51 protein-coding genes and 2 tRNA genes (2 of these 53 running past the window's edge) are annotated in these 57,671 nt (G+C 52.1%); 18 read left to right on the top strand and 35 right to left on the bottom strand.

The features are described 5' to 3' along the window. The 5 genes from EI42_RS12945 to EI42_RS12925 all read left to right on the top strand — a co-directional run. Positions 1 to 1,158 carry the 3' portion of a pentapeptide repeat-containing protein gene (locus tag EI42_RS12945; protein WP_174843919.1) on the top strand. 207 nt of this gene lie to the left of the window's left edge, so 1,158 of the gene's 1,365 nt are visible here — the last part of the coding sequence; its start codon lies off the left edge, out of view; the stop codon is at positions 1,156 to 1,158. A gap of 197 nt (positions 1,159 to 1,355) precedes the next feature. Beyond that, positions 1,356 to 2,123 (top strand): 3-oxoacyl-[acyl-carrier-protein] reductase, encoded by a 768-nt coding sequence (gene fabG / locus EI42_RS12940; RefSeq protein ID WP_111322530.1) that lies wholly within the window; start codon positions 1,356 to 1,358, stop codon positions 2,121 to 2,123. 214 nt (positions 2,124 to 2,337) lie between these two features. Then, positions 2,338 to 3,210, top strand: a complete 873-nt coding sequence (locus EI42_RS12935) for a class I SAM-dependent methyltransferase (protein ID WP_111322528.1) — start codon at positions 2,338 to 2,340, stop codon at positions 3,208 to 3,210. Between the two features lie 174 nt (positions 3,211 to 3,384). Continuing rightward, a complete protein-coding gene (locus EI42_RS12930) occupies positions 3,385 to 4,371 on the top strand; it encodes a GAF domain-containing protein (RefSeq protein ID WP_111322526.1) in 987 nt (328 codons plus the stop codon). Positions 4,372 to 4,442: 71 nt separating this feature from the next. Next, positions 4,443 to 5,252, top strand: a complete 810-nt coding sequence (locus EI42_RS12925) for a hypothetical protein (RefSeq protein WP_111322524.1) — start codon at positions 4,443 to 4,445, stop codon at positions 5,250 to 5,252. Between the two features lie 50 nt (positions 5,253 to 5,302). Here the strand turns inward: EI42_RS12925 and EI42_RS12920 are convergent, their stop codons facing one another. Genes EI42_RS12920 through EI42_RS12910 form a run of 3 tightly spaced genes read right to left on the bottom strand, consistent with a single transcriptional unit; the run spans position 5,303 to position 6,955 of the window. Next, complete coding sequence (locus EI42_RS12920; RefSeq protein WP_111322522.1) at positions 5,303 to 5,920, bottom strand: ATP-dependent Clp protease proteolytic subunit; 618 nt, start codon at positions 5,918 to 5,920, stop codon at positions 5,303 to 5,305. 18 nt (positions 5,921 to 5,938) lie between these two features. After that, on the bottom strand, positions 5,939 to 6,679 hold the full coding sequence (locus EI42_RS12915) for a metallophosphoesterase family protein (protein WP_111322520.1): 741 nt from the start codon (positions 6,677 to 6,679) through the stop codon (positions 5,939 to 5,941). 3 nt (positions 6,680 to 6,682) lie between these two features. Continuing rightward, the gene (locus EI42_RS12910; protein ID WP_111322518.1) at positions 6,683 to 6,955 is read right to left on the bottom strand and encodes a hypothetical protein; all 273 of its coding nucleotides are present in this window, start codon (positions 6,953 to 6,955) and stop codon (positions 6,683 to 6,685) included. Positions 6,956 to 7,115: 160 nt separating this feature from the next. Between EI42_RS12910 and EI42_RS12905 the strand changes: the two genes are divergently transcribed. Further along, positions 7,116 to 7,511, top strand: coding sequence for a helix-turn-helix domain-containing protein (locus EI42_RS12905; RefSeq protein ID WP_111322516.1), 396 nt, complete (start codon positions 7,116 to 7,118; stop codon positions 7,509 to 7,511). Positions 7,512 to 7,580: 69 nt separating this feature from the next. Here the strand turns inward: EI42_RS12905 and EI42_RS12900 are convergent, their stop codons facing one another. Both EI42_RS12900 and EI42_RS12895 read right to left on the bottom strand, forming a co-directional pair. Then, on the bottom strand, positions 7,581 to 8,606 hold the full coding sequence (locus tag EI42_RS12900; RefSeq protein ID WP_111322514.1) for a zinc-dependent dehydrogenase: 1,026 nt from the start codon (positions 8,604 to 8,606) through the stop codon (positions 7,581 to 7,583). A gap of 24 nt (positions 8,607 to 8,630) precedes the next feature. Further along, entirely contained in the window at positions 8,631 to 9,011 is a 381-nt protein-coding gene (locus EI42_RS12895; RefSeq protein ID WP_170142584.1) for a cupin domain-containing protein, read from the bottom strand. 403 nt (positions 9,012 to 9,414) lie between these two features. Between EI42_RS12895 and EI42_RS12890 the strand changes: the two genes are divergently transcribed. Continuing rightward, complete coding sequence (locus tag EI42_RS12890) at positions 9,415 to 9,966, top strand: LysE family translocator (RefSeq protein ID WP_211326150.1); 552 nt, start codon at positions 9,415 to 9,417, stop codon at positions 9,964 to 9,966. 67 nt (positions 9,967 to 10,033) lie between these two features. On the opposite strand, the gene EI42_RS12885 is transcribed toward EI42_RS12890, so the two are convergent. Then, positions 10,034 to 11,782 (bottom strand): peptide ABC transporter substrate-binding protein, encoded by a 1,749-nt coding sequence (locus EI42_RS12885; RefSeq protein ID WP_111322510.1) that lies wholly within the window; start codon positions 11,780 to 11,782, stop codon positions 10,034 to 10,036. A 267-nt stretch (positions 11,783 to 12,049) separates the two neighbouring features. On the opposite strand from EI42_RS12885, the gene EI42_RS33230 reads away from it, so the two are divergent. Continuing rightward, a complete protein-coding gene (locus EI42_RS33230; protein ID WP_211326149.1) occupies positions 12,050 to 12,337 on the top strand; it encodes a hypothetical protein in 288 nt (95 codons plus the stop codon). A gap of 84 nt (positions 12,338 to 12,421) precedes the next feature. On the opposite strand, the gene ptsP is transcribed toward EI42_RS33230, so the two are convergent. From ptsP to EI42_RS12850, 5 genes are all read right to left on the bottom strand, one after another. Continuing rightward, the gene (gene ptsP / locus EI42_RS12875) at positions 12,422 to 14,206 is read right to left on the bottom strand and encodes a phosphoenolpyruvate--protein phosphotransferase (RefSeq protein WP_111322506.1); all 1,785 of its coding nucleotides are present in this window, start codon (positions 14,204 to 14,206) and stop codon (positions 12,422 to 12,424) included. 138 nt (positions 14,207 to 14,344) lie between these two features. Then, the gene (gene dhaM, locus EI42_RS12870; protein WP_111322504.1) at positions 14,345 to 14,746 is read right to left on the bottom strand and encodes a dihydroxyacetone kinase phosphoryl donor subunit DhaM; all 402 of its coding nucleotides are present in this window, start codon (positions 14,744 to 14,746) and stop codon (positions 14,345 to 14,347) included. Between the two features lie 26 nt (positions 14,747 to 14,772). Continuing rightward, positions 14,773 to 15,405, bottom strand: coding sequence for a dihydroxyacetone kinase subunit DhaL (dhaL, locus tag EI42_RS12865; protein ID WP_111322502.1), 633 nt, complete (start codon positions 15,403 to 15,405; stop codon positions 14,773 to 14,775). A 202-nt stretch (positions 15,406 to 15,607) separates the two neighbouring features. After that, a complete protein-coding gene (gene dhaK / locus EI42_RS12860) occupies positions 15,608 to 16,609 on the bottom strand; it encodes a dihydroxyacetone kinase subunit DhaK (RefSeq protein ID WP_111322500.1) in 1,002 nt (333 codons plus the stop codon). A 475-nt stretch (positions 16,610 to 17,084) separates the two neighbouring features. Then, a complete protein-coding gene (locus tag EI42_RS12850; protein ID WP_111322496.1) occupies positions 17,085 to 19,172 on the bottom strand; it encodes a sigma-54-dependent Fis family transcriptional regulator in 2,088 nt (695 codons plus the stop codon). Positions 19,173 to 19,710: 538 nt separating this feature from the next. On the opposite strand from EI42_RS12850, the gene EI42_RS12845 reads away from it, so the two are divergent. The 3 genes from EI42_RS12845 to EI42_RS12835 all read left to right on the top strand — a co-directional run bounded on the left by EI42_RS12845 (position 19,711) and on the right by EI42_RS12835 (position 25,260). Next, positions 19,711 to 21,885 carry a WD40 repeat domain-containing serine/threonine protein kinase gene (locus EI42_RS12845; protein WP_111322494.1) on the top strand — a complete coding sequence of 725 codons (2,175 nt, stop codon included), beginning with the start codon at positions 19,711 to 19,713 and terminating at the stop codon, positions 21,883 to 21,885. 3 nt (positions 21,886 to 21,888) lie between these two features. Next, positions 21,889 to 24,240: a serine/threonine-protein kinase gene (locus tag EI42_RS12840; RefSeq protein ID WP_111322492.1), complete on the top strand. Its 2,352-nt coding sequence runs from the start codon at positions 21,889 to 21,891 to the stop codon at positions 24,238 to 24,240. Positions 24,241 to 24,321: 81 nt separating this feature from the next. After that, positions 24,322 to 25,260 (top strand): cobalamin-binding protein, encoded by a 939-nt coding sequence (locus EI42_RS12835; RefSeq protein WP_111322490.1) that lies wholly within the window; start codon positions 24,322 to 24,324, stop codon positions 25,258 to 25,260. Positions 25,261 to 25,327: 67 nt separating this feature from the next. Here EI42_RS12835 and EI42_RS12830 read toward each other — a convergent pair whose 3' ends face one another. The 5 genes from EI42_RS12830 to rpsP form a co-directional block, all read right to left on the bottom strand. Further along, the gene (locus EI42_RS12830; RefSeq protein WP_111322488.1) at positions 25,328 to 25,573 is read right to left on the bottom strand and encodes a hypothetical protein; all 246 of its coding nucleotides are present in this window, start codon (positions 25,571 to 25,573) and stop codon (positions 25,328 to 25,330) included. Between the two features lie 203 nt (positions 25,574 to 25,776). Beyond that, a complete protein-coding gene (locus EI42_RS31905) occupies positions 25,777 to 25,992 on the bottom strand; it encodes a hypothetical protein (RefSeq protein ID WP_137686236.1) in 216 nt (71 codons plus the stop codon). 140 nt (positions 25,993 to 26,132) lie between these two features. Then, positions 26,133 to 26,696 carry a ribosome maturation factor RimM gene (gene rimM / locus EI42_RS12825; RefSeq protein WP_170142583.1) on the bottom strand — a complete coding sequence of 188 codons (564 nt, stop codon included), beginning with the start codon at positions 26,694 to 26,696 and terminating at the stop codon, positions 26,133 to 26,135. Positions 26,697 to 26,822: 126 nt separating this feature from the next. Continuing rightward, positions 26,823 to 27,053 (bottom strand): KH domain-containing protein, encoded by a 231-nt coding sequence (locus EI42_RS12820; protein ID WP_111322484.1) that lies wholly within the window; start codon positions 27,051 to 27,053, stop codon positions 26,823 to 26,825. Between the two features lie 22 nt (positions 27,054 to 27,075). Beyond that, a complete protein-coding gene (gene rpsP / locus EI42_RS12815; protein WP_111322482.1) occupies positions 27,076 to 27,366 on the bottom strand; it encodes a 30S ribosomal protein S16 in 291 nt (96 codons plus the stop codon). Positions 27,367 to 27,782: 416 nt separating this feature from the next. Between rpsP and pyk the strand changes: the two genes are divergently transcribed. Further along, positions 27,783 to 29,228 carry a pyruvate kinase gene (pyk, locus tag EI42_RS12810; RefSeq protein WP_111322480.1) on the top strand — a complete coding sequence of 482 codons (1,446 nt, stop codon included), beginning with the start codon at positions 27,783 to 27,785 and terminating at the stop codon, positions 29,226 to 29,228. Between the two features lie 61 nt (positions 29,229 to 29,289). Here the strand turns inward: pyk and EI42_RS12805 are convergent, their stop codons facing one another. From EI42_RS12805 to EI42_RS12795, 3 genes are all read right to left on the bottom strand, one after another. Further along, entirely contained in the window at positions 29,290 to 30,069 is a 780-nt protein-coding gene (locus EI42_RS12805) for an amino acid ABC transporter ATP-binding protein (protein ID WP_307722240.1), read from the bottom strand. Positions 30,070 to 30,084: 15 nt separating this feature from the next. Next, positions 30,085 to 30,813 (bottom strand): amino acid ABC transporter permease, encoded by a 729-nt coding sequence (locus EI42_RS12800; protein ID WP_170142582.1) that lies wholly within the window; start codon positions 30,811 to 30,813, stop codon positions 30,085 to 30,087. Positions 30,814 to 30,876: 63 nt separating this feature from the next. Then, positions 30,877 to 31,779, bottom strand: a complete 903-nt coding sequence (locus tag EI42_RS12795) for an ABC transporter substrate-binding protein (protein WP_111322476.1) — start codon at positions 31,777 to 31,779, stop codon at positions 30,877 to 30,879. Between the two features lie 502 nt (positions 31,780 to 32,281). Here EI42_RS12795 and EI42_RS12790 point away from each other — a divergent pair. Together EI42_RS12790 and serA are read left to right on the top strand one after the other, a co-directional pair. Then, complete coding sequence (locus tag EI42_RS12790) at positions 32,282 to 33,442, top strand: pyridoxal-phosphate-dependent aminotransferase family protein (RefSeq protein WP_111322474.1); 1,161 nt, start codon at positions 32,282 to 32,284, stop codon at positions 33,440 to 33,442. Between the two features lie 11 nt (positions 33,443 to 33,453). Continuing rightward, positions 33,454 to 35,142, top strand: a complete 1,689-nt coding sequence (serA, locus tag EI42_RS12785) for a phosphoglycerate dehydrogenase (protein ID WP_111322472.1) — start codon at positions 33,454 to 33,456, stop codon at positions 35,140 to 35,142. A gap of 36 nt (positions 35,143 to 35,178) precedes the next feature. Here serA and EI42_RS12780 read toward each other — a convergent pair whose 3' ends face one another. Then, positions 35,179 to 35,805 carry a DedA family protein gene (locus tag EI42_RS12780; RefSeq protein ID WP_146505363.1) on the bottom strand — a complete coding sequence of 209 codons (627 nt, stop codon included), beginning with the start codon at positions 35,803 to 35,805 and terminating at the stop codon, positions 35,179 to 35,181. Between the two features lie 285 nt (positions 35,806 to 36,090). On the opposite strand from EI42_RS12780, the gene EI42_RS12775 reads away from it, so the two are divergent. Next, the gene (locus tag EI42_RS12775; RefSeq protein ID WP_111322468.1) at positions 36,091 to 37,422 is read left to right on the top strand and encodes a spinster family MFS transporter; all 1,332 of its coding nucleotides are present in this window, start codon (positions 36,091 to 36,093) and stop codon (positions 37,420 to 37,422) included. A 52-nt stretch (positions 37,423 to 37,474) separates the two neighbouring features. Here EI42_RS12775 and EI42_RS12770 read toward each other — a convergent pair. Then, positions 37,475 to 37,546, bottom strand: a tRNA-Gly gene (locus EI42_RS12770). Positions 37,547 to 37,744: 198 nt separating this feature from the next. Here EI42_RS12770 and EI42_RS12765 point away from each other — a divergent pair. Continuing rightward, entirely contained in the window at positions 37,745 to 38,461 is a 717-nt protein-coding gene (locus EI42_RS12765) for a PspA/IM30 family protein (RefSeq protein WP_170142581.1), read from the top strand. A 12-nt stretch (positions 38,462 to 38,473) separates the two neighbouring features. Here the strand turns inward: EI42_RS12765 and EI42_RS12760 are convergent, their stop codons facing one another. The 5 genes from EI42_RS12760 to EI42_RS12740 form a co-directional block, all read right to left on the bottom strand. Next, the gene (locus EI42_RS12760) at positions 38,474 to 38,818 is read right to left on the bottom strand and encodes a hypothetical protein (protein ID WP_111322464.1); all 345 of its coding nucleotides are present in this window, start codon (positions 38,816 to 38,818) and stop codon (positions 38,474 to 38,476) included. A gap of 232 nt (positions 38,819 to 39,050) precedes the next feature. After that, entirely contained in the window at positions 39,051 to 41,051 is a 2,001-nt protein-coding gene (locus tag EI42_RS12755) for a sensor histidine kinase (RefSeq protein WP_137686235.1), read from the bottom strand. A gap of 65 nt (positions 41,052 to 41,116) precedes the next feature. Continuing rightward, positions 41,117 to 43,228, bottom strand: a complete 2,112-nt coding sequence (locus tag EI42_RS12750; protein WP_111322460.1) for a molybdopterin-containing oxidoreductase family protein — start codon at positions 43,226 to 43,228, stop codon at positions 41,117 to 41,119. Between the two features lie 33 nt (positions 43,229 to 43,261). Beyond that, complete coding sequence (locus EI42_RS12745; RefSeq protein WP_111322458.1) at positions 43,262 to 46,318, bottom strand: exonuclease domain-containing protein; 3,057 nt, start codon at positions 46,316 to 46,318, stop codon at positions 43,262 to 43,264. A gap of 51 nt (positions 46,319 to 46,369) precedes the next feature. Continuing rightward, a complete protein-coding gene (locus tag EI42_RS12740) occupies positions 46,370 to 46,993 on the bottom strand; it encodes an XTP/dITP diphosphatase (RefSeq protein WP_111322456.1) in 624 nt (207 codons plus the stop codon). Between the two features lie 215 nt (positions 46,994 to 47,208). On the opposite strand from EI42_RS12740, the gene EI42_RS12735 reads away from it, so the two are divergent. Next, positions 47,209 to 47,280: transfer RNA gene (locus tag EI42_RS12735), tRNA-Thr, on the top strand. Positions 47,281 to 47,585: 305 nt separating this feature from the next. Then, positions 47,586 to 47,873 (top strand): PLDc N-terminal domain-containing protein, encoded by a 288-nt coding sequence (locus EI42_RS12730; protein ID WP_111322454.1) that lies wholly within the window; start codon positions 47,586 to 47,588, stop codon positions 47,871 to 47,873. A gap of 103 nt (positions 47,874 to 47,976) precedes the next feature. Here the strand turns inward: EI42_RS12730 and EI42_RS12725 are convergent, their stop codons facing one another. The 9 genes from EI42_RS12725 to EI42_RS12685 form a co-directional block, all read right to left on the bottom strand. After that, on the bottom strand, positions 47,977 to 49,515 hold the full coding sequence (locus EI42_RS12725; protein WP_211326148.1) for a sensor histidine kinase: 1,539 nt from the start codon (positions 49,513 to 49,515) through the stop codon (positions 47,977 to 47,979). A gap of 58 nt (positions 49,516 to 49,573) precedes the next feature. Next, a complete protein-coding gene (locus EI42_RS12720) occupies positions 49,574 to 50,257 on the bottom strand; it encodes a response regulator transcription factor (RefSeq protein ID WP_111322450.1) in 684 nt (227 codons plus the stop codon). 168 nt (positions 50,258 to 50,425) lie between these two features. Continuing rightward, positions 50,426 to 50,986 (bottom strand): DnaJ family domain-containing protein, encoded by a 561-nt coding sequence (locus EI42_RS12715; RefSeq protein WP_111322448.1) that lies wholly within the window; start codon positions 50,984 to 50,986, stop codon positions 50,426 to 50,428. Positions 50,987 to 51,030: 44 nt separating this feature from the next. Beyond that, entirely contained in the window at positions 51,031 to 52,221 is a 1,191-nt protein-coding gene (gene larC / locus EI42_RS12710) for a nickel pincer cofactor biosynthesis protein LarC (protein WP_111322446.1), read from the bottom strand. 45 nt (positions 52,222 to 52,266) lie between these two features. Beyond that, positions 52,267 to 52,836, bottom strand: a complete 570-nt coding sequence (locus EI42_RS12705; RefSeq protein ID WP_111322444.1) for a hypothetical protein — start codon at positions 52,834 to 52,836, stop codon at positions 52,267 to 52,269. Between the two features lie 15 nt (positions 52,837 to 52,851). After that, complete coding sequence (locus tag EI42_RS12700; RefSeq protein ID WP_211326147.1) at positions 52,852 to 53,502, bottom strand: sigma-70 family RNA polymerase sigma factor; 651 nt, start codon at positions 53,500 to 53,502, stop codon at positions 52,852 to 52,854. 221 nt (positions 53,503 to 53,723) lie between these two features. Then, on the bottom strand, positions 53,724 to 55,205 hold the full coding sequence (glgA, locus tag EI42_RS12695; RefSeq protein WP_111322440.1) for a glycogen synthase GlgA: 1,482 nt from the start codon (positions 55,203 to 55,205) through the stop codon (positions 53,724 to 53,726). Positions 55,206 to 55,524: 319 nt separating this feature from the next. After that, positions 55,525 to 57,003: a hypothetical protein gene (locus EI42_RS12690; RefSeq protein ID WP_111322438.1), complete on the bottom strand. Its 1,479-nt coding sequence runs from the start codon at positions 57,001 to 57,003 to the stop codon at positions 55,525 to 55,527. Between the two features lie 96 nt (positions 57,004 to 57,099). Next, positions 57,100 to 57,671, bottom strand: the 3' portion of a protein-coding gene (locus EI42_RS12685; RefSeq protein WP_111322436.1) for a hypothetical protein. Its footprint extends 433 nt past the window's final position; 572 of the gene's 1,005 nt are visible here — the last part of the coding sequence; the start codon falls outside the window, past its right edge; its stop codon occupies positions 57,100 to 57,102.

Below are 57,671 nucleotides of genomic sequence, written 5' to 3'. Positions count from 1 at the left end.
CAGCGTATACAGGAAGAGTGGCACCTGCAACAAAAAGAGAACGAGGTAACGAAAAAACAGCTACAGGCCAGATTTGAAAAGGCAATCACCCAGGCCCGAGCAGAATATGAAATGGGACGCATTCCTCGTATCGAGGATGTGCCACTTCCTGTGAAGGATACAGCCCGCACAGAAAAGCCTGAACCACGCATACCGCCTATCGCCCTGCGCGGTGCGAACCTCTCTCAAAGAGACCTCAGTTCGCGCTATCTTGGGCATTGCGATCTACGAGATACGAAGCTTACCGAAACAAAATTCTTTATGGCCGACCTCTCATGTGCACGGCTTGAAAACGCGGACCTTTCTGGCGCAGACCTTTCCGGGGCCAACCTGACCTATGCGGATCTCCGTGGTGCAAAGCTGGTGAAAGCGAACTTCTTGACCACCGATCTGTATAAGGCCGACCTGCGCGGGGCAAACCTGCTCCAGGCACGTAATCTGTCGCGGGAACAGCTTCAGAGCGCTATTTATGACGAGCATACGCTTTCAGAACTGCTGGATGAGGATGAGGAGAACGGCACCACCCTCACCGGGATCAAAGCTGTTCGTCCTTCCCAGAAGCTGACCAGTGTCACGCCTTCACAGAAAACGCCCGCGCTCAATACACCAATCCCGCAATCAGCACTTCCCTCTTCTGACCTCGGACAGTCCGTTACGAAAGAAGAGCAGAAAAAGTCTGCCCCGGAGCCAACCCCAGCACCCTCATCCTCAGAAGATCGCAACGAAGCACAATCCGCAGAGGATGCCGAAAACTTTGATATTGTCAAAGAGCTTGAAGCGCTTCTGAACGCCGCTACTCCACTTGATCCTATTACAGGCCTGCCCGCAGCCGTTGAGCCAGAAGAGCAGCAGCAAGCAACAGAGCCCGAGCCGAAAAGCACCGAACAGGCTCCCATCGTGAAACAGCTTTCACCCTTGCAGAACGACCTGCTTCCCGATCTCACCGAATATGACGAGACCCCGGGGGATACAGAGTCGGCGCTGTCGCCACTCCTTTCTGATAGCAGCCTGCTCGATCTTGAAAAGGCCAACCTCTCTGAGGAGCAGCGTCAGGCTGTCTTTGTCAACACGCCCGGGGAAACCAAAGAGCGCAACACCGCTAAAAAGAGCAAGGCATAACGCTCCCGACACACTTCAAGGAATGCAAATCTCCTCTGACCACAATACAAGAGAGCGCAAAGGACAAAGAAAAGTCCTGCGCCCTCTTTCTCTTTTCAAGGAAAAGGGATGGAAGTCAGTGCGGTTTAATGTTACACTTGTTTAAGTTACCCCTGCAATACCAGGACAACATAAAAAAAACCAGAGGATAAACTAGCATGGGAAATGAACAAGAACTACCACTTGCAGGAAAAATCGCCCTGGTAACAGGAAGCGGTCAGGGCATTGGACGTGCAACAGCGCTTCACCTAGCAAAAGCCGGTGCAGATATCGTCGTGAACTATCGCAGCAAGGCACAGGCCGCAGAGGAAACAAAGGCCAGCATTGAAGCACTCGGACGCCGTTGTATTACCGTACAGGCAGATGTCAGCCAGGAAGAGGATGTTCTTCGTCTCTTTAATACGGCACAGAAAGAACTCGGTCCTATTGCCATCCTTGTAAACAATGCAGGTACCACCAATGATAAGCTCGTCTTACAGATGTCTCTGGCCGATTTCGAGCAAGTCATTGACACAAACCTGCGCTCTGCGTTCCTCTGCACCCGGGCAGCACTGCGGGGCATGATGAAGGCACGTTGGGGCCGTATCGTGAATATCAGCTCTGTTTCTGGTCTCCTCGGCCAGGCCGGGCAAGCGAACTATGCCGCCTCTAAAGCTGGAATGATTGCCCTGACCCTGAGCACAGCCCGCGAAATGGCAAGCCGAAATATTACGGTAAATGCTGTCGCTCCCGGATATGTACCCACAGAACTTTCATCCAAGCTGAACGAGCAACAACAGCAGGCGATGATTGACGCGATCCCCTTAAAACGTTTCGGCTCAGCTGACGAAATAGCAGTAGCAGTCTGCTTCCTTTGCCTGCCACAGGCCAGCTATATTACCGGGCAGATCTTGAGTGTTGATGGCGGAATGTCAATGCACATCTAAGCGCTATCTTAAAAGGTATAATTTCTATAATAGAGAGCCGCAGGCAACAGGTCTGGAGCATTTTCGTAAGAACGCTCCAGACCTGAAAATTTATTTTCTCCGATCACCCCAAGCAGAGGCGCACCTTTGCCTTTTTCTCTGAAACAATTTCGGCGGAATCGCTCTCTAACCTTTCAACGATGAACAACTTACAAAGGTAAAGGAGGCTACGCGCATGAGTCTCATTGAGACAGAAGAGACAAATAAATTTACGTTTGAGCCGTTCGCGGCCCATCCATTCTATACCGAAGTAAACCGAGCATTGGTCAAACAGGCACTGGCAAAGCTGGCCTCATATCCTCAGGATAAAAATATTACGATTGTTGATATCGCCTGTGGCACCGGTGCTATCTCACGTCTCATCATTGAGGAAATGCAGCGACTTGGCCGCCTCTCGCAACTTCAACTGATCGGGGTTGACCCATCAGCCGAAGCTCTACGCAGAGCACAGAAAAGCCAGGATGAAATGAACCTGGACGTCAAGACCCAATTTATTCAGGGCGATGCAGAGGATCTACCCGACATTATCCAGCATGCGGATATGGCCTTTTTCTGCAATGCCATTCATCTTATTCCCGACAAGCGAACGACTATTCAGAAAGTCTCCTCTATCCTCGGCCCTCAGGGCATTTTTGCCTGCAACAGTGCCTTCTATGAGGGAACCTATGTTCCAGGCTCCGAGCGCTTCTATCGCACCTGGACCCGCCGCGCAGTAGGCTGGCTACGCAAGCAACACCCCGAATCGCGTCTCTCCAAAAACGGCAAGGCAACCGCCATGCAATGGCTGACACGTGAAGATTATATCTCCCATTTCCAGGATAGCGGCTTCGCTGAGGTTGAAACAGAGCAGAAGACAGTCGATATCTCGCTTGATGCCTGGAAAGATCTCGGCCAATACTGGCTCTTCATTGAGGGCGCGCTTCCCGGTATTCCGCTCGCCCAGGCTGCAAAAGCGTTGGAATATGCTGTCTACGAGGCCGGAAATGAACTGGGACTGACCGAGGTTCCTCGCACATGGCTGCAAATCGTTGGTGTAAAAGGTTCCTGACCATCCATTCCCGGGGTCAAAAAAGCATATCTTCTTCAGAGAGAGGCATGAGAGGACAACGCTGTCCTCATCCCCTCTCCTTTTTTGCGAGGCAGTATCTGTTGACTTATGTATATATGCATGCTAATATGGCATAATAGAAGCTGTACTATATCACATAGGGAAACAAGATCTATGGAAGAAGTACAAAACTGGCGGGACATATTACGAAAAATAGTCGAAGACAGTAAAGAAAAACAGCGCCTTATTCAGGCCCTTTCTATTTCCAACATCACTATGAGCCGCTGGATCAACGGCGAATCAACACCACGCCCTCCCAAGTTGCGCTCACTCGTCGGTCTACTTTCCCAGGAATATCGTGAGATGATGATTGCGGCATTGCGAGAAGAAAAAGGGCTTGGAGAATTTGTTAATCCGCTGGATGATGAAACTCCTCAAGATATCCCACCGGAGTTCTATGCTCAGGTTCTGTTGACGCGAGCCACCACGCCTCGACCTTTGCGCTACTGGTCCACCTGCGATCTAATCTTGCGTCAGGCGCTTTCACAACTTGACCCACACCGTCAGGGCCTGGCGCTCTGGCTGATCCGTTGTATGCCACCCTCTGGGCCTCATAAAAAGGTACGCAGCCTGCGCGAATGTCTCGGAATGGGAACTCATCCCTGGAAGGAGAATCTAGAGCCCGATGGCATGTTTCTCGGCGCGGAGTCGCTGGCCGGACATGTCGTCACTATGTTCCACCCGCAGATTGTTGCCGATCTTCAGGAAGAGAACACCATTATGCCACAGGTGGTCACCAAGAATGAACGCAGTTGCGCCATCTACCCGATTCTCTATGCAGGGAAAATTGCAGGTGTCCTCTCTGCTCTCAGTCGGCAAGTCGATTATTTCTCGGCCTACAATCGTGGCTCCCTGCTTCAGAAATACGCCGACCTGATGGCCCTTGCCCTCGAACCATCAGATTTCTATTCGGACGAGGAAATCATGCTCCATACCATGCCCCCACAGGAGAAACAAAAACAATCCTTTTCTCGTTTCAGCCAGATCTTCCGTGACGTTCAACAGACCGTTCATGACAATGTACAAAGCGACCTGTTTGTCTGGCAACACCTGGAGGAAGAGCTACTAACACCCAAACAGGACGCACCAGAAGCGCATTGACAGAGCACATATCCAGGGTCTACACTGAGGACAAACACGAAACCTACAACAGCACAAGGGGAAGGTCTGCTGTGGCGGTATTTGATGATTTTCACGAAACGCTCGACCCTCGCTGGACTCAAACCTGTCTGGGGCCGGGAACACTCTCCGTATCTCAGTCTATCCTGCGCATGATAATCCCGAAAATCGCCCGGGGAGAATACGCGGATGCCCAGATTGATGATTACGGTACCCTGACACGCGCGCAGTTTCCCTGGCGTCCGCCTCTGCGGATGGAGGTAACAGCTCGCGCCTCGCATCCAGCGGCAACGCGCACCAGTACCGAGGATAGCCCGCATATCCTGCGTGGAACAGCAGGTTTCGGCTTCTGGAACTACCCCTTCTCAGTTCGTGGAGATATTCTGATGCTTCCAGAGTCGGTATGGTTCTTCTACGCCTCTCCCCCCTCAAACATGGCGCTCGTGCCCGGCATCCCTGGCTGGGGCTGGAAGGCTCAGGTTATACACAGTATGCGCCCGGGAACGCTGCTGGCAACCCTCCCCACCGCACTGGCCACCGGTTGGGGTCTCCTGACAGGAAACGAGCGCCCGGCCTCACGCTGGCTTCAACGGCTAAGCGGTGCACAGGAAGCACTCCTTGATGTCGATATAACAGCCTGGCACACCTATACCCTCGAGTGGCACGCACAGGAAGCGCTCTTCCTCGTCGACGGGAAACAGGTCTTGCGAGCCTCCAATCCGCCAAAGCGGCCCCTCGGTTTCGTTGCCTGGCATGACAATCAATATGCGATAGCAACACCTCGTGGCGTCCTGCGCTTCGGGAGCGTCGCCTGCGAACAGCAATGGCTTGAGCTAGATGTTATCCGTATCGATCCCCTCTAGCACAAAAAAGAGGCGGCAAGCGGTTTCTGCCTGCCACCTCGCCCGATGCGTTACTTTTCCAGAGCCTCTACCTTGTTCGCGTAGGGAAGGATCTCATCAATGATGCCATATTCCTTCGCCTCTTCCGCATTCATGTAAAAGTCACGGTCAGTATCGCGGCGAATGCGCTCCAATGACTGGCCTGTATGGAAGTTAATAATATCGTTGATCTCATCACGCCGACGCAAAATGGCACGTGCATGAATATCGATATCGGTGGCCTGTCCGCTCAAGCCCCCCGAAATCAACGGCTGGTGAATATGGATACGCGCATGCGGCATCGCGTAGCGTTTGCCCTTTTCACCTGCCATCAATAGAATGGTACCGAAGCTGGCGGCAAAGCCAACACAATAGGTCTCAATCGGGCAGGGAAGCACACGCATCGTGTCATAGATGCCCATACCGGCGTCAACTACGCCGCCCGGCGAACTGATGTACATGCTGATCGGTTTCTTACTATCCTCAGAGGAGAGATAGAGCAACTGTGCCACAATCAGACTTGCCATGTTCTCTTCAATCGGACCATTCACCAACACAATACGGTCCTTAAGCAAACGTGATAACAGGTCATAAGCACGTTCGCCTCTCGCAGTGTTTTCCAGAACTGTTGGAACATAGACGCTAGCCATAGCTGTAAGCTCCTTTTTTCATCTATTCTCGGGTCGCCAATCGTTCAGCCACCAATCAGCGTGAGGCATACCACTTGCCTTCACCGCTTTCTGTAAATCCTGAAGGTCGTAGGATACACGACGTAGATCAACCTGCAACGTTCCCTTCTCGCGGGTAAGTAAGGCATATTCAGCAAGAGCGGGATTGTATATCTGCCGAGTCTGCCAGTCATACGTATAGGGTAAACCGACGCTACCAGGGTTCACGATGACCGAGCCCCGATACCAACGGTACAGAGAGCGATGCGTATGACCACCAGCCATAATGTCAGCTTGCTCACCCCCAAAGATGCCGTCAAGCTCCTCATCTGACATCGGCGCCTCAACTCGCTCCATATTTGAGCGCGGAGAGCCATGAAAACAGAGTAAAGAAACGCCATCCAGTTCCAAACGGTAGACTGGCTGAAAACTGCGTATATACTCCTTCTCTGCGGTAGAGAGCTGCTGTGCACTCCACAGATCAAGCTCTTCGATTCGGCGCGCTTCCTCATCCTCGGGCTGCTCCAGCGCAGGACGAAGAGCCCATTCGTCGGTATTGCCCATCACGACGGGACACGCCAGCGCTTGAAGCCGTTCAAGGACTGCCTGTGGCTGTGGTCCAGTTCCTACCACATCTCCCAGACAGACAATCATATCAGCGCCGCTCCGCTTGATATCGGCCAGAGCCGCATCTAGAGCTACCCTGTTTCCATGAATGTCAGCAATGAGAGCTACTTTCATGCACTATTCTCCCTCACGGACAAAGTAGTAGTATACTTTTCCGGCGCGCCCCTCGGTTGCGTTCAGAATATTGACGAGCAGCCAACCAGAGCCACCTAACTCGTTCAATGCCTCTTGATCTGGTAGCGCTTCTTCACGCGGATCAAAGGAGAGCACACGATATTCCCAGTGACGCGGCTCACGCTCGATCTTTTCATACACTTTTGGAATATGGAATGTAGGGCGGTCAGGTTGCCCATTTGACATTAAAGAGCGTATACTGTTAGGAACAAACATAGACAGTTACTCCTTTTTCACTCACTAAGCTTCGCTCGTTCTCTGACTTGAATATAGCACGCGCATAGCCTATACTGATAGAGAAAATCTATGCTCACAGCATGCCTTTTTCTGTAGCAATGCTCAGAGCATAGCTTGTTATATAGAAGGAGGCGACAGCATGGCGGATTTACAGGAGATCTTAGGACGTGTCATCAGACAAGAACGACAAAATCGCCACCTGACTATCAAAGAGCTAGGAGACAAAGCCGGCCTATCTGAGATCTATGTTGGTGAGATCGAGCGGGGCCAGAAATATCCTTCAGCCAGAGTGCTTGAAAGTCTGGCAAAAGCACTAGATCTCGATCTGGCAGATCTTCTGGAATACATGGCCGAGGAGATTCGTGCCGAACGCGAGCCTCAGGTTACCAGTGTCATCGGCTTCACGATCCCGAGTCGGAGCGAGCCACGTCGCGTGACAGTCAAACGCCTGGTGAATATGCTAGATGATGGAGATATCGAAAGTGTGGCAAACTTCAGCGCCTTCCTTCTCTCCAAACATCTCACCCCGGTCTAATACTTTCTTCGCAAAGAGAGGTAGGAAAGATACTTCAATCCCTACCTCTTTTTTCTGCTACCACATCAGTCAATCAACATGCAGGACAACCTTTAACGCTTCACCTGGATTTGCGACCAGATGAAACGCCTGCGGGGCCTCCTGAAGCGGGAAACGATGGGTAATAATAGACTCGGAACGAATCCGACCTGTACGCAACAGATCCAGCGCCTGGCGTGTCTCATAAGGGCCTGCTGAATAGCTAGTGCGCAGCGTGATCTCCCGGAAAAACAGATGATTTGGCTTGACTGAAAGCTCGTCAGCCGGAGGCGGAGGCGCAAACAAAAGCACAGTCCCCCCAGGGGCGACAAGCTCAATACCCTGCTGCATAACATTGATCTTCGAGGGTGTCACGATCACAACATCAGGCTTGAGACCATCATTGACCGCTGCAACCTGCTCTTCTATTGGCCCGTCCTGCGGATCAAACGCAACATCAATTCCGGCCTTCAATGCAGCCTCACGCCGATAGGCAATAAAATCAGATATCATTACACGCAAAGCGCCGCGCATCTTCGCAAGCTGTCCGAGCATCAAGCCATTGCTTCCGGCCCCCAGAATCAACACACTATCGCCGGGGCGAATATTCGCCCGATCGATCCCGCGCACGCAGCAGGCCAGCGGCTCAACCAGCGTTGCCTCCTCATCAGAGAGTGAGTCGGGAAGGGGTAAAACGTCAAGCTGCACATTAGGAGCAGGCACCCGAATATATTCCGCCAGCCCACCGGGATAGAGGCGCGTGGCACGGAAGGTCGCACACTGTGAGAAAGCCCCGCGTTGACAATAATGGCAGGTCATACAGGGAACGTGGTGATGAATAAAGACACGCTGCCCTGGCTTGAACTGATCAACGCCCTCCCCAACCTGCACGATCACGCCAACCGGCTCATGACCGGGATAGAGCGGCGCACGGGGCTTCATATACCATTCCATCACATCACTGGCACAAATACCGCAGGCCTTTAACTGGACCAGCACTTCGCCCGGTCCAATTTCCGGCACCGGCTTTTCTACAAGGCGAACATCATCATTCGCATGATATTCAACTGTATACATATACGCTCAATGTCCTTTTTCCACTTAACGCTTCGCAGGAACCACGCAGAGGAAGCCAAACGGTTCATCCCCTACCGTAAAGAATTGATGAATCTCATTACCCGAGATATAGATTGCATCTCCCTCTCTCACCTCATGCTCCTCATCACCCAGGCGCAAACGAGCGCAACCATGCAACACATAGACTCCGTGATCATGCGCATGCTCATCCAGTGAGGTATGGCCTCCGGGCTGAACCGCAAAATAACGCATATGAAAATGAGGTGAGTTCTCCTCAAAGCCGACTAGAATCTGTCGTGAAGCCCGGTCCGCCCGGCTATTATCGGGACCATATTCGCGAACTTCCACATCTTGCCAGCGGAATTCACCGTTCTCCAATCCCTTAAAGCGATGAATTGCACTCATGTCTACCCTCCAAACAGAAAATAACATCGTTCTTTCCTGTCATTGTACGTTATGATATGGCAACCTACAAGCCACAGCAAAGAGACTCGCAACCTTGCTTGACAAGAGAGCATACATCCACCACCCTTAGCTGAGATAAATAAGGGAAGAACGCGTATGCCTTGTCTTGAGAGAGCATATAAGAAAATAACACTGCATCAGCAGCAAAACCAGGCTTTGTTACGGTCTGGTTTCTTTGACATGCCCTTGCTCTAAAAGACACGCATTCAGCTATCGCCAGACCGGAACCACGGTCCTGGCGATTTTTTTATGTCCAAAAAAGCACAACAGAAAGGAGAAAAACAGGTGCTATCTTTCTTTATACAGGGACTCTTCCTGGGCCATAGCAGCCGTCGTCGGCCCGATGAGCATTCTCTGTATACAGCGAACTCTTGCTCGGGGCTGGCTCTATGGCTTTATCTCCGGTATCGGTATCGCCACAGCCGACGCGGTCTACGGCAGTATCGCGGGACTGGGACTGACGGCAATCAGTGACTTTCTGCTTCACTGCACTTTCTGGTTCCGCCTCATCGGAGGCTTTTTCTTGCTCTATCTCGGCGTTAAAACGATATTCAAGCAGATCACAGATGCCATTGAGAAAGAGCCAGCGGGCGGACATATTCGCGCCATGCTCACTACATTCCTGCTGACGTTGACCAACCCGACAACTATTCTCTCGTTTGCCGCCATCTTCGCGGGTCTGGGAGCAGGCTTTGACCAGGAGAACAGGTGGGGTGCGCTTATCGTTATTCCCGGGGTCTTCCTCGGCTCACTCCTCTGGTGGGCGCTCCTGACCAGCGGTATCAGCTTTTTCCGTCAGAGACTCAAGCAGCGCAGGCTTTTCTGGATCAATCGTGTTGCCGGAATTGTGCTGAGTGGCTTTGGTATCGCCGTGCTTGTCTCGCTCTTTCTGTAAAAAAGCGTCTCGTATCTGCAAGAGATACGAGACGCCCACCGTTTCCATGCAAGCAGAACGTTACGGTCTACTTGTACTTATCAGCATTCGCGCAGGGCTGCTCGCTGGTAATGTAGATCTTGGCCCAATCATCTGGTGGGGTGAGCGCCTGAGCATTGTCTTCAAGACCCTTGATACACGGCTTGCGCACCGTCACCGTCTGACCCTGATAGATGGGCAACCAGGCAACGTCGTCCACCAATTTCTGCTCAATCTCGTTATACAGCTTCATACGCTGATTTTCATCGGCAGTAACATCAGCCTGAGCCATCTTCTTCTGTAGTTCTTTCTGCTCCGCTGCGAACTTCAACGAGCTATGGGCATAGTTGACGTTGTTGTTCTCGGAGCCCTCACCAAACTGCAAAGAAATCCAGTTCTGAGGATCAGGATAGTCAGCGATCCAGGAGACGCGCCAGATCTGCAATCCATTGGGATTGTTAGTCGTGGCATCGATATCAGTCAGCAGCTTGTTGAATTCTGTCTCATTAATTTTGACAGTGATACCAAGCGCTTCCTTCCACATATTCTGCACTGCCGAATATTCTTGCCGTGCAGACGCAGAGGTTGAAGCGACGGTCAGGGTAACAGGCGGGAAGTTTGCACGGGTATATCCCTCTTCCTTCATCCCTTCTTCAAATAACTGCTTCGCTTTCTCTTTATCACCAGCAGGAGTAGAGACACCAGCAGGACCCTTCAGATCTGGGTAGTATCCCGGCTGCCCATCAGGAACAATGTGATTGGTTGGCACAACAGTATCTTTGTAGATGTTGTGCGCAATCTGCTCTTTGTTGATCGCAAGAGCAAATGCCTGACGGATTTTGATGTTATTGAAAGGTTTCGCGAGGTAGTTGATTTTATAGAACAGGATCGATAGGTACGGCTCGGTATGGAACTGTCCCTTCAGATTCTTCGCGCGATCGGTCTGAGGGGCAGGAACACCAGCAGTGTGGAGCTGACCCGACTCGTACGCTTTATAGGCGGTATCGGCATTCTGATAGAAGTGGTAAACCACCTTCTTCAGCTGAGGCTTATCGCCATAGTAGTTCGTGTTGCGCTCAAAGATAATCTCAGCACCCTTATTATATTTGGAGACAACAAAGGGGCCGGCGCCAACGCCTTCCGAAATATGGTCCGTCCAGCGATCTCCATACTTCTCAACAATCTTCTTGTTGACCACATAGGAGCTGACATAGGTCAATGTCTGTAAGAAGTAAGCCGCTTTACTTCCCGCCTGAATCACAACCGTGCGAGCGTCAGGCGCCTTCAGACTTGAACCGATGAGTGTCTTCACTTTGCCATCTTGCAGCTTTTCCGCATCCTTGATCAGACCGAGGTAAATGCCAGCGGTCGTCGACTTGGTAGCAGGCTGCAAAGCGCGATCAATACTATAGATGACATCATCTGCGGTCAACGGATCTCCATTACTGAATTTCAGATCAGGTTTCAGTTTAAAGGTCCAGGTGACGCCATCAGGCCCTAACTGATAGCTTTCGGCAAGCTGTCCCTGCACTTCGAGCTTGTCATTAAGCTGTACGAGACCGGTAAATACCATGTTGATCGAGTCAATAGAAGGGGCATCTGTTGCGAGGGCAGGATCAAATGTTTTGATCTCGCTGATATTTACCTCTGGCATGACAGCGATTTGTTTATCTTCAGGGGCTTTATCAGACCCCTGACCGGGGGTCGCAGTGGACCCACCACAGGCGACAACTAACACTGCCAGGAAACAAAGAAGCAAGGGGAAGCTTCGGCGTGCCCATGTTTTATACCGCAGCATAGACGAAATACTCCTTACACAACGCGCGTAGCAAAAGCGATACAAAGACAACGGCGTTGCAGTATGGCTAGAAGAACTTCCTGTCATTGTACAAAATTGTGGTAAAAGCCTGATCGTATTCGCTTGGGACTTCTTTTGTATACCTGAAATATTCCCTATCTCAGGAACTCACGCTGTACCTCCAATCCCAACAAGATAGCTCATGAGTAACATCAGCGCGTTCTTTGAGGCCATAAAGCACATTCTTGAACAGATAGCTCTGATATTATGAATATACGTACTCAACAAAGCGAAACTCACATCATATCAGTCTTCAATTCTTCACCGTTTCGAGACACCATAGCAGGATTTAGAAAGTCAAAACTAGAAAAGCTCGTTTCTGAAAACAGTGCACTCCTGAAGCTTCGGCTATCAGGTATTCTTTCAAGAACAGCAGGAATAGGAGCGCAATCGCTTCCAGGGATTTGCAGAAATATGGTAGAGTTTGGAAGGAGAAAGGCTTATACAGACGCAATTGCCTCTCCACCGATGAAAGCGGAGAGGCAAAAAACATAACTATACTTTTGATGTGGATACTTCTTCTTTTTACCAGAACGTGATACTCATATGCTCATCATACCCTGGCAACAGTACCCCATGCTATTCATTCTCAGCCAGTATCTGTTGAATATCGGCAGCGGTCTCGGCAGCCAGCAGTTTCGTCGCCAGATCCTGCCAATAAGTGAGGGGCTGTCGATGCAGCACTGCCTTGATGCGAGCGATAGACGGAGGCGACATGCTAAGCTCACGCACGCCCATACCAACGAGAGCAGGGGCAACCTGAGGATTGGCCCCAAGCTCACCACAGACAGCAACCAACTTGCCATATTTCTGGCCAGCCTCTGCAATACGCGCGATCATGCGCAACACCGCAGGCTCAACCGTGCTGAACATGCCAGTAACTCGGCTATTGGTACGGTCCACCGCCATCGTATACTGATAAAGGTCGTTTGCGCCAATGCTGAAGAAATCAACCTCACGAGCCAGTTCTTCAGCCATTATAGCCGCAGCCGGCGTTTCTACCATAATACCGAGGTGTACCTGAGTGGGAACGGCCTTCCCTGCCGCAACTATTTCTGTATGTACGGCGCTATAGATCTGCTTGACACGTCGCACTTCCTCGACAGTTGCGATCATCGGGAACATAATATGCAGATCGACTCCCGTTTTGCCAGCCGCCAGCAAGAGTGCTCGAAGCTGCTGCCGCAGGAGTTCTTCATGCTTGAGGTGAATACGAATACCACGCAAGCCGAGTGCCGGGTTAGCTTCCTGCAACTCCCCAATAATCGGCTCAAGAGCGGGAAATGGCTTGTCAGCACCAGCATCAAGCGTGCGCACAATAATCGATTTACCCAGTTCGGTATTTTCGAGAAAGGCCTTGAACAGCGCCACATAGCTCTTAAACTGCTCTTCCTCTGAAGGGAAGACTGGACGTCCGCCGAAGAGGAATTCAGTGCGAAGCAGACCTATTCCTTCGGCACCGGCAAGCGCGGCGGTACGGGCAGTTTCCTCATCGCCGACATTCGCAAAAACCGCGACACGTGTGTCATCCGCCGTAGTAGCAAGTCGTGACTTCCAGACTTGCTCTTCCTGCGCCCGGCGCTCAGTACGCTGACGGCGCTGCTCCTGCATGGTCGCCTCAAATTGCTGCTGCTGTTCGGCGCTCAACTGTTGATAGAACAGCCCTTTTGCACCATCTAAGGCCACAATGTCGCCCTCATGTAAGCGATCAAGCAACGCGACATCAATACCTGCCACAGCAGGGATTTCCAGCGTACGCGCAAGAATAGCCGCGTGGGTTGTTGGACCGCCAACCACAGTACAGATACCCAGGATCAGCGATGGATCCAGGCTTGCTGTATCGGAAGGGGTCAGATCCTCAGCCACAATAATCACAGGTGAGGTCGGAGCCAGCTTCTGCGAGGCTGTCCCGGTCAACTGCTGAACGACATGGTTCACCGCATCCTTCACATCTTTGCTTCGAGCCGAGAGCAGCTCATCATCCAGTGCGGCAAGCTGCGCCGCATACTGTTCAGCAACCTGTTGCAGCGCATATTCAGCTGAATAGTGCTGCTGTGAGATCAGCTCTTCCACAGAAGCAAGCAGATCAGGATCCTCCAGCATCATCTGATGGGCCTCAAAAATACCAGCCTCCTCCTGTCCCACATTCTGCGCGACATGCCTGGACAGCTTTTGTATCTCTTTTAAAGCAAGATCTAGCGCCGAATGCAGCCGCTGCAACTCATTTTCAACCTGATCCGCTGCAATCGTTGTTTCAGTAATAACCCGTGCCGTTACCTTATGCACCAGCACAGGACCAACGGCTATACCCGGTGAAATTGCCACTACTGACAATGGATTCGTCACATCATTTTCCTGTATCATGCTTCATTGCCTCCTCATCACGCCATGCTTTTGCCAGAACGCCAGCATAGCGAACACGGAGACCGATCTATCCCCTGTATCGCGGTTTTCAGCTTTCTTCAAACGTTCCGAGATAGGCGCGACAAAGATTTGTACTTTCTAGTCAGAATGTTTTGGGAGCAAATGAGCGCTCTCCGCCGCTGTATTCACTTCGTCCAGGCTGCTCCCTGTAGCGGATTCAACAGCAGCAATGACGGCTCCCTCAACCAGCGGTGCGGAGCTAATCACGACACGATGAGAGCTCTCGGCAGCAAACATCTCAACAGCCATTTCAGCCGTCATCACGGCGCTCCCCAGATCGAGCAGAATCACCACTCCATCAGGACTATCAGCCTCACGTAATGCCGCGACTACTCGATCAACAGACGTGCCAAGCGAGCCGTCGGGCATACCGCCGGCAGCGACGATTGCTACTTTTCCCTGGGCCATCTGTCCAGCCAGTTCAACCACGCCCTCAGCCAGGCGGGCGCTATGAGATACAATCACAATTCCTACGGCCATGCCTTTACTCCTTCAGGGGGTAGACGTTATTGCCCCATCGTGTCAGAGAGAGTCTTGAGAATAAGCCAGCACGAGGTAGCTCCGGGGTCTTGATGACCAACACTCCGTTCACCAAGATAGCTTGCTCGTCCTTTGGTCGCCTGTAGCGGGATGGTTTTCTTCATCCCTTCTTCGGCGGCAGCACAGCAACGCTGCAACAACTGTATCAGATCACATTTCGCCTGCACTGCTTCGTGGGCGGCTTCCACAGCCGGAGCAAGAGCATCAACCATCGTTTTCTCGCCCGGTTGAGCTTTCCCCCGCGCCTTGATTCCCTCAAGTGCAGCATCAAGCATGGCAACAACATCGGCCTCATCCAGCTCATGCTTTCCGGCGGTGGCCATACCGGCGCGCAGAAAAGCTGTGCCATATAATGGACCGCTTGCCCCCCCTACTGTCGAAACCAGTGTGGTGCCAACCGTCTTGAGGATTGAGCCAATGTCCATACTTGCGACGGCGGGTAGTTTCTCGGTGACCGCTTTAAAACCACGGTCCATATTGATACCGTGGTCGGCGTCTCCAATAGCGGCATCAAGCTGAGTCAGATAGTCGCGATTTTCATGCAAGGCATCGGCAAGACGCTGCAACCAGCGCAACGTGTCATCTATTGTAATCGGCATGTTCCTCCCCCAAATAAACAGTAATAAGATGTTCGTCTCTGACTTCTCAGGCATGGCCTCCGAACTCTGTAGGGTATCTCAGCGTACTTTGTCGCACCCTATCCATGATACGGAATGCTTCTATTGTACACCGCTTCACGCAAAAAGAGAAAGAGCCCCTGCTAGCCCGAATATCAAGACGAACATCCGTTCATTTCACCCGCTACATACCCCAACGCAACGCCGCTGTATGGACAGGTGCATCCCAGTAACGGATCATATCATCATCCAAACGCAGCAACGTGATCGAGCAGCCCGCCATTTCCAGCGAGGTAATGTAGTTGCCGACCAGCGAGCGAGCAATTGAAATATTCTTCCCTTTCAGGATCTTTGCAAGCTCGTTCGCCACAACGTATAGCTCGATCAGCGGTGTGCCACCCATGCCGTTCACAAACGCCAGCACGCGCTCACCTGCTTTCAAGCCAAGATCGCTGATAATTGGAGTAGCGAGCATCTCTGTAATTTCAGCCGCTGAGGCCAGTTTGACGCGACGGCGCCCCGGCTCGCCATGAATGCCTATGCCTATTTCCATTTCATCTGCACCAAGCTCAAAGGTCGGTGACCCCTTTGCGGGAACCGTGCAGGAAGTCAGTGCCATGCCCATGCTGCGTCCCTGATTGTTCACCCGTTGAGCCATCTCAGCAACAGCCGCCAGAGGAGCACCCGCTTCGGCCATACCCCCTACAATCTTTTCCAGCAGGACGGTTACCCCCACACCACGACGTCCGGCAGTATAGGTGCTATCCTGTACGGCCACATCGTCGTTTGTTACCACGCTGGCAACCTCGATCCCCTCCGCCTGTGCCAGCTCTGCCGCCATCTCAAAGTTCAGGACGTCCCCGGTATAGTTTTTCACGATATGAAGGACACCCGCCCCACCATTGACCGCCTTTGTTGCCGCTAACATCTGATCGGGAACCGGAGAAGTAAAAATCGCTCCTGGACATGCTGCATCGAGCATCCCATGTCCGACGAAGCCACCATGCATTGGCTCATGCCCACTACCACCACCAGAAATAACACCTACTTTGCCCTGAAGCGGGGCATCTGCTCGTACAATGATCTGGTTTTCCAGATCAACCCGCACGAGATCTGAGTGCAGGGCTGCAATCCCTTCGAGCGCTTCTTTGACTACATCTTCTGGCTTATTAATGAGCTTCTTCATCGAGCAATCTCCTTTGTTTACTCTGGCTGCTTTTTGTCTTCCCTCACACCGCTGCGCATATGCTTTTACAACAAACGGGCAAGCACAGCAAGAACAGGGAAGAAGATCTATTTTAACAAGTACAGTTTACGCCATAATACCGTCTTTGGCTATATCTGAGCGGACCCAGGGCGTTATTTTTCAGCTCCAAGCGCCTCTTCTGCAAAAGGCAATTTTTCCTGCGCTCTACACAAGGAACAGAGCCACGCAAGCAGATGAAATACTGTATCTGCTCTCTCTTTTCCTTTCTTGCAATTTTCATGCCAAACTCAACAGCAAGCGAGGGAAAGATTTCTTCCCGGTACTCCAACAGCCAGTTGAGCTTCTCTTTTGCAGCAGGCTTTTCTCCTGGAAGAGCTGTTCCAAAAATGAAACAGAAAGATGCAATTCTGCAACACTTCCAGCATACAGTGTTTCTAACTTGAAACAGGCTGCCTCACATGCTGGCCCGTAGCTTTTCAGGAGTCAGGCCATACTTCACCATCTTCCGCCACAACGTGGTACGGCTGATACCCAGGGCAGCCGCGGCTCGGGTTGCGTTCCCCTCACACCGCCGCCATGCCTGAACGATCGCCTCTATCTCCGCCTCATGACTGCGCTCTTTCAGCGAATGTCCGACGATCTTAGCATGCTCCTCCTCTGCTGGTATAGTTTCTTTCTGCCCGTTATCATTCTTTTGTGTGGTTTCAAGGTGACGGAAAAAGGGAGGCAAATCCGCTACAGTGATGACGGAATGTTGGGCCAGATAGGTCGTACGCTCCAGGGTGTTCTCTAGCTCGCGCACATTGCCCGGCCAGGAATACGCGCAAAGCCGTTCAAGCGCCTCCTGTTCTATCATAAGCGAACGCCCAAGCACACGGCTCTGACGTGAGAGGAAGTATTGCACCAATAGAGGAATATCGCGCTCTCGCTGGCGCAGCGGGGGAATCTCAATCGAAAGGACATTCAGCCTGTAATAGAGATCAGAGCGGAAATTTCCCTTCTCGACCTCGGCACGCAAATCCTTATGAGTGGCCGCGATGATACGTACATCAACACTGATAATACGCTGACCGCCGATACGCATAATCGTACGCGTCTCCAGAGTTCGTAGCAGGCTGGTTTGCAGCTCAAGCGGCATATCGCCTATCTCGTCCAGAAAGAGTGTCCCTCGATGAGCCAGCTCGAATTTTCCCGGTCGTCCCTGCCGATCCGCGCCGGTAAATGCGCCCCCCTCATATCCAAATAGCTCAGTTGTAATCAGCTCCCGTGGTATAGCGGCGCAATTGATCGCGACAAACGGCCCATCAGCCCGAGCGCTTGCATTATGAATACTCTGGGCAAAGATCTCTTTCCCGGTTCCAGTTTCACCATGCAGCAACACGGTTGCATTACTATGGGAAGCTATCTGCGCATGGCGCACCGCTTCCCGCAAGGCCGAACTCTCCCCGATCAGATTCGCGAAGGTCATATGCGCCCGCGCTCCCGTCATACGATGGACCAGTTTTTGCACGCCCTCAATACTGCGGAGGATCAGCATAAAGCCATCGGCCTGTACAGGTTCCTCAAGCATCAGCCAGCCGACATCGCTTCTGGAAGATATCACCGGTTTTCCGGTATTGCCGGTAATGCGCTTCAATGTACAAAGAAATGGGGTGCGTCCACGCACCGTCTCAAACACAATCTCCTCATCCAGCAGCGAGCCTCCAGGGTGCAGGGCTCGTGCCAGTACGGGAGGCACATGCAGCACATCCTGCAACTTTCGACCCATCACCCGCTCAGGAATCAGGCCAAGCATCATCCCGGCAGGCGCATTCATCTGGGAGATGATACCATCATCACGAATCAGCAAAATACCATCGGCCAGTGTACGTAAAATAGTACGCAGCTCGGAAAGCAGGGTATTGGTGTTGGTTAACCAGGATTGCATCTGGAGTTGATTACTGATCGCCTGGGCCGCAGCCGTCACCATGCCCAGCGTATGGATATGGCTGCACTGGCGGGGTCCAATCACAGCCAGCACACCGACGGCCTGTCCGAGCACCGTATGGACCGGAGCAGCCGAAGAGTAAAAAGGATGCAGCAGGGAGCAAAAGTGCTGCGCGCCACTCACCTGAATGGGGAATGATTCAAGCAGGGCAAGAGCAAGAGCATTTGTTCCCAGTATCTCCTCTTTCCAGCTTTGTTCATTAAAGAGTCCCCGCTGACGAAGCTCCTGTAGCAGCTCCTCATCTCCAACGACATCAACAATTCGTGCCTCCGTATCAGCAAACGCAACCACACATCCAGACCCCTCAATAAACTGGTATAGATCTTCCAATGCCGGTCGCACCAGAGAGAGCAAAGCCTGACCTTCTCCCTGCTCCTGATGCGATGCAGGGTACATGGACGCATTCACCCCCATCGATAAATAGGGGTCCACACCCATAGCCGCACAGCGACGCCATGAAAGCTGCACCACATGAGGAAGTACATCTTCTGCCATTTCACCACACGCAATAAATTGCTGCCAGATAGGTTGATAGTCCTGTACATTCCCTTGCATGCGCTTTTTTCCTTATCACAATGATCAGACGAACCATAATTGAAGGCAGTATAGCACATCTGGTCTATACCAGCTTTCATTGCTCCTTGCGCAACACCTGACCACCCTATACTCAATGTGAGAGTTCTGGCTTATCTTCCTCTCACCCTGATCCCTATCGAGTTTCAAGTGAGGAGAAACGTATTATCTCCATTCACAACAGATAGCAACTGTTTTCAATTTGCTGCTTGACAATTTCCCTGACGCAAGCCTACCATAATTCAAGACACCGAGCATACCCGAGAGCGGGGAGGATAATCTTTATTCATACCTGTCAATCTAGAGACCGTTCTATAGTACCAAATAGAACTTGCCTGTTCTCCTGACAAAGCAACCGCAGAAATATCAGGGCGCTTGCGAAAACGGATGAGGCTCACTACAATAAAGGCTATGGACAAACAGGCCGCGCGTTTCAGAGAAGCCTCACATAGCCCGAAGCCGTACCCGAAAGCAAGCATCATACTATCCGCTGACACAAAGAGAGAGCAAGGAAACATATATGATCCATGATAGTGACGAAATACAGCAGACAAACCGAGTATTTGGACGCTATCAAGTTATCAGACGTATCGGGCGCGGTGGCATGGCTGATGTCTGGCTCTGCAAAGATCCATTCTTACAGCGCCAGGTCGCGATTAAGACGCTTCCGCCACATCAGCCCGGGAATACAACCTTTAGCCATATTTTCAAAAAAGAGGCCCAGGCCGCAGCAGCGCTTAACCATCCACATATTGTTTCAGTTCATGACTTCGGCGAGCAGACGCTTGCAGATGGCCGAATCGTGACCTATATCGTTATGCCATATATCGCCGGTGGTGCGCTCTCCGATCTTCTGGAAGCGTTGAAACAAGAGGAGAAATTATTACCTACCGCCACTGTCCTTACCTACTTATCACAGGCAGCTCAAGCCATTGATTATGCCCATCAACAGGGGCTGGTCCACCGCGATATCAAGCCGGGCAATATGCTTTTGCGCGATAAAAACTGGTTGCTCCTGACCGATTTTGGTATTGCCTATCTTCTTGAAGCCTCACTCGAAGAATCCGCAACCAAACAACAAACAGGGATCGGCTTTGGAACCCCTGATTACATCGCTCCCGAACAGGCGCGCGGTCAGGCTGTTCCCGCTAGCGATATCTACAGTCTGGCGGTAGTCGCCTATCAGCTTTTCACCGGGCGCCTGCCATTTGTGGCTGAAACTACCTACGCAACGATCATGCAACATATCACACAGCAGCCACCCCTTCCAAGCCAGTTCAACGCGCTCATCTCTCCGAGCCTGGAAAAAGCGCTCTTGCAGGGCATGGCAAAACAGCCAGAGGAGCGCCCCGCCACGGCCGAAGAGTTCGTTCAGAACATCAAGCAAGCCGTTGCCTTGATTCCCGACGAGGTGACAATAAACCATCCGTTGACAGCCGAGGCCACTGCGAAGCCATCAAAACTGACATTGTCACGCCGTCAACTCCTGATTGGTGGAGGCATTGCAGGCGCAGCAGTGCTTGCAGGTGGTGTTACGGGCTGGCAACTCCTCACTCAAACAATGCACCAACCGCCATCTCCCGGGCCAACCCCGCAGCCGACGGTAGATCCTGCCGCGCCGACCATTCAGCAAAAGTTTCTGCATGTATCAGATATCTTTTCTCTGGACTGGTCCGCTGACGGTCGGTACATTGCAACTGCTGGAACAGAAGGTGTTGTAAAAGTCTGGGAAGCTCAAACATTGTTACAGGCAACCAAACATGATCCGACCCCCATTGCGACAAGAAATGCATTTACTATGGATTTTCAGATCGCATGGTCACCCGATGGAAAATGGCTCGCGCTCTCCCAAAGAGGGAGCCCTTCCAACAAGGAAGACATATCACTCATGACCTACGGAATTTATACACCCGCATTGCGTGAAGCTCCTGACTTCGGGTCCCCGGTTGAGTTCCATGCTCCCACAAAAGCGATGACCCTGAAAACGGATGCTTTTGTCTGGCAGGGCAAGTACCTTGTTGGTATCAGTACGCTCGACAACGATATCACCAATTCTCGCGAGACGCTCTTTGTGGCAGAAACAAACCGGTCCCGCCACACCTGGGGAAATATCCCTGTGACCGGTGGCTATATCTCGGCACTCTCATCATCCTTCCCGACGGTCGCTTGCAGTAGTGTCAGCAAAGACCCACTTCTTGCTATCGCTCGTAACCAGGATATTGGGATAGGCCAATTTCGCCTTGATTCAGCCAAAAAGCCACAATGGCAGCAGCGCTTTAGTCTGAAAGATCCCGAACAAGGCTACAACGGCGATTGGGATAGCGTTTCTTTTACGCCCGATGGCAAATGGCTGGCAGGAAACTATACACTGGTCGAGCCCACTATACTGATCTGGGGCCTTCCCGATACAAAGGTGAAGTATCGCCTCTACAGCAAAAAAGATGATAAGCTGATTTCTATCGCGCTCTGTCCGGATTCGCGTAAGACATTGATCGCAGCATGTACCCAACGGGGGAAAGTGCTGGTCTGGGACTTTACGAAAAGCAAGCAGCAACCGCTTACGCTCCATCCCGAGTTTGAAAAGAGCCCCAGAACGCTGACATGGTCCCCGGACGGAAAGTGGCTTGCGGTAACGTATAAGAACGATAAGAATTCCAGTATCTTCTTCTGGAAGATAGAGGGACGAGGGATCTGATCTATGGCGATGTATTATCTGATAGATTGGCAGGATAAAACCATTGGGCGCTATCGGCCTATCCGCTTGATTGGGCGGGGAGGCATGGGAGAAGTCTGGCTGGCAGAAGACGCAGCGCTTCAACGTCAGGTCGCGATTAAAATTTTCCCACCGGTTCTGGCGGAGGACAAGAGCTATCTGGATGCCTTCACCTATGAAGCCCGAGCCATCGCCTCGCTGGAGCATCCGCACATACTTCAGGTCCATGACTTTGGGCAACAACCACTTGAAGACGATGAAGAGCAAATCGTCACCTATCTGGTCACGCCCTACCTGACAGGTGGAACCCTACGAGACCTCATCTACAGTGAGCCACCCCTGACGCCTGAGGCAGGGCTGCGCTTTCTTCGCCAGGCCGCCGAAGCGATTGACTACGCCCACAGCAAGCATATTATTCACCGTGATATCAAACCAGCTAACATGCTGCTTCAGGATAATCTGCTCTTTCTAGCCGATTTCGGTATCGCCAAGCTCCTCAATAGTGCAACCCATCGCAGTCAGACCCACGCAGGAGGAGGAACCCCTGAATACATGGCCCCGGAACAAGCTCAAGGGTACGCGGAGTTCGCCAGCGATCGCTACAGTCTGGCTATCATTGCATATCATCTTTTCACGGGAAAACTACCATTTCGAGGAGATAACCCGTTTGATGTGCTCCTCAAGCAGTTACATGAGGCACCACCCCGGCCCCGGCAGATCAATCCAACGATTCCCTTGCATGTTGAGGCTGTTCTGATGAAAGGGCTGGCAAAAGATCCCGCACAGCGCCCTCCTTCCTGTGTGGCTTTTGTTGAGGCTCTAACGAAAGCATGGCATAATCCCAGGATGGAACGCACCGATCCCGATGCAACCCTACTTGCCCCGTGGAGCAAACGGCTTTCTTCGGCGAACACGGCAGCGTCCCGTCTTTTTGATATCCATGCTCGAACACAGCCCACAACTGATGTACCTGACTCGACAACCCGAGATTTGCTTCAAGAAACTGACACCGTAACCCAGCATACACGGACGCTGACTCAAAACCTTCTAGATGGATCGCATCAAAAGCTCAAACGGCGAACACTGCTCGTTGGCGGCGCGACAGCGGCTATCGTCACAGGTGCGGGAGGCTTCGCGCTGTTCCGCTGGTACTCACAACGGCAGTCGGAGGTTCAGCCAACACCGACACCCCAGCCAGGTCCCCACCACTTCATAGAAGGGAAACAACTTCTTTCGCTGGAAAAACATCTCGACGAGGTTCGAGAGGTAAAATGGTCTCCTGATGGAAACTATCTGGCTTCTGCGGGCCTGGATAAAACGGTGTATGCCTGGAATATTCGGAAGGCTATCAACACATCATCCGCAAAAGACATCACCTACCAGCGCTGGCGAGCAACCAGAGCCTTCTACGGGAACTCGCTCGATTGGACAGCGGATAGCAGCAGACTGCTTTTCACCTGTGGCGAGAATAACGAAATTGACGTCGTTGATCCCGCAAGCGATGATGACGCCACCCAGTACGGAAACGCGGAGCCACCAGCACAGGACAATATATTCGCTACCATCTCCTATACCAAAATCACTGCAAACGTGCAGGGAGATACCTTCGCCACTGACCTCGGAGAGACAAACAAGCTCCTGCTCTGGCATGTGGCAGCTCCCCCCAAACAGAAACCAAAAGTCCTGGCTGATGACAAGCTGCCTTCTGTCCTGAAACATAAGTATGCCATCACCACCACCCTGCTGAGTTGGTCCCGAGACGGCCTCTGGCTCGCGCAACAGCTCAGCAATTTTCAGGTGGCGATCTGGGATGTCAAAGCGGGTAAGGTAAAGCATCTGCTGGAGCCCGCGGAACGGGCGAAAGTCTATACAAAAGATGAGACTATCTTCATTTTTCGACAGATAATGGCATGGTCTCCCACGCAGAAAACAAAGCTCGCGCTCTGCAACCTGGATACCATCGAGATCTGGGATGCCCTGACGCGCAAGGTGGAACAACGGCTCCTGACCGATGACTACTTTGCGTTCCATCCACCCGATAAAGAGAACAACCTGGGCTTCAAGCTGCTCCCTCAGGTTGCCAGCCTGTGTTGGTCTCCCAATGGACGCTATATCGCGGCATGCTATATGTGGAGTAATCGCGTGCATATCTGGGATCTTGCAGACCCCAAACCGCGCATGAAGGACGGCTATCGCTTGCCTACCATGTTGTTTGGCAAAGAGCACGGGCATAATAGCACCATTCTCGATCTCAATTGGTCACCTGATGGGAAATACCTGGCAACGGCAGGAGCAGACAAAACAATAAGAATCTGGCAGGTCGACGCCACGCCTTGAGATTCTGCACGCACAATATGATACAATGCCGTAGGACGAAAAAAATATAGCTCAACAGCAGGAGCAAGGGGGAAAAGCGTTATGCGGATTGTCTCATTGCTGGCAAGCGCCACCGAAATGGTCGCAGAACTCGGGTACCTGTCAGCGCTTGTGGGTCGCTCCCATGAGTGCGACTATCCGCCTGAAGTGCTGCATCTGCCAGCAGTTAGCCGCCCGTTAATCGATGTGGATACCAGCAGCGAGCAGATAGACGCCCAGATCAAACAGCTTGCCCGTGCAAGGGACGAGACGCAGGGTAATGCGCTCAAAGCACTCAGTATCTACACTATTGATACCGATCTGCTTCAGCGTCTCAAACCAGACCTTCTGCTGACACAAACACAGTGCGAGGTCTGTGCCGTGAGCGAGAATGATGTCATCGCTGCCTTACAGCACGTTATCGGCATACAGCCCCGCATCGTGGCCCTTGCCCCCTATCGCCTACAAGATGTCTGGAACGATATGCTCCGCATCGGCACGGCCCTGCACGCGACTGAGGTTGCCCGCCAGCAGATAGCGATCTATATTCACCGGCTTGAACAGCTTCAAGCACAGACCGCAAGCGCGCAGAAGCCACGTGTTGCCGTACTTGAGTGGCTTGATCCGTTGATGGGTGCGGGAAACTGGATACCGGAATTGGTTGCATATGCAGGTGGAGAAGCAGTCTGTGGAGGTACGGGTACTCATGCACCCTGGTTAAGCTGGCAGGAGCTACAAGCTGTGGACCCAGACGTGTTGATTCTCTCTCCCTGTGGCTTCTCCCTTGAACGTACTGTACAGGAGTACCCACAGCTTCAGCAACATCCACAGTGGAAGACGTTGCGAGCCGTCAAAACCAATCGCGTCTACGCCATTGATGGAAACCAGTATATGAACCGTTCGAGTCCGCGATTGGTCCAATCAGCCGAGTTGATCGCGTACACCCTCTGGGGACACCCGGCTCCCGTTGATCCAACCGCCTGTCTACAACTGGCCCCATAAAGACGGAACAAGAGGAACATAGTGAGCGGAGAACCAGCCCTATGCTCCTCTCCCTCTTCCTTATTTGCTATCTGTTCGATTTGGGATAGAAAGCCCAGTACATTACCCCGACGAACAGGAAGAAAATGACGATCATAAAGGTCATTACCGGGTCGACAACGCCACCGATAGGGAGCTGAAAGACGACCGCAACGGTGAGAAAGAGGACCCAGATAATACCCAGAATCGGCAGAAAATAGAGCCAGTCAAACCGCTTCCGCTCAGAGAAACGGGAGGGTGTTGCTGTCACTTGATCAGTATTGAGTTGCTCCATGAAAGACCTTCCTCAGCGATGTATAAAGCGCTCGTTGAAAAGCCAGATATACGGCAGGCAACCAGCACAACGAGCCCCCTGCCGAGAGAACGAGCACACAGAGAGCAACCAGTAATGGTTACACTCTCAAATCTTATTATAGTGCTAACCTTCTACTCGTGCAACTACTGATATACTCCTTCTCTATAGAAAGAAAAACGCCCTCAAGCAACCGAGGGACGAGAAGAGGAAGACCATGTACCAAGCTGGGAAAGAGAAGAGAGAAGAGAAGATTGAGTCTCCGATGAATGGAGTGCCTGGAAGTAGCGTCGAAGCTCCAGGACATTGACCTGATATACCGAGCCATCAACAGAAGCAGGAACATGACCGTCAGCGATAGCAGTACAGAGATCGGCTAATGTTGGGATACGGTCAGACACAAGACACCTCCCATCGAAATAACTTGTCGCCACCTTCGCACTCGGGCGAAACGGCTTCAGTTCTACTACGGCCAGAGCGACAAAAACGTTTCAAGTGCGCTTGAAGGGTGTATCAGCGCGCTTCCGCGACAGGGTTAGCCTTACTCGTCTTCACCATAGGGCTTATTGGGATCATCAACAAGTGCATCATCATCCAATAACCCCGGTATAGGATCAATATACATTACGTGACGGACAAGGTCAATCTGTTTTATGATAGCCTTCACCGCCGGAATCATTACCTGTTTGCCTTCAACAGATGTAATCACATAGATATCATTGCCGCCAGTCGCGATAATATCAGAGATGTGCCCAATTTCCGTGTTTCCAAGCGTCAGCACACGCAGGCCGAGGATATCATGCTGATAGTAGGAATCAGGGGGGAGTTCCGCCAGTTGCTCAACGGGGATACAAAGCTCCTGACCACGCAGGGCTTCGACTGCATTGGCATCATTAAAGCCACGCAGCTTGAGCAGAATCATAGTGCCTTTATAGGGGCGGACACTTTCAATTGTATGTCGGGTATAGCCCGGCGTGAGGTACACCGCCTTCAGTGTCGTAAAGCGGTCGGGAATATCGGTCAGTGGTTGAACCTTCAGTTCGCCACGTACACCAAAAAGGGCCACTATTTTACCGATAGTAGCCCATTCTGTCTTGTTTTGCATAGACATGAGCAAAGCCCTCTACGGACGGTAAATACAGAGCTTTTTGCACACCTGATGGCACAGAGGCATACCAGCAGATGCAAAGAATAAAGGGAAGAGCTGGAGACCGTTCCTGCTCTTCTGTTGCTAGACGATCTCCAGTGCAGTATGACGGCCCTCACGGGTTCCAACAGCACGCATCAAGGTTCGCATAGCCTTTGCGACACGCCCCTGACGCCCGATCACTTTTCCAAAGTCTTCCTGCGCCACGTGCAACTCAAGGACTACAGCATTACGGTCGTTGCGAATCTCACGTACCTGAACCGCCGAGGGATCATCCACCAACGACTGAGCCACATACTCAATCAGCTTACGCATAGTCTCTATCCTATATCAGACACTAGGCTTCAGCAGCAGTCTTCTTTGCAGCCTTTTCCTGAAGGAAACGGTCCAGAATACCGGCACGCTTCAGCAAGGACTCGACGGAGTCTGTTGGCTGAGCGCCGTTGTTCAACCAGCGCAGGGCCTTCTCCTCGTCAATGACGATCTTGGAGGGCTCAACGCGGGGATTGTACCAGCCAATATTCTCAATAATACGGCCATCGCGCGGAGAACGTGCGTCGGCAACCACAACACGATAGCTAGGGGCTTTCTTCATGCCCGTGCGTTTCAATCGAATTTTAACAGCCATGCTAGTGTACTTCTCACCTCTTCCCCATTTCAGGGATTTACTCTCTAGACTTTCTCGTCTGCCGTGTTCGGTGCAGCACCAGTAACAAAGCGGCGCTCAATCTCCCTGAACTTCGGCTAGACTAGAATAGCATGCGACAATCAAAATGTCAACGCTCGTTCAAAGGGGCCTGCTCGATTCTCGCAAGCCCATCCGTGCCATCGTCACGTAACCCGATCCTCTCGGTAGGCGGCATAGCAAAGCCGATGTATCCTTTTTGCAGTACTTGCGGCTTGCTTCTATACGATGTACACTCCAATCGTTATTATAAATATATCGGAGAAGACATAAACTGGACGACGTCTGTCCATCGGCGCTGCTGCCAACAAAACACCAGAAGGTATCATCACAAAAAATCATCAAGAGGTTTCACCATTATGCGCCGTACAAAAATTGTCTGTACAATCGGTCCGGCGACCAGCAGTGGAGAGCGCCTGGAGCAGCTAATACGAGCAGGAATGAATGTTGCCCGCTTGAACTTTTCTCATGGCACCCAGGAGGAACATGCCCAGGTCATAGAACACATCCGCTCCATTTCCGCACGGCTTGGCCGCTCTATCGCTCTATTACAGGATCTGCAAGGCCCCAAAATTCGGACCGGGAGGCTGCAAGGGAAGCAGCCAGTTCAGCTTGTGGAAGGTGAATTTATCACCATTACCACCCGCGATATCATTGGCAACGCAGAGAGGGTTTCTACCACGTATAAACAGCTTCCTCAGGATGTCAAGCCCGGTGATCGCATCCTGCTTGATGATGGACTGATGGAGCTATGTGTGATCGAAAAGAGCGACGAAGATATTCGTTGTCAGATCATTCACGGAGGTTTTTTAAAGGAACATAAAGGCATTAACCTGCCCGGTGTTGCGGTAAGTGCCCCGGCTCTGACCGAGAAAGACCGCGCTGACCTGCGGTTTGGCATCTCGCAGGGCGTCGACTATGTGGCCCTCAGTTTTGTCCGTAGACCAGAAGACGTTCTGGAGGCCCGCCAGCTCATTAAGCAGTATCAGGAAGAGCTCAACCGCACCGATCAGGCCGAGCCGCCCTTAATTGTCAAGCTGGAAAAGCCGGAGGCCGTAGCCCGGCTGGATGAGATTCTTGAGGTAGCAGACGGCGTTATGGTTGCTCGTGGAGACCTCGGCGTTGAGATGTCTCCTGAGAAGGTGCCCCTGCTTCAGAAGCACATCATCGAGAAATGTAATGACCTCGGCTTGCCAGTCATCACCGCAACCCAGATGCTTGAATCGATGGTCACCAACCCACGACCGACTCGTGCAGAAGTCAACGACGTTGCAAACGCGATTATTGATGGCACCGATGCCGTCATGTTGAGCGCCGAAACAGCCAGCGGTGCATATCCCATTGAAGCTGTCAAAATGATGGTGCGGATCGCCCTTGAGACCGAAGCAGGCGACAGAACAGCGCGCCTCCCCCAATGTCAGCGTCTCACTCAGGAGCATGCAGTCAGCCATGCCGCACGGGCACTCTCCGAAGAAGTCAGCGTTAAGGCAATCGTCGTCTTTACGCGCTCTGGCGCGACCGCACAGTTGATCTCAAAAGATCGTCCCCGCCGCCCGATCATTGCCTATACCCCGAATGAACATGTCTACCGCCAGCTTGCCCTCTGGTGGGGAGTCTGGCCGTACCACATTGGCATGCACGGTTCAACCGAAGCTCTGGTCGACGAAGTCAGTCAGCGCCTGCTTGACGATCGCCTTGTAGAGGACGGCGACAACGTTGTGATTATGGGGGGGTTCCCGATTGCCAGCCGCGCCCGTACCAACTTCGTCAAACTTCATCAAGTGGAAAAAGTGCCCCAGGAATAAAACTCTATAGCAAAAGAAGAGCATGGGTTACAGGAATCCATGCCCTTCTTCTTCTCAGCGACTAATCGATCCGTCTCAAAAAGTCGCGAGTTCGCTCGTTTTGCGGGTTTCCGAAGATCTGCTCAGGGGGTCCTTCTTCCACAATCTGCGCTTTATCCATGAAGATAACATGGTCCGCAACCTCACGAGCAAAGTGCATCTCATGGGTAACTACCACCATCGTCATACCCTCTTCAGCGAGCTGACGCATCACCTTCAAGACTTCGCCAACCAGCTCAGGATCAAGCGCGGAAGTCGCCTCATCAAACAACATCAATTTGGGCTTCATTGCAAGAGCCCGGGCAATCGCAACGCGCTGCTGCTGTCCGCCAGAAAGCTGGCGCGGATAGGCATTTGCTTTGTCCGCCAGACCGACCTTCTCCAGATTGGCAAGAGCTCGTTCCCGCACCACATTTCGCGGCTCATGCAGCACATAGATCGGCGCTTCCATCACATTTTCAAGTGCCGTCTTGTGGCTGAACAGGTTAAAGCGCTGGAAGACAAAACCGATTTGAGAACGCATCCGGGCAATATTTGCCTCGGAATCCTCAAGCAGTTTGCCATTGACCTCGCGATACCCGACCAGTTGCCCATCAACATAAATACGGCCACTATCGATCTTTTCCAGATGGTTGATGCAGCGTAACAGCGTCGTTTTACCCGAGCCACTGGGACCGATAATCACAACGACCTGTCCCCGCTTTACCTGAAAATGAATACCATTCAGTACGGTGAGATGACCGAAGCGCTTGACTATGCCTTCGCCTCGCACCATTTCGTTTGCTTCCTGTTGTCCTACCATACGTGCCTCTTCCTCCTAGTGTCCAGCAGACGGCTCAAAACCAAGCACACGTGATGTCCAGTTTTTCTGGGCTGCTTTCGCCTTGCGCTCAGGATCAAGACGACGCTCAATCCAGCTCTGCACAAAGGTCCACACCGTCGTCATAAGCAGGTAGTATACCGAGGACACGATTAAGAGTTCAAAGACCGAAAAGCTATGGGCTCCATATTCGCGTGCGGCCTGCGTAAGCTCAATGACTCCGATGACAGAAGCAATCGAGGTCGTCTTCAACATGTTATTGAATTCATTGCCCAGTGGGGGAATAATAAAGCGAATCGCCTGCGGAATCACAATCCGACGCATTGCCAATCCATAGCGCATACCAAGCGCCTTCGCAGCCTCCATCTGTCCCTCATCAACCGAAGAGATACCGGCCCGGATGATTTCGGCCATATAGGCGGCCTCGTTCAGCGAGAAGGAAAGCAGGATACACATCTCAGGTGAGAGCGTCAACCCGAACTTGGTGGGTCCGAGCCACAAAAGATAGACCTGAATCAGCAAGGGAGTCCCGCGAAAGAGCCAGATATACACGCTGGCGATCCAGTTCAGAAACCTCAGCCGCCTCGCCATCTGCATTAAGGCCAGAAAGAGCCCGAGCACAACCCCCAATACCTGAGCAACAACAGCAATCCAGAGCGTCATCCAGGCAGCTTTGATAAAAAGAAAGGAGAAGAGGTACTGCCCTACTAAATCCCAACGAAACACGCGTTCATCCTCCTGAAAAAAGATCCTGACTTCTTCAGAAAAGAAGCCAGGATATCCCATATACTACGCAAGCTGTCGGCGCTGTTCAACGTCCGATACTTTCTGTACCGGATTCAAGCCCCATTGCTCAAAGAGCTTGTCATAAGTGCCATTCTTTTTAAGCATATCCAGACCCGACTTGATCGCATCGTACATTTCCTTGTCGCCTTTGCGCACCGCGATACCCTCAACGGCCTGCTCAATAATCTGCCCGGCGACCTCAAACTGTCCCGGGTTCTGTTTCAGATAGTAGTCCGTAACCGGTGAATCCTGGAAGGTCGCGTCAACGCGCTTGTCGACCAGCAACTGAATCACATCGGTTTGATCTTTCAATGAAGTGACCTGAACCTGCTTACTGGCGCATTCCTTCTTATTCAACTCGCTCAATGTATCGGCTTCAACGGTTCCGTTCTGAACTCCAACTTTTTTCCCGCACAGATCATTGACACCGCCAATTTTCAATGGATTCCCTTTCTGTACCAGCAGTGACTGACCGGCATTAAAATAGGGGATGAGGTCAGCTTTCATCTTGCGATCGTCATTGATGGTCAGAGCGGAAATGACAACATCATAACGTTTGGCACTCAGATCGTCGAGAATGATGTCAAAGTTTGCTTTTTTCACCTCGACCTTGAGGCCCATCAACTTGGCAATCTCGGTAATCAGGTCAATATCAAAGCCTGTTGCCTTGTTTTGAGCAGGGTCGAAAAATTCCTGTGGCGGGTAGGTTGTATCGCTGCCCACAGTCAACGTTCCTGCCTGGATCAGCCCTTTGGGGGCAGGAATAACGGCTTTGTCCGGTGTAGCATCATTGCTGGTATCGCCACCACAGGCGGTTAAAAGAAGGGTAAGAACGACAAATACTCCCAAAAAAGAGGAGGAGAAAGAGACATGCCAGGGGCGACGTCTACGTAAAAGAGAATCCATGAACAACCCTCCTATGGTGTTATAGATCATCAATAAAATAGATAACCGTAGTTTAACACAGGTTGGCCTGTATGCACAGATGAGAGATGTGAGGTGGTATATAATATATGAATATAAAAGCCAGTATCTCTCAAAGCCAAAAAAGATTCACCCGCCCTTCGGTCCCCCATTCCGTCCATTCCAGCATAGCAACACTGAAGCCTTGATGATGATTTTGTATTTCTTTTATACATGCCTGTCTTCTATAAATACCTTCAGTAATACATGGTCATCTATTGTCTTTTCCCTCCCAGAACAGAACAGATGAACGCAGGGTATACTTCCTGTAGGAAGTGTTTGACATTACATCGTCAATGCTTTATCCTGATGAGGTAGCAAGGCACTCCGTTGACTATCTGAAGTAGATACAAACAGTGCCAACAGAGCATTCTTCCAACGGTGGGGAAGCAGAAAAGTTCAAGGTTGAGCGAGTTGTGTCTGTAGCAGAGGAGAAGATTAGCGAATGACCACTCAACAAAAAAAAGAGATACCTGTTCCACAAGTAGAAAAGCGTCAACCCATCCCGAAGCAAAACCTACGTGTTCCCGGCCCGACCCCTATTCCACCAGAAGCAAGTGAGGCACAGACTGCCCCTATGATTAACCATCGTGGCCCCGAGTTTTCCGCCATGATGAAGCGCATCACCTTGCGGCTGCAATACTTCTTCCAGACCGAAGCGCTGGTCATGACCTATCCAGCATCGGGCACAGGCGGCCAGGAATGTGCGATTGTCAATGTGTTCTCTCCAGGGGATCATGTGGTCTCGATCACCATTGGTAACTTCGGAAATCGCATGGCAAAAATTGCCGAGGCCTACGGGCTACAGGTGACACGGCTTGAATATCCGTGGGGCGAAGCGGCGGAACCGGCAAGTGTTGAGAAGCGCTTGCAAGAGGTCGCACCGTATAAGGGTGTCTTGCTTACCCATAATGAGACATCCACCGGTGTCACCAATGATATTGAGACGCTGGCACGCATAATTCGCAAACATAATCCCGATGCGCTCATTATCGTTGATGCAGTCAGTTCGCTGGCCTGTGTGCCCCTCGAAATGGACGCCTGGGACCTTGATGTTGTCTTTACCGGCTCTCAGAAAGGCTGGATGGTTCCCCCTGGCCTGATGATGATCGCAGCCAGTCCTCGCGCCTGGGAGGCTTATAAAACCGCAAAGCTCCCACGCTTCTATTTTGACTGGGAAATGACCCGCAAATCGCTGCAAAGCAAATGGCAACATCCGACGACACCTCCTCTCTCTGTTCTCTACGCACTGGATGTCACGCTCGAAATGATGCTTGAAGAAGGCCGTCAGGCTATCTTTGACCGCCATCAGCGAGCAGGCGAATATGTGCGTAATCGAGCCAAAGCGCTCGGACTCGACCTGCTGGCAGATCATCAATATGCTTCCAACACGGTGACCGCAATCAAAGTGCCAGAGGGCATTGATCTGAAGGTAATGCTCAAGAAGCTCCGTGAAGAGGAGAAGACCGTCTTTGCCGGTGGTCAGGGACAACTGGACGGAAAGATCTTCCGCATCGGACACCTCGGCTATTTTACAGAGGCCGATCTGCAAAGCGCCGTCGATAACCTTGAACACGTTCTTCATGATCTCGGATATAAGGGCTAAGGAGAGGAACCATGCAACAAGCAGAGCAAGCAGTCAAGGTCCTTATTACCGATAAAGTCGCTCGCGAAGGTATCGCCCTGTTACAGGAACAGCTTCCCACAGCGCAGATCGATGAGCGGCGTGGTCTCTCAAAGGAACAACTTCAGGCCATCATCGGAGACTATCATGCGTTAATTGTCCGCAGCGAAACCCAGGTTACAGCCGACATTCTGACAGAAGGCAAAAATCTCAGGATCGTTGGGCGTGCAGGTGTGGGTGTTGATAACATCGATACAGAAGCCGCGACCCGTCTGGGCATTATTGTGGTCAATTCTCCAACAGGAAACATCATCGCAGCAGCAGAGCATTCCATTGCTATGCTGATGTCTCTTGCCCGGCATATTCCCGCCGCGAACGCCAGTACCAAAGCAGGCAAGTGGGAAAAGAGTCGCTTCCTCGGCGTGGAGGTCAGAAATAAGGTACTTGGCGTGATCGGTCTGGGCAAGGTTGGCATGGCCGTTGCTCGCCGTGCACAAGGTTTGGAGATGCAAATTGTTGCCTATGATCCCTTTGTCTCACCAGAACATGCGCAAAAGAGCGGCATTGAGATGCTTGACCTCGACGAACTGTTGCGCCGCTCCGACTTTGTGACCATCCACACCTCGCTGACCAGTGGTCCAAGCGGCACCCGTGGCCTGATTGCTGAGCGCGAACTGAGTCTGATGAAGCCCACAGCTCGTCTGATTAACTGCGCGCGTGGAGGTATCGTCAACGAAGAAGATTTGCTCAAGGCCCTGAACGAGAATCGTCTGGCTGGCGCTGCCCTGGATGTATTCAGTCAGGAGCCTATTCGCGACAATGACGTGCTCAAACAGCTCGTGGCCCATGAGCGCGTCATTGCCACTCCTCACCTGGGAGCCTCCACAGAAGAGGCGCAGGTCAGCGTCGCGGTCGATGTCGCCGAACAGGTTGTCTCGGTGCTGAAGGGCGGCTTCCCTCGCGCTGCCGTCAATGCGCCTATGATTCTTCCTGAAACGATGAAGGTGCTGCAACCCTATATGACGCTGCTGGAGAAAATGGGCAGTCTCTATACGCAGCTTCAGCCCGGACCACTCACCAAGATCGAATTGATCTACAACGGTGAGATTGCTAGCTATGACCTGCGACCACTCCAGGCCGCCCTGATCAAGGGACTGCTCGAACCCATTTCCGAGGTCCACGTGAACCAGATCAATGCGCAGGTGATCGCGAAAGAATGGGGTCTGGAAATTATCGAGCAGAAATCAACGACTCCTGCTGAGTTCGCCAATCAGGTGACGCTACGCGTGCTGAACGCCAACGGCTACACCTCCTCGTTCGCGGGTAAGCCGGGCTCCGGAGATGAGCACGTGGAGACGCTGAGCGGAACCGTGATGCATGATGAGCCGCGTATTGTTCGCGTCGGACGCTACTGGACAGATTTCGCTCCGGAAGGACGCATTCTCTTCTGTCGAAACCTGGACCAGCCGGGCATGATCGGACGCGTTGGTATGGTGCTCGGAAAAGCTGCCGTCAATATCAGACACATGGACGTCGGCCCAAGTCAGCGCAAGCAACAAGTAAAGGGCACGCACGATACCGCGTTGATGGTCATATCGGTTGATAATGATATTCCCGAATGGGCGCTGCACGAAATCGGCGAAACAGGTGATATCTTCGGCGTGACCGTTGTGCATCTTTAGAGGCAAAGAGGCGCAGCCAGTTCTTGTTCTGCGCCTCTACCCCTTCTTCTCTGGCTGTACCCGCGATTTCAACCGTTTCTTGAGCAGCGACGAGAGCACGAAATAGCCCACCATAAGCACAAGGAGCAGAAGCACGACAGGAATGGTATACTTCTGCATCAACGTAACAGCCAGTTCCCAACGATTCCCCAGATACCAGCCAATCCCCAAAAGCGCCACACACCAGAGCAGCGAGCCAGCCGAGGCGCTTATCAGGAAAAGCGGGAATGGTGTACGTGTGATCCCCGCCGGGAAGCAAGCAAATGGCCGCAAATAAGGCGTCATGCGTGAGAGAAAGATCATCCAGATACCCGAACGCTGAAACCAACCTTCGGCAAGGGCAATCTTTTTTTCATCGATATGCAGTAGCCCCGCCAGCCGCAAAAGCACCTTTCGCCCGCCGTAAAAGCCAATAATATAGGCACTACAGGCCCCGGCAACGCTCCCACCAAACGCAGCCCCTCCCAGAATCCAGATGTTCAGGTATCCCAACGAGGCAAGCGCCCCCGTAAATAGCAGCAACGTGTTATTCATTACCGGAATGCCCGAGCTCTCCATGAGCAGCATAATGGCAACTATAAGATAGATCCAGAAGGGGTGAATCTGCACAAATAAATCTGTCATCTCTTTGAGAACATTCACAAACAGTTTGCCTCCCCTCAGCCTTCAAAAAAAATGACCCTCTTGACCTAAGACGAATCGAGCAATCACAGGGTAGCATCTCTCCCCCTACAGTCCCGAGCAGACGTCCTCAACTGATGTCAGCGCAAGCAGAGTGTAGTACAATACGCAAGAACAGGTATATTCCATTCATAATAACTTCGTCGCCAGGCGACCTCTAATGGCCTACACCCGCCATTGTTGTGCAGCAGCAAAACACTCGATATAGAAAGGGACAATGCAGTATCTATGGGAAATGCAACCTCACTTGAGCGTGACCTGAAGCCCGTAAAGCCCCTGACGCGGCGGCAAGCCATGTACTCTTTTATCCTCCTGCTCATCATCAACATATTAAACTATACAGACAGAGCAATCCTACCGGTTGTACAAACGCAGATTAAAACCGAATTCCATCTGAGCGATACAGAACTTGGCTGGTTGATCTCCTCATTTCTACTGGTCTATGGAATCGCAACACTGCCCCTGGGAATCTGGGCAGACTATGGCAAACGAAAAAATATTATAGCGCTCTGCGTTGCGATCTGGAGCGTTGCTACAACGGTAGCAGGATTTACCTTCAACTTCATTCAATTGTTCCTTGCCCGGTCGGTTTTGGGGATCGGAGAAGCGGGCTATGCACCAGCCTCACTCTCCATGATCGGTGACTCCTTCCCTAAGGATGTGCGTGGCAGAATGCTTTCTATCTGGTCCATCGGGAACGTTGTTGGAACTGCGATCGGTATGCTCTTAGGCGGAGTTGTCGCCCTTCAGCTTGGCTGGCGCTGGGCCTTCTACCTTGTCGGGCTCCCCGGTTTGATCGTCGCTTTTCTCATCTGGCGGGCAGCCGAGCCACAGCGCGGCGCGTTTGATAACGCCGAAGAAGGGGAAATAGAGAGTAGCGCTGCTGCCGGCCACGGAGGACTAAACAAGAACTTCCTGCAAGATGCTGCACGCATTTTCCGTATTCCCACCTACTGGATCTTGCTCGGGGCATTTATTGCCAGCTTCTTTATTGTTGGCGCGGCCCAGGGATGGATCACAACCTACATCATACGAGACTTCAAGCTGACGGAGGCGCAGGCAGGAGCGGTTTCCGGCGGAACGCTGGCGGTCGGCAGTATTGTCGGGACACTGCTTGGCGGTTGGATTGGTGACTACCTGCATCGGCGCTTTCCCCAGGGACGCCTGTTGATCTCGACCATCGCATTTCTACTCGGTGCGCCGCTCACCTTCTTTGCTCTAGGCACTCACGCTCTGGTCCCATTTATCTGCATTTTCGCCCTGGCTATTGTGGCACTGAGTATGTGCCTGGGGCCGCTGAATGCCGTGATTCAGGATATTATCGAACCAGAGATTCGCTCTACTGCTATCGGGCTGGCTCTCCTGATCGCGCACCTGCTTGGTGACGCTCTATCTCCCATCATTATTGGTGCGATTGCCGATAGGAGTTCGCTCGGACTCGCTCTACAGACTACCGGTCCCATCTGCTTGCTTGTTGCCGGACTTATCTGCTTGATTGGTCTGAAGACGGTAGCGGGAGATATGAAGGCGATGCAGGCTCGTCTGCAACGTAAGGGATAAAAACAAGCAAAGAGAAACGCCTGTCGAAACTGACAGGCGTTTTTTCTAGAAGAGCGGGTTACGGGACTCGAACCCGCGGTCTCAACTTTGGGAAAGTTGCGTGTTACCACTACACCAAACCCGCTTACACCCTATAGTATAGCGGGGTCTTATAGATCTGTCAAGAGCATTATCACCAAAATACAAATTCTCCTCTGCAAAATCAGCACATTTCTCTGCCTCAATGGTGAGATGCATTCCCACATGTCCCGGATCCGAACGAAGCGGCTGGCACGACGTATATATTTCAGGATATGATACAGAGAGAGATGGAGGTTTTTTTATGGGTATTTTTTCATTCCTCGCCCGGCTATTGGGCTTCCAGCGTGCAGAAAAAGGCCCGGTAGCACTGATCGATGAAGCCTATGCCACGCACACCACTCGACTGGATACCCTGCGTCGTGCGGTCACCGATATCACCATGCAACGCAAACGGCTGGAAATAATGCAGAAACAAATAAAAGACGAGAGTGACACCATCCAGCAACAGGCCCGATATGCCCTTCAGGCAGGCAAAGAAGAGCTGGCTCGACAGGCACTCTTGAGCAACGAGACCAGAATTGCTCAGCTCCATGCCCTTGAAACCCAGATCGCACAGCTTCGGGGACAGGAAGCAGACCTGCTACAGCTTGAACGGCAGCTCTCCCTGCGCCTCGATGGCCTGCGCACACAAAAAGAGATGCTCAAGGTGCAGTACAGAGTCGCGACAACACGCCTGCAAGTTCGTGAGGAAATTCAGGGAATCGCTCAGGATATGAACTCGGCGCGTCTGATGCTCGAACAGGCACAGGAGCAGGTCCGCATGCTCCGGGAGGAAGCAGATGCCCTGGCACACCCGCTTCTAGAACAGGGAGGGCAAAGAAAGTATTTGCCCGAACCAGGGACATCGCATATCGAGGCGTTGCAGCAGATCACCATCGAACAAAACGTTGAGACGCAACTTCAAGCGATGAAAGAAGAACTGCAACATAAACAAAATGAAGGGCCAACCGCTCACTAAACAGCAAGCATGTTAGCCCTTCTTCTTGGCTTTCTGCGCCTTATAATACGAACGTGGCTTAGGACGACGATCGTTGTATTCGTAGGCTGCGGGGGCCGCATCCTCCCGAGCAATGATATCCGTTTCATCACGTTCGCTCATGAGCTCCTGCAAGTCATTGTAGACATTATAGTTGTCAATGACTTCAGGCAACCGCAACATATGCCGAAGAACCTGTATCTGCGAAACACTGGTTCTATCGTGCATTGCTGGCTCAGCCTTTTTCAACAACTTCTCTACCAATGACATACTATCATCATGAGCCCCTATCCCCTCAAGGCGCTCTCGGACTACCAGCAATTGTTCATATAAGTTCATAAAAAACCTCCGCTTCTGAAGACCCCCTGCCCTCCCCGACCCGATCTCACACAACTGAGGTCAGATCAGGCTTGCGAGAACAAAGTTCTATCCGCAATAAGGCCTGGAGATCCCTGACGGCCAATGCTCCTCTAGCAATGAACAGAGACTGCTAAAGTATGGTAGCATAGAGAACTCTGCACGTCAAATCTCCATGACCGCTTTGCTTGCCTTCTCAGGGGGAATAAAGCAATCAGGGCACAACCTGCGGAAGTGCTACAAAGAACGTTGCTCCTTCACCTACGACACCGGTACTTTCTACCCAGATGCGCCCATGCATTGCCTCCACCAATTCACGGCAAAGATAAAGACCCCATCCCGCACCCCGTTGGTTCCTGGTGTGCGATCCGGGCAGACGCATAAACTTGGTGAAGAGCATTGACTGAGCCTCGGGCGCGATACCAGGCCCCCAATCACGAACCTCAATCAGAATGAAGCGTTCGGTATCAGTCGTCAGCGGTTTCTGCTTGATCTGTGTCAATCGGTGTTGCAACACCGATACCTCGATACTTTGCGCTCGCAACATGATCTTCGCCGGGGCAGGAGCATACTTGAGCGCATTCCCAACGAGGTTGAGCAATACCTGTCGAAGTCGCAGGTCATCAACCCAGACCATCAAATCAGGGGGAACCTGAACCTCTACGCATCGCTGTTCACGAGCAATCGATGGTTCCAGAATCTCTAGAATGACGCGCACCGCATCCAGCACTGGCACCGCATCGTATTTCAACATCACACGATCACGGTCCTGATCAATCCTGCTGGTATCCATCACATTGCTTAACAGCAGAATCAGCTCTTCGCTCGCCCGACGCGCATTGACAATAAAACGCTCTTTTCGCGCCTCGTCCAGCGAGGCACCATGTACCGATAGGAGTTCAAGATAGCCCTGAATTGCGGTGATAGGTGTGCGAAGCTCATGCGAAGCTGTCATCAAGAACTGGTTCTTCATCTGTTCCGACTCCTGAGCTTGCTGGACAGCCTCTCGCAACTCGGTATAGAGCCGGGCATTCATGATCGCGATACCAGCCTGCACGCCAATCTCACGCAAGATCGCAAGGTGGCGTTCCGTATACGCATGGGGAATATAACACTGTACCGAAAGCAGGCCAATCACCTCTTCACCATAATGAATCGGCACAAACAGCATCGACTCGGAGGGACGCTGATTGCCAATCAAAACAGTACTGGTTGCGTAGGCTTCATGCAAAAAGTGATTCAACTCGTGAAAGGTCGAAAAGAGATAACCTTCGTTTTTCTGAAGCAACCCTTCTACCCAATGTGGTCGCGATGCCAGCGTCACAGGAGCATAGGAAATACCCTCATCAACCAGGTAATCAACTATCACCTCTCTGCTTGCTTGATGATAGCGAGCGATAAAGAAGGCATCAACTGGCATCATACGGCATACCTGCGCATAAATCGTGCGGTACACCGAATGGGTATCATGCAGAGCATCAGGGGCAAAGAGCGAGCGGCTGATCTCAATCAAGGCGGCCCGTTCCTCGCTGCTCTGGCGTGCCTCGTCATACAAACGCGCCCCCTCTATCACCACCGCAACCTGATTGGCAAACAGCTCCAGAAGCTCTACCAGTTCAAGCGTCGGACGACGTCCATCAAGTGGGGAATCTGGAGTCAAAAAACCAAGCAGTGAATCATCGGCACGTCGCAGAGGCACAATCATCAAATCAAGCGGCTTCCACTCTTCGGGGATACTTTCTGTCTCCACGACGCCGATCAATGGCAGGACATCTTCTTCCTGCCCATAGACCTCGCCTATCACAAAATGACGAGCAACCTCATCATCTAACCAGAGAGGCGATTCTTCTGGCACAAAATACGAACGGCTGACCAGATACTCTGGCTGCATTAAGCGTGAGAGAATCGCCTCAGGGACAGGATGTTGCTGTAGATAGATGATGTCTTCCTGATCAATACCCTCAGAAACAGCACGAACGCGATAGAAACCGCTTCCATCAAAGAGATAGAGCGCACAATAGCGGAAGCGAAGCGCCTCACAGGTTGCCGTAGCAACACGCGTAATTAGCGTGTCCACATCCATATGCAGACGCAGCGAGCCACCGATCTCAGTTATATATTTAAGTATTTCCCTGTATGACGTGGCAGGAGTACTGCCCGGCAGCTCCTGTACCTTGCTCGGGGACTGTTCCTCAGAAAGCTCATGCTGGCTCACTCGCCCCACCTCGTTTATTTCCGTTATAAGACGATTATACCATACTTCATCCTAAAAGTGCAGAACTACTCATTTACAGGCTCAACGAAAACCAGATTGGTATGAAAGGTACTACCACCGTTGAAATCAGCCAGGCGATCAGGCGTCGTCCAGTTCACATTCTGCCCATCGGGGCTGAAACGCGGCCACCAGACCGTTGTAGTTGCCAGCACACCTTCTCGCACATCTTCAGTTACCTCGGCAACCAACCGACACCAGCCGCGTTCATTCGAGAGGCGCACATATTGACCACTGCGAATATTGCGCACTTCAGCATCAACTGGATGAATACGCAGCGTTGGCGTTCCCTCTTTCTGTCTCAGGATCTCCTGATTGGCAAACGTCGAACTGATAAAATGGTGCGCGGCAGGGCTGAGCAGCGGCAAGGGGCCATTGACAGTCACTGCCTGCTTTCCAACATTCGACTCAGCATCTGGTACCCAACCGGGCACCGGATCATAGCCCTTGCGCATTGCCTGCTCAGAGTAGAACTCAACTTTGCCCGAAGGAGTACGAAAATGGCCATCAGCAAACGGAACACGCTCAGCAGCAGGAACCGCCAGCGGAAGCGAGCCCTGTTCTTTCAGCCGTTCAAGTGTAATACCATGGAGATAGGGATTGTGAGCGGCTGTCGCTTCCAGTACCTCTTGAATAATTGTATCGGCATCAGCCTGTAACCACTCCTCTTCAAATCCCATTCCGGCAGCCAGAGCACGCATTACATCCCAGTTGCTACGCGCCTCACCAAGCGGCGCAATGGCAGGAGTGTTGTAGTTCAAGCTCAAATGTCCGTACGGCTTATGAAGATCGGTCTGTTCCAGCTGGCTGGTTGCAGGCAACACGATATCCGCATAGCGAGCGGTATCGGTCTCAAAAAGATCGTGCACTACAACAAAAAGGTCCTCACGCTGTAAGCCCTCAACGATCTTACCAGCATTGGGAGATGAGGCAACAGGGTTCGCATTATAGACATAGAGCGAATATATGGGGGGATCGGCTTCACCAGTCAGCAGTGCACCCAGGCGGTTCATATTCAACACGCGAGGCACGGGCGGGCAAGCGGGGTCATCAGCGTGGCTAAGTGCCGCTTTATTCCACTGTACCCAATCGCTGGTACTATACATCAAACCACCACCAGCAACGCCATAGTGACCAGCAACAGCGGGCAAACAGGCAAGGGTTCTTACCGTTTGGCCGCCGTTGGTATGTCGATTAATACCATCGGTCAGGCGCAACATAGCCGGGCTGGTCGTCGCATAGCGTCGGGCAAGCTCCACAATCGTCTCAACCGACAGCCCAGTGATCTGGGCCGCACGCTCTGGCGGGAATTGCAGAATACGCTCAAGCAGATGCTCCCATCCGATAGTATAGTGATCGATCCACTCCTGATGATGCAGGCCCTCCGTCACCATCACATGCATCATTGAAAGAGCCAGTGCGGCATCAGTTCCAGGAATCGGCTGAATATGCCAGTCAGCAGAACGAGCGGTAAGCGTCCGAATCGGGTCAATCACAACGATCTGAGCGCCGTTGCGTTGCGCCTGACGGAGGAAAGGCATAATATGCGGTGCGGCGCTGGCCGGGTTACTCCCCCATATCACAATAAACTTGCTGTGTACCAGATCCTCGGGAGAAGGGGCAAGACGACCGCCGACCACGAGCTGTACCGCCTCTTCAGCCGCATGTCCGCAAATCGCACGCTCAAGGCCACAGGCGCCAAGCCGATTCCAGAATCGCGTATCAGTCACCGCGCCCTGAACCAGTCCAAGCGTGCCAGCATAACTATATGGAAGGATACACTGCGCGCCCGCCCGAGCAATGATATCACGCCAGCGCTCAACGATGACCGCAATGGCCTCATCCCAGGAAATTCGCTCGAACTTTCCCTTCCCTTTTGCGCCAACCCGACGCAAGGGATAGAGCAAACGATCAGGATGATAAACTCGCTCAAGATAGCGATTGACCTTCGCGCATAACCAGCCACGGGTAACAGGATGATCGGCTCGTCCACGTACACTAACGGCTCGTCCCTGCTCATCTACCTGTGTTTCCAGTGCACAGCAATCCGGGCAATCATGCGGGCATGCCCCATACACAATGCGGAGGTTCCGTTTCTCCTCTCCAGTCGCTTTGATCATCGCTTGGTCACACTATCCTTTCTGCCAGCAGTCCTACTTCTGAGCGGTAAGCGGCTCATCTTCCCAGGCATCCATGACTGTCAACCAGTCCAGCAAGGTTTCAGACAGTTCTTGCGCTATCACCTGCCGCTGGGAGCTCCGGGGCAGGCTATGGAGAATCATTGAGCCATATTCCTTTGATATAATACGCCGATCAAAAATCACAATAGCATTTCGTCTGGTATCATTCCAGGCAAGGCGGTTCAGAGCCCGGCGCATACGCAAGGAGGCCAGAGGCACCGTTAATTGATGCAACTGATCGGAAATCAACTCGGCCCGGGCCGCCATCGGAGGATCATTCAAGACCGGCATCGGCAGTCGGGCAACGAACAGACATGCCGGGGAATGTGGCACCTCATCTGTTCCTTCCCAGAAACCACCTGCGCCGAGCAGCACCACGCGCTCCTGCTCTTTATACACCTGCCAGAGATGCCGCGGCGACCCATCAATACCCTGCCCGAGCACCAGAATACCACGGGCTTCCAGTACTGGCTTGATGGCCGCGTAGGAGCTTCGTAATGCCGCATGCGAGGTAAACAGAGCGACAACCTGCCCTTCCAGCGAGGTTGCAATTTGAATCAGTGCTTCCTCAAGCCGACGCTGATACTGCGGAGCATTCGGTTCAGGAACATCACTCGGCACCAGTAAGAGCGTTTGCTTGTGCCGCTTGCTGACAACCGAGTATGCCGGGCAACCATCCTCTAAACCCAGACGCTGCCGTGTAAAGGCAAAAGATTGCTCAACCGAAAGGGCCGCGCCAGCAAATACAGTCGCTTTCCCCTCTGTCAGTAACAGACGACGGAGAAGCTGTGACGTCTGTATTGTTTGCGCATACAAAACCGGCATCTGCTCGGCAGGGGAAGTACGATGTTGCATCTGAGAAGCGGTCGTTATATTCTGGGTCTGCCGGAGCCAGTACACATTTTCGGAGTCGGATAGCGAGAAGGCCTGCTGGCCCAGATGCTTTAATTCACGAAGCTGTGAGGCAACGCCCGCCAGCTCAGAGGCCAGCGAACTCTCTTCACCACTTCCTTTGTCACGAGCATTCCCCTGTCTCTGTCCGCCAAGCAGTCCCTTTTCTGCTTTCTGTGCCAGATCAATGACCTGCTGCAAGCGCTGCTCCGTTTGATGCCAGAGCTGAATCACATTGCTCCATGAAGGCAGATTGCTAACCTGGGAAGTCAGGCGCAAGGGTTGATCCAGACGTTCATGCAAGCGGTGCGAATGTCGGGGGCCGTCACGTCGATCCCGTCCACCTTGATGCAGGAATTCATCTGTAAGCTGCTGCAACGCGCCAAACAGGGCGTCAACAGAGCTACGCGCCTGTTTTATGGTCTGGAACCAGGACACAAGGCGGGAGTCAAGATCGGCCTTCGCGATGGTCTGCGTTCGCGAGATACCACCCGGGCCATTCTCACGCAAAGCAGGAGCCGCAAGCGCCAGCAGTCCCTGATACCGTCCGTCCGCGAGTTCAGCCCCAATCGTATTGAGTAGGCGATACAGGCGCGGATAGTCTAGCTCGACGCTACTCCAACGCGCGCATTCTTCGTCCAACAAATCGGCGTCCAGAATCATGCGTGTCGGGATCTCAGCAAGCAGCGAATGCGCCTGTGAGAGATCATCCAGCAAGCCCGCATGCGTTGTCACCACGATCTGGGCATTGCGCACGCGCTCAGCCGCGTTGCTCACAAAACAATAGCCCTTCCGGCGATACATACAACGCTGGTACATTGAGCCCGCACGCGGGTCTGCCGAAGGGATTTGTTCAATGCCTGAGGAAATGCGTTCCCAGGCTGTGACTTCCTGAGGCAACAGCGTCAATTCGCTGCGCTCACCGGTCAATGTTTGTTGCGCCCAGAGGCCCAGTTTTGCCAATCCACGCGCCTGTTCAGCAGTGAGCTCCCCACTGGTTCGTCTGAGTGCAGCGCCAAACCAGCGATGCGTGCAAAGATAGCCGCCCTTCTCGGCCCAATATGCCACCGAAAGCTTGCTTTTCAGCGCAGCCTGTATGCCAGGCAAGGTTGTCTCGATCAGGCGCCGGGCACTTTGTTGATTGGCACAGGCAACCACCAGACGACGCGGAGCTGCATCGTCCGTTTCCGACAACCACTCAAGGGCTGAAAGCAGGGCAGGAGCATAGTCATTGTTACCGACGGTTACTTCCAATAGAAAAGGCGTCTTTTGCTCAAAAGAGGTCCGCATTGCGGCATACAGCGCCTCATGGTCCATCGGGCCCTCAGCCTGACTCTCTTCCGGGATAACCTCTATATCCTTCTGAAGCTCAGTCAGTGAGGTTGTTTCGACAGGCAATAGCTCTGACGGCGACGGTTCATGCTCTTGCCGACGGGCAATCGCAAATGAGAGGATACGGGGATCCATACCAAGCTGCGAAGCGAAACGATCTCCGAGGCTACCACGCATCAGACCTCCGGCGATACCTTCGCTCTCCTGACGAAGCCGTACCTCCTGGCGGAAAAAGTGCAAAAGCGACCAGGAGCGAGGCGCATCCAGATGGGCCAGATCTTGCAATAGAGCCAGATCGACTGCCTGCAAGCGCTCATAGAGGGCCAGAAAGACCTTCATGGCAAGGACAGTATCTACCATTGCGCGATGGCGATCTACGGGGACTTGAATTCCTAGAGCGTGCGCGACCTGCCCCAGGTTATAGCTTGAAAGGGAAGGTAGCAGCACAGTTGCCAGCTCAAAGGTATCAACCAGCGGGTTTGCACGAGCTACCCCCCAACGACGCAAAAAACCCACATCGAACGGAATACTATGACCGACAATGGGATAATCGCCGATAAAGTGTTGCAGTTTCTTTGAAATGGCATCAAACGGGGGAGCGCCAACAAGCAGTTCAGGCTTAATACCGGTTAAACGCTGTACACGATAGGGGATCGAACGACCGGGAGAAACAAACGACTCGAACGTATCAAGAATATCTGAGCCCTGGAATTTGATCGCTGCAACTTCAAGGATTGCGTCTTGCTCGGTATGTAAACCTGTTGTTTCCAGGTCAAGTGCTATACGGATGGCCGACTTCTTCGCCATAATCTATATGTCCCTTATGTTCCTCTCAGTTAGTTGTATCCACTTCGCTCCTCATACATCTCGACTGTGTGAAGACGGTAACGCAGGCCAGTGTTCAAGCACAGCTTGCGCACGCCTTGCGGCCTGGCCGCGATGGCTGATTCTGTTTTTCTCTTCTGGTGTCAGTTCCGCAGCAGTCTTTCCATATGCAGGAACGAAAAATATAGGGTCATATCCAAACCCGTGAGCGCCATGTGGCTCCTCAGTAATTCTCCCTTCAAGCGCACCCTCAACACATTGAAGATAGCCGGATGGCTCCGCAATAGCGATCACACAACGGAAACGAGCAGTACGCTGCTCTGTGGGAACTCCTTGTAGCTTGTCAAAAATGATGCGGAAACGCTCTTCGTATGAGGTATTGGCTCCAGCAAAGCGAGCAGAATAGACACCAGGCGCACCGCCCATTGCATCGATTTCAAGACCGGAATCATCAGCCAGTGAGAGCAACCCCGAGGCGCGAGCATAGGTCAGCGCTTTTAACTCTGCATTTTCCCGAAAGGTAGTGCCGGTCTCCTCGACCTCCAGATCGAGCCGTACATCATGCAACGAAAGCAACTGGTACGGCAGATCGGCAAAGAGCGACCGAAACTCTTCCAATTTATGCAGATTAGTGGTTGCAATCAACAAGGGCCGCATCATCATGTCTCCCAACCAGGAAAAAAATGAAACATCGTCACCCATCTTACCATAATAGGGGTAAGTTGTCGAGATTGGGCAATATGGAACAGCAGCCAATGAGACGGACGGAGAGAAACCCAAGATCTTCTTAACAAATTCGCTAGAAAAACGCTTGACAGAGCCAGGCTGACCCGCTATAATCATAAGCGCAAGAGTGATGAGAGCTCAAGCAAGCCGGTGTAGCTCAGCGGTAGAGCAACCGCTTCGTAAGCGGTCGGCCGTCGGTTCGATTCCGACCACCGGCTTTTTTTTATGCCTATTTTCCCTCACCCACCTATTTCCCTCTCAACGCGTCATCTACGGGGGCTCTTTGTGCCACATTCGACTACTTCCCCCATTATTACCGAAATCTTACCCAAACCTTACCCCTTTTTAACCGGAGCCCTTTAAGCTAAGGACATACCAATTCAGGGAACACACACCTGACAGGGAAGAGTACCATTTATGGCAAGTCTCGTCGCTTTCTCAGTTCACTTGCTCACTCCTCCCATCTCAAACGGTTCCTAAAGAAGCTGCGCCCGGCTTCATCAGTTCAATTGGAGGATAGTCTATGGAAATTGCCCTTTTTCTTCTCGTCGCGTTGGTTGTCTGCGCGGGAGTTTTCTGGATGTGGATGCTTGTCGACTGCCTTATCAATGAAACTTTGAACGGGCGACAGAGACTCGGATGGCTGGCCCTTGTCGTATTCACCAGCATTATCGGCTCGATCATTTACTTTATCAAAGCGCGCAACATCGAAAAAGTGAAAACGTCTGACTTTGAGACAAAACCGAAAGAGCCAGCCTCAAAAGACCGCAGGGAAACAACACAGCCGGTCATGCAACCGGCCTCGGCGTAAAGCAAATCCTATTCTCTAATACGCCCCTTCCCTTTTTTCCATTCCTTCCCTTCTTACCGGACCAGAATGCGGGGTTGAGTTCCACAACTCCGCATTCATCCTTTTATTTCTGTACCCGCGCCGCCATCAGTGTCTCACAGGCAGGAAGCCAGACATGAAACTGTGATCCCTTTCCAAGCTCACTATCCACCGTAATCGTTCCACCATGACTTTCGGCAATTAAGAGAGCAATGGAGAGCCCGAGCCCTGACCCGAGCTTGCTCCGAAGCGTAGTATGTGGCGTATGAACTCCCCGAAAGTGACGCTCAAAGATATGCGGAAGATCATCGGGCGCGATTCCCGGCCCTGTATCACTGATAGTGACCTCAGCCCACTGCGTTACTGTTTCCGCCCGCTTGCGCCGCACCTCAACAGGCGCATCCTCGGTACAGCGCAACTGAAGCCGTACGCTGCCACCACAGCGCGTATAGGTCATGGCATTATCGAGAATATTGAGGAAAAGCTGACGTAATAAATCCGCGTCCCCATAGACACAGCACTGCTCTAACTCTTCAAGCTCTACATTCACCTGCTGGTTCAAGAAACGCGCCTGATGCGTCAGCTCAATCAGGAGAATATCAAGCTCCGCCTCCTGTACCTGTTGTGGAGGTTGTGGCAACACACCTACCTCTGCGCGCGCCGTTAACAGGAGGTTTCGGACCAGACGCGAAAGGCGTTCCAGCTCGGTGCGAACGGCTAGAATATCCTCTCGCACCCCTTTCCCCAGTTCTGGATTGAGCAGCAGCACATCGATCTCTCCACGAATCGAGGTGAGCGGTGTGCGGAGCTCATGCGAGACATCCGCCACGAAATTCCGCTGTAAGGAAAAACTTGCCTCAAGCCGTTCCATCATCTGATTAAACGCTTTTGTCAGCAAGCGCACTTCTGTTGTCTGCCCTTTAGAAGCGAGGCGCGTTCCCAGACCCTGGGCGCTGAGGTTGCTCATTGTTGTACTTAACACTCGTAATGGCTTGAGCTCACGCGTTGTCAGCAGGAAACTGATTGTATAAGCGATCAGAGCAGTACAAATACTGCCGACGATCAAAAAGGTAGCCAGCCAGGTTCGTACCTGCTCTACCTCCTTCAGAGATTGCCCTACCTGCGCAACCAGCACCACATGACCGTTATCATCGCGCAAAGGGATAGTGAGCATGCGCACCTGCTCGCCACCAGAGTTCCGATACGTCTTAAAAATCTCCTCCCCACGCAAAGCAGCATCAAGTTCTTGTGAGCTAGATGCCAGCCGTTCCTGTCCCAGATTGGGAGAGCGGCGCAGCGTCCTCCCGGACTCAATGTCAAATAGCTTGATATAGGTCGGATCGGACGTAAACTCGTCCCCCTGATCTGTTCGAGCCAGACGATCAAACAGATTAGAATCGAAAGGATTCCCTACTGCCAGCCAGATACTGGTTGTACTCTGAAGCCGATCTCCCTCCACAGTCAGACGTTTATCAAGATCCGACTGCAAATAATAGGTCATCAAAAGATACACACTGACCCCAAGCACAAGAAAGGCCAGCACCAGCACAACAACATTCCAGAGGATCAGCCTGCTACGCAAGGTCATCGGCTTGCGCATGCGACTGAAAAACCACATGTACATAACGTGTAGCAGGGAACGACTCCTTTCCATTCTCTTCTCTTTCTTTTTATCTCTGCACTCATACAGTACGCAGCATATACCCTATTCCCCGGACAGCATGAATCACATCGGGTTTCCCACCAGCATTCAGCTTCGACCGAAGATAATTTACATACACTTTAATCACTTCCCACCCCGCCTCACTATCATATCCCCAGACATATTCAAAGATCTGCTCTTTTGTCAGCACCTGCCCGGCATGACGAGCCAGCAGTTCCAGCAAATCATATTCGCGCTTAGTCAGAATAAGCTCTTCTCCGGCTCTCCAAGCCTGTCGGGAAGAAGGATCCAATTCCAGATCTCCAACAACAATCCGCTGTGATTGCTGATCGCGGCTCTCAGTCCTCCTCAATGCAGCACCGATCCGGGCCACCAGTTCCTCAAAAGCAAAAGGCTTGGTCATATAATCATCCGCGCCACTATTCAAGCCCGCCACTTTGTCAACCAGCTCATCTCTGGCAGTTAGCATAATGATTGGCAAATTGGTATACCCGTTGCTGCGCAAATGGCGGCAGAGCTCAAACCCACTCATATCTGGTAGCATGACATCAAGGATAATCAAGTCAGGCTTACGCTCGGAAATATGTGTCAGAGCATCCTCACCACTTCCCACGACAGAGACACCAAACCCTTTATAGGTCAGGCCTCGTCTCAAAAAATGGCCTATTTGCTGCTCATCTTCAACTATTAATATCTGTTTCATCAAAATGGCTCCAAAAAAAATGCAGGCATAGAAGATTGTAAAAAATATTCATATACAACATATACGTCCCCATTGCTGCGTTAGGGACAGGTTCCCTCACACATAAGAAGGTGGGGAGAAAGGCTATCTCCCCGGATGATAATTGGTTGTTCTGAATATGCGGCAGCCTTACAACTGGGGACAGGCAGCCCGGAACTCTGCGAGCAAGCGATCTACATCAAGAAATGACTGTTGCATCGCAGGGGGCACACTTATATTAAGCGTCAGAATGCGCTTATTAATCTCGCGAAGATCCTTTTCATACTCGACAGTCGCCCTCTCCACCCACTCGTTATACGCGGCACGCTCGCTGGCAAACGGAGCAATACGGCGATTACGCAGCGTCTTTCCCCGATGAATGACCGGAGTAATCTTTGCTTCCGCTTTCTTGCGCAGCGCACGAATTTCCTTGATCAACTCAATTTCTGCTGGAGCTGCGTTGTTCTCTTTGAGCAAATGATAGGCCATCGCCTTTTCACCAGCAAGCTCATATTCCTCATCGAGATTGAGCGGCTTGCCCGCGCCCGGTAAATTATCGAACTCGCCCTTTGACTGAGCCTCTTGAATGATCTCCTCTATGTAGTCACGCCTCATTCTTCCCCGTAGTCGTCCGGCCGATTTGCGCACGATCTCTTCATTCTGGTTCGTGGACTTTTTCTCTGCCCCTTTACGGTAGTCGATAAAATCCATAGCGGCACTCCTTGAGAAAATCTCTCTACCTTACTTTTCTTTCCTCATATTATAAGTTTTCGAGCTATCGTGCGTGCAACCATATAGATTTCTTCAAGGGGAACATCCCGCTCTCGGGCAAGTCGTGCACACTCCTCATATTCAGGGACAACACTGATGACGCGTGTACCAAGCCGCTTCACCTTGACCAGCATCGAGCCAAAAGGAGTATCAATTCGTTCCTGTGCGCGCCAGGCCTTCAAGCGCTGCATACGCTGCATCCGTACGCCTAGCGTGGCGGACTCGCTCAGTAACAGCAACGCCAGCTTCTCACTTTGTTCCGGCGCACAGAGCACTGTCAACAGCGTTGCCGGACGATTCTTCTTCATCTGTAAAGGGATATAGGCGACATCCAGCGCACCAGCCGCAAACAGGCGCTCCATCAGCCCGCCGAGCAACTCACCACTCATATTATCAATATTTGTCTCTATTACATCGACCTCATCACTATCAAGTACAGGGTTCGCCGTCTCTGGACTGCTTCCAAGACACAGACGCAGGCAATTCGGCCAGGGAAGCTGCTTCTGCCCAAAACCATACCCTATCCGCTCAAAAGAGAGGACAGGATGGTCAAACCGTGCCAATGTCGCCAGAAGAGCCGCACCAGTTGGTGTGACCAGCTCTTCATCAAGCGAACAGGAACGCCAGGGAGCAGATACACGGCGAAGTAATTCCATTGTCACAGGAGCTGGTATCGGCTGCATGCCATCACGTGTCTGATGCAGTCCGCTGGTCAGGGGTAATGGAGACGCGTAGAGCCGCATAATATCCAGTGTTACAACCCCGATCGCGGCCCCGATCACATCCACCATTATGTCAATGGCCCCTGTATCAGAAAAGCGAACCTGCTCAAGCGGAACGGCCTCTACCGAGGCCTCAGCCTCCGCAAAGGTACGGAAAAGAGCCAGCGCCATTGTCTTGATCCTCTCGGGCAACGCAGACGCCAGTAACAGCGCTTCTATATCGGAAAAAGAGCGCTCAGGAGGATCGGTATCTGTAATCTGAACATGCAACCGTGAACCATGAACACCACGATCGGAACAGGGCTCATGGCGCAATATATACCCCCCAAAAGGGACAGACGCCAGCCCGGCCTGAAGCGTCGCAAAAGGCAAGCCGACATCCAGTAAAGCGCCCAGAAACATATCTCCGCTGATCCCGGAATGGCAATCCAGATAGGCCACACGTTGTGTCATTGCTCAGCCCCCCTGTATCCCTTTTTCCAGATAGTATATCCCCTCTCAGGTATCTGACTCCACCTCTTCAAGTCGGGCCAGCCACCAGGCCTTCTGTGCTGAAGTCATCGTCTGACTGGCCTGGAGCAATGCCCGAAACGTTTTTTTGATGCCATATGACTCAGCCCGTTCAGCCACCTGCTGCCTTATAGACTGACGTTCTGGGGTAGTGAAGAAGGCCCGAATACGCTCTGGTGGCTGCTGTAAAGCCTGTGCAAGCCGCTGATAGAGTAGCGCAGGTAAATCCTCAACCTGACGCCGCTCAAGCCAGATAACGACGTCAACGCCCAGGTCCAGCCGCTTCGCAAGCTGCTCAACAGTGATGCCATCAATCAGCAACGAGGTCAGGGGCCCACTTACCCGTGACAGCGCCCGACGAAATGCCCGTTGTGAAAGGGAGGAAAGAGGTTCAGGAGCCGTTTCAGTTGGAAGCGACTGCTCAAAGGTCTGATAGTAGGCAATGGTATCCGCCAGCGACTCGCTATGTTCAGGATACCGTGCAAGAGAATCGGCCAGAGAAGGAGCCACCCCCTCACCGATCACGTGCGCGATGATGCGATGTTCCTCCTGTTTCATACGCTTTTCCCTTCTTCAATCAAGAATTGAACGCAATGAGAGAAACGCCTTCCGCAAACGATTCCGAATCGTTCGATCCGTCACACCAAGCACTCTGGCGGTATCCTTCTCCGTCCACCCATACCAGAAAACAAATAGCACAGCCGTCCTCAACTTCTCAGGCAAGAGCTGTACCAGAGAATAGAGTTCAGTTCGATCCAGGGTCTCAAAGGGGCTTATCACGCCCTCATGATATTCCAGCCGCGAAAAGAGGCTGCGCGGTATACGCTTTCCCTGCCTGTTCTGATCGAATCCTTCTCGAAGCAGAAAGCGTTTGTAGATCTTTCGGCGTTGAAAGAGCAAAGAATGCTGAAAGTTCTCTTCCCAAAAATGAGCATGTGGATCAAGCCAGAGTCGAATCAGGCTCTCATAGAGATCAGCACAAAGATCTTCCACCAGCGCTATATGTTCGCCAGAAGAGAGAGACCTGACCACACATCGCGCCCAGTACTCACAGGACCTTTGAATCCGCTGAATGAGGATCTCAAGAATCGTATTCCGTCCTGCCTCATCCAACCCCGCAGAACGAACAGCAAGCACAAGCACTTCAAGCGGCAACGAGGGCGAACGCAGCGCTCGCCAGTACGCGGCAGAACCAGAAGGCGGGAACGCTGTATACAGACGCACAAAGTGAGAACGACGCTTTCTACCTTCTTCCTCAAGCTCTTCATATTCTAGAAACACATCCAACAAAACCACCGTATCCTGTTTTCACACGGAAGCACTAACTTTTCTACTATGAGCTCATTGTATGCATTTCCGGTATCTCTGTCAATGCTCACAGGAAAGAGAAAAAGAGGCGAAAAAGCCTGTTCTCTTCTCCACCTCTTTTTTTACTGGAAAGCTCTTTACAGAGGGTTCATATCGCGCTGATGAAACTCAAGGGCCTTGCGATAGACCTCAACATAGCGAATAGCCGAGCGATGCCAGGAGTGATCAGCGTCCATTCCTCTAAGCTGCAACTTGCGCCATTCATCTTTCAAGCGATAGACCGTCGTTGCCCGAATGATCGAAGCGAAGAGCGCCCAGGGATCATAGTCATGGAAAACAAAACCTGTCCCCTCCTCGGTCTCCGGGTTGTATTCCGGCACTGTATCGGCAAGCCCACCCACATAGCGTACAATTGGCACACTTCCATAGCGCATTGCGATCATCTGACTCAGGCCACAGGGCTCAAAGCGCGAGGGCATCAAGAACATATCACTTCCGGCATAGATGCGCTGTGCCAGTTCTGAATTAAAGGTCAGGAAGATAGCAACCTGATCGGGATAGCGAGCAGCAAGATTCTGGAACAGCTCATGATACTTTTGGTCGCCGATGCCAAGCACCACAAACTGTACTCCTTGAGCCAGAAGCGGCTGCATAATTTGTGCGAGAATGTCAAAGCCCTTCTGATCGGCCAGGCGCGAAATCATCCCGAGCAAGGGAATATCAGGCCTGACAGGTAGATGGGCATGCTCCTGTAAATCGGCCTTATTCTCGACCCGCTTATCAAGTGAGTGTGCATCAAAATTAGTGTGAATATACCGGTCAATTGCCGGATCAAACTCCTGATAATCAATCCCGTTCAGGATGCCAAAGACGCGTTCTTTGCGCGAGCGCAACAGATGATCGAGCTTCTCCCCGAAAGCCGGGGTCAGTATCTCCTGTGCATAGCGTTCGCTCACGGTCGTAATAACATCGGCAAAGAGAATTCCGCGCCCCATTACATCCACCACATTGGCGAGTTCAGTAATATGCGGATAGAGGAAACCATTCTCAGCCACACCTGCTACTTCCAGCAGGCGATAGCCAAAGATCCCCTGATATGCGAGATTGTGAATAGTATAGACAGTCGCAGTATTTTGAAAGAAGGGATCATCTTGATAAACAGTTTGCATCCAATTTGGAATAATCCCGGTATGCCAATCATTACAGTGAATAATATCGGGCGGCCATGCGAGAGCGCGTACCACCTCTAATGCAGCCCGGCAGAAGAGGATAAAACGTTCTCCATCATCGGTGTAACCATAAATATTCTCGCGCTCAAAATAGCGCGGGGCATCGATCATATACACGGGAACATTTTCGCCTATCGTTCCCTGAAGAACGTCCACCTGTACCTGATAATCTCCCATGCTCACCGGGACAGCAGAGAGAACCTTTGTGAGATGGAAGCGCTCAGGGTCAACCTGACGATACCGGGGCATCACCAGCCGCACATCATGCCCCAGGGCCTTTAGCGCCTTTGGCAAGGCACCCACTACATCGGCAAGGCCACCAACTTTCACAAATGGTACAATCTCTGCTGCCACCATCAAAATATTGAGAGGCTGTGTATTCTGCTGCATCTATATCGTCTGGCGGGGAATCCTTGTTTTCATCAGGATAAAAGAGGAAGTGCCGCCTCTCCTTTCGCTATCTGTAGTCATCAGCAAATGCCACATACAGAGCTTTGCCTATTTCACCAAAACACTATGTTAACACTATTGAGTAGGATTTTACCACACAACGAGGCTGTTCCTACTGCGTATTTTAGACGTTTTTTTGGACAAAGCAAGGCCCCCCAAAGGAACGACCCACGCATCCCACAGGCATTTCTCTAGAGTTTGTGGACAAAAAAGAAGAGGCAGTAAAGCGCTTGCTTCACTGCCTCTTCAGAGTGACTACTTAGATCTTATAGCGATTGCGATTCAGGAAGTAGAACTGAATCAAGGCCAGAACACCCATCAGGATCAGCATAACCACCGCGTCCCCTTTTGCCAGCTCAGGGGTTGTCGCCCCGGCTGCCAGTGGGGCCTGAATGATTGCACCGGCTACAAATGGGATGTTCGGCGCGGTCTCTGGCTCCCAGCTATGAGGCGCGATCGAGAAGAACGCAAACGCGCCCAGATAGATAAACAGACAGGTGCCAAAGATCAACCACTGACCCAGACAGCCCAGATTCTTTTCGCCAACCACAGCGAACTCGCGGCGGCTCACAGCCGTCCAGATAGCGGCCAGGATCAGCATACCAGCGCAGAAGATCATACTGACCATAACTTTGTCAGGACCAGTGTGGACCATCAGCGTTGTAGCCGCGATAGCCGCAACCGCCACCACACTACCGATAAGCACCAGATAGCGATGCGACTTCCAGGCCCAGATAGCACCCATCAGCAGGAAGAAAAAGCCAGATGTGACAATGGCGTCAACAAGATAGCCTGCCTGCTGTGAGAAGGTGCAGCTCGACGGAACCTGCGCCTCGTTACCACAGAAGGTGAAGTACGGTCCCAGAATGGGGATATAGTGCAGCAGAGCCAGCAAAGGATAGAGCGCAATCGCCAGTACCAGGAAGATCAGGCCCAGATGAGCCAGACCAAACGCGCCCACCGCATACAGCGGAGCCATCGTCTTTTTACGAATCGGGCGCATGAGATAATGCAGGCGCAACAGGAAAGCGAACATACCAAGCAGAATCGCAATTCCCAGAGGGATCGCAGCACCCAGGTTAACAACCTTCAGGCCGAAATCCGGATCATCTGGGAAGAGCCTATGCGCAAGGCCAGCATCGCTGATCTCCATATACGCCACCATGAACAGCACAACCAGCAGCGAAGCAATGATAATCATCCAGCGAACTGCCGGGGTTGTGCCCGGATCGCTCCGATCTGGATTCACCCGTTCACGGGCCGCCAGGCGGCTATAGAAAACCATCGCCAGGCCAACCGTCATAGCAACCAGACCAACCATCACAAAGTCAATGGAGTTGGCCTGGAACCAGAGGAACTTTCCGCCCAGAATCGGCGCGATAGACATATCAGCCGTCGGGAAGAACTGCAGGTTTAAATCGGCCCAGATGGCAAACGCAAAACCACCTACCGTCAGCAGTGACCCGAGCGCTGTGAAAAAGGCAGGTGGGATAATCGGTTTCGGGTCAAAAAGCGAAACGTTGGTCTGAATGATAGCAAAGATCCCCAGACAGGTCAGCGCCAGAGCAAAACAGCCCTGAGAGAACCCTTCCAGCGTCGATGCTGTCATTTTCAGATACACGTATCCAGGAAGCTGACCGATCAGGATAGCCGCGACAAAGAAAAACCCGGCGGCGAAAATCACAGCTCGCGCCCAGGACATCCTTTCCGGCAGCTCCCGCCGTTGTACATCTTGCATAGATCGCAAACCCTTTCAACATGCCGTCGTTATAATGCTATAGAAACGACATGACCAGCGATCAGAACTTTCTCGTAGCTTGAGCCACGGTCCGACTTACTTCACAATAACCAGCTGAGCCTGCATATCCGGGTGGACCGAGCAGTAATAGACCACTCGATGGTTTTCCTTATCCAGATTATAGGCTTCCTCGGTTACTGTCCAGCTAAATGATTGGCCTGTCGTAAGATTTCCAGAATCGAACCCGTTCGCCAACTTGGTTGGCTGAGCCAGGTTGCTCGGGTCAATCGCGGTCGCGGTGTGGATAACCTTGTCTTCGTTCACCCAGGTAATCTTGGTACCAACTTTGACCTTGACATTGGCATACTCAAAGCAGCCAGAGGCGCTGGTACACACCTGAACCGAGCCAGGACCCTTAATATGGATCGTCAGTTCTTTTTCATTGGTCTTGTCAACGGCCTCACCGAACTGGCCATTCTTACCAAGCGTGACCGCCTGATTATAAAGGCTCGGCGAGTTTGCTTGCAGGTAGTCCACAAGCTGGTCAAAACCGCTATGAGCGGCCTCACCGGTCCAGCCCTCTTTCTTGACATAGGCTGGATCATCAGAGCGAATCAGCGCAAAGAGATAGTCAACATCGATCGCCCGAAGCTGGCCACCGAAAGTAT

Origin of the sequence: Thermosporothrix hazakensis, assembly GCF_003253565.1 — a bacterium.
Lineage (GTDB): Bacteria > Chloroflexota > Ktedonobacteria > Ktedonobacterales > Ktedonobacteraceae > Thermosporothrix > Thermosporothrix hazakensis.
Note: the sequence above shows the minus strand (reverse complement) of the source record. Positions and strands in the feature narration are given on the sequence as shown.

Excerpts from the sequence above, each read along its gene's own strand:
- EI42_RS12920 (WP_111322522.1), bottom strand. The coding sequence starts at position 5,920 with ATGGCTAGCGTCTATGTTCCAACAGTTCTGGAAAACACTGCGAGAGGC.
- EI42_RS12930 (WP_111322526.1), top strand. The coding sequence starts at position 3,385 with ATGGAAGAAGTACAAAACTGGCGGGACATATTACGAAAAATAGTCGAA.
- serA (WP_111322472.1), top strand. The coding sequence starts at position 33,454 with ATGCAACAAGCAGAGCAAGCAGTCAAGGTCCTTATTACCGATAAAGTC.
- EI42_RS12720 (WP_111322450.1), bottom strand. The coding sequence starts at position 50,257 with ATGAAACAGATATTAATAGTTGAAGATGAGCAGCAAATAGGCCATTTT.
- EI42_RS12935 (WP_111322528.1), top strand. The coding sequence starts at position 2,338 with ATGAGTCTCATTGAGACAGAAGAGACAAATAAATTTACGTTTGAGCCG.
- EI42_RS33230 (WP_211326149.1), top strand. The coding sequence starts at position 12,050 with ATGAATATACGTACTCAACAAAGCGAAACTCACATCATATCAGTCTTC.
- EI42_RS12895 (WP_170142584.1), bottom strand. The coding sequence starts at position 9,011 with ATGAGTGCAATTCATCGCTTTAAGGGATTGGAGAACGGTGAATTCCGC.
- EI42_RS12830 (WP_111322488.1), bottom strand. The coding sequence starts at position 25,573 with ATGGAGCAACTCAATACTGATCAAGTGACAGCAACACCCTCCCGTTTC.
- rpsP (WP_111322482.1), bottom strand. The coding sequence starts at position 27,366 with ATGGCTGTTAAAATTCGATTGAAACGCACGGGCATGAAGAAAGCCCCT.
- EI42_RS12690 (WP_111322438.1), bottom strand. The coding sequence starts at position 57,003 with ATGCAAGATGTACAACGGCGGGAGCTGCCGGAAAGGATGTCCTGGGCG.
- EI42_RS12885 (WP_111322510.1), bottom strand. The coding sequence starts at position 11,782 with ATGCTGCGGTATAAAACATGGGCACGCCGAAGCTTCCCCTTGCTTCTT.
- EI42_RS12915 (WP_111322520.1), bottom strand. The coding sequence starts at position 6,679 with ATGAAAGTAGCTCTCATTGCTGACATTCATGGAAACAGGGTAGCTCTA.
- EI42_RS12775 (WP_111322468.1), top strand. The coding sequence starts at position 36,091 with ATGGGAAATGCAACCTCACTTGAGCGTGACCTGAAGCCCGTAAAGCCC.
- EI42_RS12910 (WP_111322518.1), bottom strand. The coding sequence starts at position 6,955 with ATGTTTGTTCCTAACAGTATACGCTCTTTAATGTCAAATGGGCAACCT.
- rimM (WP_170142583.1), bottom strand. The coding sequence starts at position 26,696 with ATGCAAAACAAGACAGAATGGGCTACTATCGGTAAAATAGTGGCCCTT.
- EI42_RS12740 (WP_111322456.1), bottom strand. The coding sequence starts at position 46,993 with ATGCGGCCCTTGTTGATTGCAACCACTAATCTGCATAAATTGGAAGAG.
- larC (WP_111322446.1), bottom strand. The coding sequence starts at position 52,221 with ATGACACAACGTGTGGCCTATCTGGATTGCCATTCCGGGATCAGCGGA.
- dhaK (WP_111322500.1), bottom strand. The coding sequence starts at position 16,609 with ATGAAGAAGCTCATTAATAAGCCAGAAGATGTAGTCAAAGAAGCGCTC.
- glgA (WP_111322440.1), bottom strand. The coding sequence starts at position 55,205 with ATGCAGCAGAATACACAGCCTCTCAATATTTTGATGGTGGCAGCAGAG.
- EI42_RS12890 (WP_211326150.1), top strand. The coding sequence starts at position 9,415 with ATGAGCATTCTCTGTATACAGCGAACTCTTGCTCGGGGCTGGCTCTAT.
- EI42_RS12905 (WP_111322516.1), top strand. The coding sequence starts at position 7,116 with ATGGCGGATTTACAGGAGATCTTAGGACGTGTCATCAGACAAGAACGA.
- EI42_RS12845 (WP_111322494.1), top strand. The coding sequence starts at position 19,711 with ATGATCCATGATAGTGACGAAATACAGCAGACAAACCGAGTATTTGGA.
- EI42_RS12780 (WP_146505363.1), bottom strand. The coding sequence starts at position 35,805 with ATGACAGATTTATTTGTGCAGATTCACCCCTTCTGGATCTATCTTATA.
- EI42_RS12725 (WP_211326148.1), bottom strand. The coding sequence starts at position 49,515 with ATGTACATGTGGTTTTTCAGTCGCATGCGCAAGCCGATGACCTTGCGT.
- EI42_RS12760 (WP_111322464.1), bottom strand. The coding sequence starts at position 38,818 with ATGAACTTATATGAACAATTGCTGGTAGTCCGAGAGCGCCTTGAGGGG.
- EI42_RS12795 (WP_111322476.1), bottom strand. The coding sequence starts at position 31,779 with ATGGATTCTCTTTTACGTAGACGTCGCCCCTGGCATGTCTCTTTCTCC.
- EI42_RS12715 (WP_111322448.1), bottom strand. The coding sequence starts at position 50,986 with ATGGATTTTATCGACTACCGTAAAGGGGCAGAGAAAAAGTCCACGAAC.
- fabG (WP_111322530.1), top strand. The coding sequence starts at position 1,356 with ATGGGAAATGAACAAGAACTACCACTTGCAGGAAAAATCGCCCTGGTA.
- EI42_RS12705 (WP_111322444.1), bottom strand. The coding sequence starts at position 52,836 with ATGAAACAGGAGGAACATCGCATCATCGCGCACGTGATCGGTGAGGGG.
- ptsP (WP_111322506.1), bottom strand. The coding sequence starts at position 14,206 with ATGATACAGGAAAATGATGTGACGAATCCATTGTCAGTAGTGGCAATT.
- EI42_RS12840 (WP_111322492.1), top strand. The coding sequence starts at position 21,889 with ATGGCGATGTATTATCTGATAGATTGGCAGGATAAAACCATTGGGCGC.
- EI42_RS12750 (WP_111322460.1), bottom strand. The coding sequence starts at position 43,228 with ATGATCAAAGCGACTGGAGAGGAGAAACGGAACCTCCGCATTGTGTAT.
- EI42_RS12730 (WP_111322454.1), top strand. The coding sequence starts at position 47,586 with ATGGAAATTGCCCTTTTTCTTCTCGTCGCGTTGGTTGTCTGCGCGGGA.
- EI42_RS12900 (WP_111322514.1), bottom strand. The coding sequence starts at position 8,606 with ATGTATACAGTTGAATATCATGCGAATGATGATGTTCGCCTTGTAGAA.
- EI42_RS12790 (WP_111322474.1), top strand. The coding sequence starts at position 32,282 with ATGACCACTCAACAAAAAAAAGAGATACCTGTTCCACAAGTAGAAAAG.
- EI42_RS12745 (WP_111322458.1), bottom strand. The coding sequence starts at position 46,318 with ATGGCGAAGAAGTCGGCCATCCGTATAGCACTTGACCTGGAAACAACA.
- dhaL (WP_111322502.1), bottom strand. The coding sequence starts at position 15,405 with ATGCCGATTACAATAGATGACACGTTGCGCTGGTTGCAGCGTCTTGCC.
- EI42_RS12835 (WP_111322490.1), top strand. The coding sequence starts at position 24,322 with ATGCGGATTGTCTCATTGCTGGCAAGCGCCACCGAAATGGTCGCAGAA.
- EI42_RS12820 (WP_111322484.1), bottom strand. The coding sequence starts at position 27,053 with ATGCGTAAGCTGATTGAGTATGTGGCTCAGTCGTTGGTGGATGATCCC.
- EI42_RS12850 (WP_111322496.1), bottom strand. The coding sequence starts at position 19,172 with ATGCAAGGGAATGTACAGGACTATCAACCTATCTGGCAGCAATTTATT.
- dhaM (WP_111322504.1), bottom strand. The coding sequence starts at position 14,746 with ATGGCCGTAGGAATTGTGATTGTATCTCATAGCGCCCGCCTGGCTGAG.
- EI42_RS12805 (WP_307722240.1), bottom strand. The coding sequence starts at position 30,069 with ATGGTAGGACAACAGGAAGCAAACGAAATGGTGCGAGGCGAAGGCATA.
- pyk (WP_111322480.1), top strand. The coding sequence starts at position 27,783 with ATGCGCCGTACAAAAATTGTCTGTACAATCGGTCCGGCGACCAGCAGT.
- EI42_RS12765 (WP_170142581.1), top strand. The coding sequence starts at position 37,745 with ATGGGTATTTTTTCATTCCTCGCCCGGCTATTGGGCTTCCAGCGTGCA.